This window comes from Streptomyces sp. BBFR2, assembly GCF_044497305.1.
In the GTDB taxonomy this organism is placed as follows: Bacteria; Actinomycetota; Actinomycetes; order Streptomycetales; family Streptomycetaceae; genus Streptomyces.
Genome location: NZ_CP172415.1, coordinates 457,052 through 514,722 on the forward strand (window position 1 = coordinate 457,052; position 57,671 = coordinate 514,722).

The 57,671-nt window shown below is 74.8% G+C and carries 45 protein-coding genes (2 of these 45 running past the window's edge); 24 read left to right on the forward strand and 21 right to left on the reverse strand.

All coding sequences use genetic code 11. From position 1 onward, the window contains the following. The 4 genes from ACGH2B_RS01665 to ACGH2B_RS01680 all read right to left on the reverse strand — a co-directional run. Positions 1–69, reverse strand: the start of a protein-coding gene (locus ACGH2B_RS01665) for an acyl-CoA dehydrogenase family protein (protein WP_399082865.1). It extends 1,077 nt beyond the left edge of the window; the window shows 69 of its 1,146 coding nt (coding positions 1–69); it begins with the start codon at positions 67–69; its stop codon lies beyond the left edge, outside the window. Beyond that, positions 66–1,247 carry an acyl-CoA dehydrogenase family protein gene (locus ACGH2B_RS01670; RefSeq protein ID WP_399082868.1) on the reverse strand — a complete coding sequence of 394 codons (1,182 nt, stop codon included), beginning with the start codon at positions 1,245–1,247 and terminating at the stop codon, positions 66–68. Before ACGH2B_RS01670 ends, ACGH2B_RS01665 begins: the two co-directional genes overlap by 4 nt. After that, positions 1,244–2,242: an NADPH:quinone oxidoreductase family protein gene (locus ACGH2B_RS01675; RefSeq protein ID WP_399082871.1), complete on the reverse strand. Its 999-nt coding sequence runs from the start codon at positions 2,240–2,242 to the stop codon at positions 1,244–1,246. Before ACGH2B_RS01675 ends, ACGH2B_RS01670 begins: the two co-directional genes overlap by 4 nt. A 272-nt stretch (positions 2,243–2,514) precedes the next feature. Then, complete coding sequence (locus ACGH2B_RS01680) at positions 2,515–3,399, reverse strand: helix-turn-helix transcriptional regulator (RefSeq protein ID WP_399082874.1); 885 nt, start codon at positions 3,397–3,399, stop codon at positions 2,515–2,517. A 210-nt stretch (positions 3,400–3,609) separates the two neighbouring features. Between ACGH2B_RS01680 and ACGH2B_RS01685 the strand changes: the two genes are divergently transcribed. The 8 genes from ACGH2B_RS01685 (at position 3,610) to ACGH2B_RS01720 (ending at position 9,720) form a co-directional block, all read left to right on the forward strand. Then, positions 3,610–4,626 carry a zinc-dependent alcohol dehydrogenase family protein gene (locus tag ACGH2B_RS01685; RefSeq protein ID WP_399082877.1) on the forward strand — a complete coding sequence of 339 codons (1,017 nt, stop codon included), beginning with the start codon at positions 3,610–3,612 and terminating at the stop codon, positions 4,624–4,626. 76 nt (positions 4,627–4,702) lie between these two features. Further along, positions 4,703–5,368 carry an SDR family NAD(P)-dependent oxidoreductase gene (locus ACGH2B_RS01690; RefSeq protein ID WP_399082881.1) on the forward strand — a complete coding sequence of 222 codons (666 nt, stop codon included), beginning with the start codon at positions 4,703–4,705 and terminating at the stop codon, positions 5,366–5,368. Between the two features lie 19 nt (positions 5,369–5,387). Further along, positions 5,388–5,930: a cyclophilin-like fold protein gene (locus ACGH2B_RS01695; protein WP_399082884.1), complete on the forward strand. Its 543-nt coding sequence runs from the start codon at positions 5,388–5,390 to the stop codon at positions 5,928–5,930. Between the two features lie 44 nt (positions 5,931–5,974). Next, on the forward strand, positions 5,975–7,231 hold the full coding sequence (locus ACGH2B_RS01700) for an MFS transporter (protein ID WP_399082887.1): 1,257 nt from the start codon (positions 5,975–5,977) through the stop codon (positions 7,229–7,231). Positions 7,232–7,276: 45 nt separating this feature from the next. Continuing rightward, on the forward strand, positions 7,277–8,044 hold the full coding sequence (locus tag ACGH2B_RS01705) for a glucose 1-dehydrogenase (protein ID WP_399082890.1): 768 nt from the start codon (positions 7,277–7,279) through the stop codon (positions 8,042–8,044). A gap of 47 nt (positions 8,045–8,091) precedes the next feature. Continuing rightward, complete coding sequence (locus ACGH2B_RS01710; protein ID WP_399082893.1) at positions 8,092–8,412, forward strand: carboxymuconolactone decarboxylase family protein; 321 nt, start codon at positions 8,092–8,094, stop codon at positions 8,410–8,412. 32 nt (positions 8,413–8,444) lie between these two features. Then, entirely contained in the window at positions 8,445–8,849 is a 405-nt protein-coding gene (locus ACGH2B_RS01715; RefSeq protein WP_399082896.1) for a cupin domain-containing protein, read from the forward strand. Between the two features lie 250 nt (positions 8,850–9,099). After that, the gene (locus tag ACGH2B_RS01720) at positions 9,100–9,720 is read left to right on the forward strand and encodes a hypothetical protein (RefSeq protein ID WP_399082899.1); all 621 of its coding nucleotides are present in this window, start codon (positions 9,100–9,102) and stop codon (positions 9,718–9,720) included. 204 nt (positions 9,721–9,924) lie between these two features. On the opposite strand, the gene ACGH2B_RS01725 is transcribed toward ACGH2B_RS01720, so the two are convergent. From ACGH2B_RS01725 to ACGH2B_RS01735, 3 genes are all read right to left on the reverse strand, one after another. Then, positions 9,925–10,161 carry a hypothetical protein gene (locus ACGH2B_RS01725; protein ID WP_399082901.1) on the reverse strand — a complete coding sequence of 79 codons (237 nt, stop codon included), beginning with the start codon at positions 10,159–10,161 and terminating at the stop codon, positions 9,925–9,927. Positions 10,162–10,731: 570 nt separating this feature from the next. Next, positions 10,732–11,214, reverse strand: coding sequence for a hypothetical protein (locus ACGH2B_RS01730; RefSeq protein ID WP_399082904.1), 483 nt, complete (start codon positions 11,212–11,214; stop codon positions 10,732–10,734). A gap of 208 nt (positions 11,215–11,422) precedes the next feature. Beyond that, a complete protein-coding gene (locus ACGH2B_RS01735; protein WP_399082907.1) occupies positions 11,423–12,085 on the reverse strand; it encodes a winged helix-turn-helix transcriptional regulator in 663 nt (220 codons plus the stop codon). A 193-nt stretch (positions 12,086–12,278) separates the two neighbouring features. Here ACGH2B_RS01735 and ACGH2B_RS01740 point away from each other — a divergent pair, with 193 nt between their 5' ends. The 6 genes from ACGH2B_RS01740 to ACGH2B_RS01765 all read left to right on the forward strand — a co-directional run bounded on the left by ACGH2B_RS01740 (position 12,279) and on the right by ACGH2B_RS01765 (position 19,136). Then, positions 12,279–13,490, forward strand: coding sequence for a pyridoxal phosphate-dependent aminotransferase (locus ACGH2B_RS01740; RefSeq protein ID WP_399082910.1), 1,212 nt, complete (start codon positions 12,279–12,281; stop codon positions 13,488–13,490). Between the two features lie 245 nt (positions 13,491–13,735). After that, positions 13,736–15,031: an ergothioneine biosynthesis glutamate--cysteine ligase EgtA gene (egtA, locus tag ACGH2B_RS01745; protein ID WP_399082913.1), complete on the forward strand. Its 1,296-nt coding sequence runs from the start codon at positions 13,736–13,738 to the stop codon at positions 15,029–15,031. Further along, the gene (gene egtB / locus ACGH2B_RS01750; RefSeq protein WP_399082916.1) at positions 15,028–16,344 is read left to right on the forward strand and encodes an ergothioneine biosynthesis protein EgtB; all 1,317 of its coding nucleotides are present in this window, start codon (positions 15,028–15,030) and stop codon (positions 16,342–16,344) included. Before egtA ends, egtB begins: the two co-directional genes overlap by 4 nt. A gap of 35 nt (positions 16,345–16,379) precedes the next feature. After that, positions 16,380–17,135 carry an ergothioneine biosynthesis protein EgtC gene (gene egtC, locus ACGH2B_RS01755; protein WP_399082919.1) on the forward strand — a complete coding sequence of 252 codons (756 nt, stop codon included), beginning with the start codon at positions 16,380–16,382 and terminating at the stop codon, positions 17,133–17,135. Next, a complete protein-coding gene (egtD, locus tag ACGH2B_RS01760; RefSeq protein WP_399082922.1) occupies positions 17,132–18,094 on the forward strand; it encodes an L-histidine N(alpha)-methyltransferase in 963 nt (320 codons plus the stop codon). Before egtC ends, egtD begins: the two co-directional genes overlap by 4 nt. 136 nt (positions 18,095–18,230) lie before the next feature. Then, complete coding sequence (locus ACGH2B_RS01765) at positions 18,231–19,136, forward strand: phosphatidylinositol-specific phospholipase C (protein WP_399082925.1); 906 nt, start codon at positions 18,231–18,233, stop codon at positions 19,134–19,136. A gap of 98 nt (positions 19,137–19,234) precedes the next feature. Here the strand turns inward: ACGH2B_RS01765 and ACGH2B_RS01770 are convergent, their stop codons facing one another. Continuing rightward, positions 19,235–20,272 (reverse strand): phosphatidylinositol-specific phospholipase C domain-containing protein, encoded by a 1,038-nt coding sequence (locus ACGH2B_RS01770; protein ID WP_399082928.1) that lies wholly within the window; start codon positions 20,270–20,272, stop codon positions 19,235–19,237. A 200-nt stretch (positions 20,273–20,472) separates the two neighbouring features. Here ACGH2B_RS01770 and ACGH2B_RS01775 point away from each other — a divergent pair, with 200 nt between their 5' ends. From ACGH2B_RS01775 to ACGH2B_RS01795, 5 genes are all read left to right on the forward strand, one after another. Continuing rightward, entirely contained in the window at positions 20,473–21,054 is a 582-nt protein-coding gene (locus ACGH2B_RS01775; protein WP_399082931.1) for a DUF2165 domain-containing protein, read from the forward strand. Between the two features lie 301 nt (positions 21,055–21,355). Then, a complete protein-coding gene (locus tag ACGH2B_RS01780; RefSeq protein ID WP_399082934.1) occupies positions 21,356–22,087 on the forward strand; it encodes a PAS domain-containing protein in 732 nt (243 codons plus the stop codon). A gap of 66 nt (positions 22,088–22,153) precedes the next feature. After that, entirely contained in the window at positions 22,154–22,615 is a 462-nt protein-coding gene (locus ACGH2B_RS01785) for a universal stress protein (RefSeq protein WP_399082937.1), read from the forward strand. Positions 22,616–22,717: 102 nt separating this feature from the next. Beyond that, a complete protein-coding gene (locus ACGH2B_RS01790; RefSeq protein WP_399082940.1) occupies positions 22,718–22,933 on the forward strand; it encodes a dodecin in 216 nt (71 codons plus the stop codon). Positions 22,934–23,067: 134 nt separating this feature from the next. Further along, the gene (locus ACGH2B_RS01795) at positions 23,068–24,513 is read left to right on the forward strand and encodes an amino acid permease (protein WP_399082943.1); all 1,446 of its coding nucleotides are present in this window, start codon (positions 23,068–23,070) and stop codon (positions 24,511–24,513) included. 67 nt (positions 24,514–24,580) lie between these two features. Here the strand turns inward: ACGH2B_RS01795 and ACGH2B_RS01800 are convergent, their stop codons facing one another. After that, complete coding sequence (locus ACGH2B_RS01800; RefSeq protein ID WP_399082946.1) at positions 24,581–25,048, reverse strand: hypothetical protein; 468 nt, start codon at positions 25,046–25,048, stop codon at positions 24,581–24,583. A gap of 401 nt (positions 25,049–25,449) precedes the next feature. Here ACGH2B_RS01800 and ACGH2B_RS01805 point away from each other — a divergent pair, with 401 nt between their 5' ends. Continuing rightward, the gene (locus ACGH2B_RS01805) at positions 25,450–27,825 is read left to right on the forward strand and encodes a GH92 family glycosyl hydrolase (protein ID WP_399082949.1); all 2,376 of its coding nucleotides are present in this window, start codon (positions 25,450–25,452) and stop codon (positions 27,823–27,825) included. A 53-nt stretch (positions 27,826–27,878) separates the two neighbouring features. On the opposite strand, the gene ACGH2B_RS01810 is transcribed toward ACGH2B_RS01805, so the two are convergent. From ACGH2B_RS01810 to ACGH2B_RS01840, 7 genes are all read right to left on the reverse strand, one after another. Further along, positions 27,879–28,091, reverse strand: coding sequence for an EF-hand domain-containing protein (locus tag ACGH2B_RS01810; protein WP_399082952.1), 213 nt, complete (start codon positions 28,089–28,091; stop codon positions 27,879–27,881). A 69-nt stretch (positions 28,092–28,160) separates the two neighbouring features. Next, the gene (locus ACGH2B_RS01815) at positions 28,161–30,617 is read right to left on the reverse strand and encodes an ABC transporter (protein ID WP_399082955.1); all 2,457 of its coding nucleotides are present in this window, start codon (positions 30,615–30,617) and stop codon (positions 28,161–28,163) included. 20 nt (positions 30,618–30,637) lie between these two features. Next, positions 30,638–31,930 carry an NAD(P)/FAD-dependent oxidoreductase gene (locus tag ACGH2B_RS01820; protein WP_399082957.1) on the reverse strand — a complete coding sequence of 431 codons (1,293 nt, stop codon included), beginning with the start codon at positions 31,928–31,930 and terminating at the stop codon, positions 30,638–30,640. Further along, positions 31,927–32,121, reverse strand: coding sequence for a ferredoxin (locus ACGH2B_RS01825; RefSeq protein ID WP_399082960.1), 195 nt, complete (start codon positions 32,119–32,121; stop codon positions 31,927–31,929). The genes ACGH2B_RS01820 and ACGH2B_RS01825 overlap by 4 nt, the downstream gene beginning before the upstream one ends. 75 nt (positions 32,122–32,196) lie before the next feature. Next, positions 32,197–33,417, reverse strand: a complete 1,221-nt coding sequence (locus ACGH2B_RS01830) for a cytochrome P450 (RefSeq protein ID WP_399082963.1) — start codon at positions 33,415–33,417, stop codon at positions 32,197–32,199. Between the two features lie 1,008 nt (positions 33,418–34,425). Then, complete coding sequence (locus tag ACGH2B_RS01835) at positions 34,426–35,049, reverse strand: TetR/AcrR family transcriptional regulator (protein WP_399082966.1); 624 nt, start codon at positions 35,047–35,049, stop codon at positions 34,426–34,428. 131 nt (positions 35,050–35,180) lie between these two features. Next, on the reverse strand, positions 35,181–36,368 hold the full coding sequence (locus tag ACGH2B_RS01840; protein WP_399082969.1) for a CapA family protein: 1,188 nt from the start codon (positions 36,366–36,368) through the stop codon (positions 35,181–35,183). A gap of 156 nt (positions 36,369–36,524) precedes the next feature. On the opposite strand from ACGH2B_RS01840, the gene ACGH2B_RS01845 reads away from it, so the two are divergent. From ACGH2B_RS01845 to ACGH2B_RS01855, 3 genes are all read left to right on the forward strand, one after another. Continuing rightward, entirely contained in the window at positions 36,525–37,475 is a 951-nt protein-coding gene (locus tag ACGH2B_RS01845; RefSeq protein ID WP_399082972.1) for an aminoglycoside phosphotransferase family protein, read from the forward strand. A 575-nt stretch (positions 37,476–38,050) separates the two neighbouring features. Then, entirely contained in the window at positions 38,051–40,405 is a 2,355-nt protein-coding gene (locus tag ACGH2B_RS01850; protein ID WP_399082976.1) for a glycosyl hydrolase family 95 catalytic domain-containing protein, read from the forward strand. Between the two features lie 166 nt (positions 40,406–40,571). Then, on the forward strand, positions 40,572–41,288 hold the full coding sequence (locus ACGH2B_RS01855; protein ID WP_399082979.1) for a response regulator transcription factor: 717 nt from the start codon (positions 40,572–40,574) through the stop codon (positions 41,286–41,288). A gap of 86 nt (positions 41,289–41,374) precedes the next feature. On the opposite strand, the gene ACGH2B_RS01860 is transcribed toward ACGH2B_RS01855, so the two are convergent. Next, a complete protein-coding gene (locus ACGH2B_RS01860) occupies positions 41,375–41,911 on the reverse strand; it encodes a sigma-70 family RNA polymerase sigma factor (RefSeq protein ID WP_399082982.1) in 537 nt (178 codons plus the stop codon). Positions 41,912–42,387: 476 nt separating this feature from the next. Next, complete coding sequence (locus ACGH2B_RS01865) at positions 42,388–45,243, reverse strand: hypothetical protein (protein ID WP_399082985.1); 2,856 nt, start codon at positions 45,241–45,243, stop codon at positions 42,388–42,390. 493 nt (positions 45,244–45,736) lie between these two features. Between ACGH2B_RS01865 and ACGH2B_RS01870 the strand changes: the two genes are divergently transcribed. After that, positions 45,737–46,069: a hypothetical protein gene (locus tag ACGH2B_RS01870; protein ID WP_399082988.1), complete on the forward strand. Its 333-nt coding sequence runs from the start codon at positions 45,737–45,739 to the stop codon at positions 46,067–46,069. Positions 46,070–46,130: 61 nt separating this feature from the next. Here the strand turns inward: ACGH2B_RS01870 and ACGH2B_RS01875 are convergent, their stop codons facing one another. From ACGH2B_RS01875 to ACGH2B_RS01885, 3 genes are all read right to left on the reverse strand, one after another. Beyond that, positions 46,131–49,550 carry a right-handed parallel beta-helix repeat-containing protein gene (locus tag ACGH2B_RS01875; RefSeq protein WP_399082991.1) on the reverse strand — a complete coding sequence of 1,140 codons (3,420 nt, stop codon included), beginning with the start codon at positions 49,548–49,550 and terminating at the stop codon, positions 46,131–46,133. A 165-nt stretch (positions 49,551–49,715) separates the two neighbouring features. Continuing rightward, the gene (locus tag ACGH2B_RS01880) at positions 49,716–50,810 is read right to left on the reverse strand and encodes a hypothetical protein (protein ID WP_399082994.1); all 1,095 of its coding nucleotides are present in this window, start codon (positions 50,808–50,810) and stop codon (positions 49,716–49,718) included. A 490-nt stretch (positions 50,811–51,300) separates the two neighbouring features. Next, positions 51,301–57,671, reverse strand: partial view of a hypothetical protein gene (locus ACGH2B_RS01885; RefSeq protein WP_399082997.1) — the 3' end only. 10,789 nt of this gene lie beyond the right edge of the window; the window shows 6,371 of its 17,160 coding nt (coding positions 10,790–17,160); the start codon falls outside the window, past its right edge — the gene reads right to left on this strand; its stop codon occupies positions 51,301–51,303.

Here is a 57,671-nt window from a genome sequence, read left to right on the forward strand (position 1 = left end):
GACGGAGGCGCGCAGATCGTCCTCGCTCCCGCCGTAGAGCAGGTCCGGTACGGGTGTCCCGTCGGTCATCGGGGGAGGTCCTTCCAGGCGACGTCCTTGTCGGTGCGCGGCTCGGGCGGCAGTCCGAGGACGCGTTCGGCGACGATGTTGAGCAGCACCTCCGAGGTGCCGCCTTCGATGGAGTTCCCCTTGGCCCGCAGATAGCGGTACCCGGCCTCGCGTCCGGTGAAGTCGACGGCCTCGGGGCGGCGCAGCGTCCAGTCGTCGTACGTCAGCCCGTCCTCGGCGAGGAATTCCAGGTTCCAGCCGCTGATCTGCTGGGCGAGGCGGGCGAAGGCCAGCTTCATGCCGCTGCCCTCCGGACCCGGGGCGCCCTTGGCGAGCTGCTGGCGCAGCCGTTCGCCGGTGAGCCGGGTGACCTCGGCGTCCACCCAGAGCGTCAGCAGCCGCTGGTGGAGGTCGTGGGTGCGCAGTTCGGGGCGGGCGCGCCAGTCGGCGGCGGCGATGCCGATCATGCCGCCCTCGCGCGGGGTGACGGCGCCGCCGATGGCGACCCGTTCGTTCATGAGGGTGGTGCGGGCCACCTCCCAGCCCTGGCCGACCTCGCCGATCCGGTGACTGTCGGGCAGCCGGACGCCGGTGAGGAAGACCTCGTTGAACTCCGCCTCACCGGTGATCTGCCGCAGCGGCCGGACCTCGACGCCCGGGGCGGTCATGTCGCAGAGGAAGTACGTCAGGCCCTGGTGCTTGGGGAGCGCGGGGTCGGTGCGGGCGACGAGGATCGCCCAGCGGGCGAGGTGAGCGCTGGACGTCCAGACCTTCTGGCCGTCGATCACCCAGTGGTCGCCGTCGCGGACGGCGCGGGTGGCGAGGGCCGCGAGGTCGGAGCCGGCGCCCGGTTCACTGAAAAGCTGGCACCAGACCTCCTCACCGGTCCACAGCGGCCGCAGATGGCGGCGCCGCTGCTCGTCGGTGCCGTGGCGCAGCAGGGTGGGCGCGGCCATGCCCAGGCCGATGGCGATACGGCCGGGGTTGTTGTCCGGGGCGCCCGCGGCGGCGAGTCCGGCGTCGACGACGGGCTGGAGGGCGCGCGGTGCGTCGAGCCCGCCGAGCCCCTCGGGGAAGTGGACCCAGGCGAGCCCGGCGTCGAAGCGGGCCCGCAGGAAGTCCAGGGGTGCGGTGGTGGCGGGCGGATGCGCGGCCAGCAGCCGGGCGGTGCGCTCGCGCAGGTCGGCGGCGTCGGTCATCGGGAGCCCTCCGCGCCGGGGACGACGACGAGGCGCCCGGTGGTGGTGCCGTCGGCGACGCGCTGCACCGCGTCGGCGGCGCCTTCGAGCGGTACCCGGTCGCCGATCAGCGGGGCGACGGCGCCCTTGGCGGCCAGTTCGGTGAGGGCGTCGTGGCAGGCGTCGACGGCGCGCGGGTCCTTGGTGTTGTACAGCCCCCAGTGGAGGCCGAGGATCGCGTAGTTCTTCACCAGGGCGTGGTTGAGGGCGGGGGTGGGGATCGCGCCGCCGGCGAAGCCGACGACGACGATGCGGCCCTCGAAGGCGACGCATTTGGCGGATTTGGCGTACGCGTCGCCGCCGACCGGGTCGTAGACGACGTCGGCGCCGCGGCCGTCGGTGGCGTCCTTGACGGCGGCGACGATGTCGTCGGCGCGCCGGTCGAGGACGAGGTCGCACCCCAGGTCACGGGCGATTCGGGCCTTCTCGGCGCCGCCGGTCACCCCGATCACGCGGGCGCCGGCGGCCTTGCCGAGCTGCACGGCGGCGCTGCCGACGCCCCCGGCCGCGGCGTGCACCAGCAGGGTCTCCCTCGGCTGGAGGCGGGCCCTGCGGTGGAGGCCGAACCAGCCGGTCTGGTAGCCGATGTGCAGGGCGGCGGCGCCGGCGTCGTCCAGCGAATCGGGCGCCGGGCGGACGGTCGCCGCGTCCACGGCCACCCGTTCGGCGAACCCGCCGTCCGGCAGCGGCGGCTGGGCCAGCACCCGCTGCCCGACCGTGCCGTGCGCGCCCTCGCCGACGGCCAGCACCTCGCCGCAGATCTCCACGCCCGGGGTGAACGGCAGCGGCGGCCGCACCTGGTACTGGCCGCGGCAGAGCAGTGCGTCGGGGAAGTTGACGTTGGCGGCCCGGACCCGCAGCAGCAGTTGCCCGGGGCCCGCCTGGGGCTCCGCCACCTCCTCCAGCCGCATCACCTCACGCGGTTCGCCGTTCGCGTGTACGCGCCATGCCTTCACCAGGTGCCTCCCGGGCCGTCGGTACGCGGAGGACGCGCCGGACCGTGGGGCTCCGGCGCGCCACGGGCATACTAAGCGGTCGGTATGCCGGAGGGAACAGCTTCCGGAAACCGTCCGCCGGGCACGTCCGGCGCCCGGCGCACCGGTCGCGACCTGGCACGGACGGGTGCGGTGGACCGTTCCGGGCGCCTTCGCGGTGCTCGCCGGCGCGGACCGGGCCAGGCCGGGTCAGGCCGGGAGGCGGGCTGCCGGCGGGCTGCCCGTCCGCCTGTTCACGGCCGCCTTGCCGCCGGTGCGTCGGCCTCCTGCGTCGCGGCCCAGGTGGCGAGCAGCCGCAGCCCTTCTTCGGACGCCGAGCCGGGTTCGGCGGTGTAGACGGTGAGGGTGAGGCCGGGTTCGGCGGCCATCTCCAGGCCCTCGTAGGCGAGGGTGAGGTCACCGACGGCCCGGTGGTGGAAGCGTTTGGTGCCGGTGCCGTGGTGGCGGACGTTGTGGGCGCCCCAGCGGGTGCGGAACTCGTCGCTGCGGGTGGACAGCTCGCCGATGAGGTCGTGCAGGTCCTTGTCGTGCGGGTCGCGTCCGGCCTCGGTGCGCAGGATGGCGACGGCGATGTCCGCGGCCTCGTCCCAGTCCGGGTAGAAGGCCCGCGAGGCGGGGTCGAGGAAGTTGAAGCGGGCCAGGTTCGCCTGGTTGCCGGGCGCGGCGTGGACGTCGGCGTAGAAGGCGCGGGCGAGTTGGTTGGCGGCGAGCAGGTCCATGCGGCCGTTGCGGACGAAGGCGGGTCCGGCGGTGATCGCGTCGAGGGTCCATTGCAGGCTGCGGTGCGGCGTCCAGGCCCGGGTGGCGCGGCGGCGGGGCCGGGTGAGGGCGTCGGAGCCGTCGGCGGTGTGAGCCAGGTTCAGCAGATGGGCGCGTTCGGCATCGTCGAGCTGGAGGGCGCGGGCGACGGCTTCGAGGACGGCCGGGGAGACACCGGCGAGGTTGCCGCGTTCGAGTTTGGCGTAGTACTCCACGCTCACATCGGCGAGGGCGGCGACCTCGCTGCGGCGCAGGCCGGGGACGCGCCGGCGGCTGCCGGAGGGCAGTCCCGCCCGCTCGGGGGTGATTTTCGCGCGCCGCGAGGTGAGGAACTCGCGGACCTCTGCTCGGTTGTCCACGCCTTCGACGGTACGTCCCGCCCGCCGCCGCAGGGAGGTACCGGCAGTACACCCCTCAACGGTGTCTCGCTCCCCGCGCCGGGAGCGGGTTACCTGGATGACGTGGTGCTTTCCGCCCGCCCCGGCACGGCGGACGCGCACCCGGCCCTGCACTCGGCGGCGGCCCCGGACCTCCGGCGCCCCGCCCCGGTACACGAAGGAACCCCTCTCATGCGCGGCACGGTCCTGCACGCCCCCGGCGACATCCGTTTCGAGAACCTGGACGATCCGAAGCTCCTCCACCCGACCGACGCGATCATCCGGACCGCCGTGACCTGTGTGTGCGGCTCCGATCTGTGGCCCTACCGCGGGGCGGAGCCGGTCGGCGAGCCGCATCCGATGGGGCACGAGTACGTCGGCTTCGTCGAGGCGGTCGGCTCCGGGGTGACCTCCGTCAGGCCCGGTCAGTTCGTCGTCGGCTCCTTCGCCACCTCGGACAACACCTGCGCGAACTGCCGTAACGGCTTCCCGTCGAACTGCGTGCACCGCGAGTTCCTGTCCACCTGCCAGGCCGAGTACGTCCGCATCCCGAACGCGCAGGGCACCCTCGTCGCCACCGACGGAACCCCCGACGAGCGGTTCTGGCCGGGGCTGCTGGCCGTCTCCGACGTCATGGGCACCGGCTGGTGGGCCGCCGACGCCGCCGAGGTGAAGCCCGGCTCCACCGCCGTCGTCGTCGGCGACGGCGCGGTCGGCCTGTGCGGTGTGATCGCCGCGAAGGAGAGGGGCGCGGAGCGGATCATCGCCATGTCCCGCCACGAGCCCCGGCAGGAACTGGCCCGGGAGTTCGGCGCCACCGACATCGTCACCGAGCGCGGCGACGAGGGCGTCGCCCGGATCAAGGAGCTGACCGGCGGAATCGGCGCGGACAGCGTGCTGGAGTGCGTCGGCACCGCCCAGGCCATGCGGCAGGCTCTGCACTCCGCCCGCCCGGGCGGCAGCGTCGGCTTCGTCGGCGTCCCCCACGACGTCGCCGTGGACGGACAGGAGCTGTTCTTCTCCCACGTGGGTCTGCGCGGCGGCCCCGCCCCCGTACGCCGCTACCTCCCCGACCTCATCGACCGCGTCCTGACCGGCGCGATCGACCCGGGCAAGGTCTTCGACCTCACCCTCCCCCTCGACCAGGTCGCCGAGGGCTACCGGGCCATGGACGAACGCCGCGCCGTCAAGACCCTCCTCACGCCCTGACCTCCCCCTCTGCCGACGACCGGGAGACGGAGCACCCCTGCTGCCGCCCGCCCGGTCCTTTCCCGAAGGATCTACCGTGACCACATTCGCCCTCGTCGGAGCGGGGCCGGGGCTGGGCCTCGCGGCCGCCCGCCGCTTCGGCGCCGCCGGCCACCGCGTCGCCCTCATCTCCCGCGACGCCCGGCACCAGGAGGAACTGGCGGCCGAACTGGCCCGGGAGAACATCCACGCCCGCGGTTTCCCCGCCGATGCCCTCGACCCCGCCTCCCTCACCGCGGCCCTGCACGAAGCCTCCGGCACGCTGGGGCCCGTCGAGATCCTCCAGTTCAGCCCGGCGCCCCGTGGCGACTTCATGAAGCCGGTCCTCGACACCACCGCCACCGATCTGGACGATCCGCTGGCATTCTCCGTCAAAGCTCCCGTGACCTGCGTGAACGCGGTCCTGCCCGGGATGCGGGAGCTGGGCCGCGGCACCCTGCTGTTCGTCAACAGCCACAGCGCCGTACGTCCCCGTCCCGATCGGGCCGGCACCTCGATCGCGTTCGCCGCCGAGAGCGCCTACGCGACGATGCTCCACCATGCCCTCGCCGGTGAGAACGTCCACGTGGCGCAACTGATCGTCCCCGGCGCGATCCGCCCGGACGCCGAGCACTCCAGCCCGGAGGCCCTGGCCGAGCGCCTGTACGCCATGCACACCGGACGCGGCGCCTTCCGGCACTACGCCGAGCCCATGCCCGCATGACGACCCCGGGAGTCCCCTCATGGCCCCCACCGTCCGCCGCGGCCCGGTACGTGCCGCTCCGGCAGCCGCCGTACTGCTGGCCGTGACCGCCTGCTCCGGCGCCCCGCACGAAGCCACTCCGCCCTCCGTACCGTCCGCGTCCGCCGGGCGGCAGGAGACGGCGGCGCCCGCCCCACCAGCCCCCTCGTCGCCCGCCACCGGCAGGAGTACCGCGATGAACATCCGGGTCACCCTCGACGACCGCCCCGTCGACGCCACCTTGAACGACAGTCCCGCCGCCCGCGACTTCGCCGAGCTGCTCCCGCTGACCCTGAACCTCACGGACTTCCACGGCACCGAGCGGATCGCCGACCTGCCGCGTGCGCTGCGCACCGCCGGCGCCCCCGAACCGGCCGCGGCCGAGCCCGGCGACATCGCCTACTACGCGCCCTGGGGCAACCTGGCCCTCTTCCACCGGAACGGGCCCGCCGCCTCCGCGGATCTGCTCATCCTCGGCCACCTCGACGTCAGCGCCGACCGGCTCGGCCAGGCCGAACGCATCACCATCGAAGCCGCCGCCTGACCTCCGCGGCTTCCCCTGAACCTCAGAGGAAGAGAAATACCCCTATGCCTTCCGCAGCCGACACCCGGCAGGGCAAGCTGCCCGCCGTCGTATGGGTGCTCGCCGCCGGCACGTTCCTGATGGGAACCACCGAGTTCGTCATCGCCGGGCTGCTGCCCGGCATGGCCGGCGGTCTCGGCGTCAGCGTCTCGCACGCCGGTCTGCTGATCACCGCCTTCGCCGTCGGCATGATCGTCGGCGGTCCGGTCATGGCCCTGGCCACCCTGCGTCTGCCGCGGCGGCGGACGCTCGTCCTGGCCCTGGCCGTCTTCGCGCTCGGGCATGTGATCGCCGCCCTCAGCGGCTCCTTCGCCGTCGTGCTCGCCGCGCGTGTCGTCACCGCTCTGGCCACCGGGGCGTTCTGGGCCGTCGGCTTCGTCATCGCCACCGCCGCCGCGGGGCCCGGCCGCTCCACGCACGCGGTCGGCGTCATGATGGGCGGCCTGACGCTGGCCAACGTCATCGGTGTGCCGATCGGCTCCCTCACCGGGCAGTTCACCGGCTGGCGCGGCCCCTTCTGGGCCCTGGCCGTCCTCGCCGCCCTGGCCGCCGTCTTCGTCGGCAGGTTCCTCCCCGCCGACGAGCGGCGCGCCGAGGTGTCCGTGCGGGCCGAGGTACGCGCCTTGCGGCAGGCCCGCCTGTGGCTGGCGCTCGCCGCCGCCGCCTTGATCATGGGCGGTGTCCTGGCCACCTACACGTACATCACGCCGCTGCTGACCGACCGCGCGGGCATCTCCGCGAGCGCCGTCCCCCTGGTCCTGATCGTCTTCGGCATCGGCGCGCTGGGCGGCAACACCCTCGGCGGCCGTCTCGGCGAGCGCCACCCCATGGCCACGACGCTCACCGCCGCCGCGGCCACCGCCGTCACACTGTTCCTTCTGATACCGCTCTCCAGCGGTCCCGTCACGGCCGTCGCCCTCGTCTTCCTGATGGCGCTGACCGGGTTCACCGTCAACCCGGTCGTCACCTCCCTCGCCGTCCGCTTCGCCGGCGACTCCCCCACCCTCACCTCGGCCCTGACCACCTCCGCCTACAACACCGGCATCGCCGCCGGGTCCGCGCTCGCCGGCCGGGCCTTGGGCTCCTCCCTCGGTCTGAACGGCCCGGCCCTGGTCGGCGCCGTCTTCGCCGCCCTCACCCTGCTTCCGCTCACCGCCCTCGCCCTCGGTGGCACAGGACGCCCGGCGCGGATCGTCACCCGGCACACCGGCGCCGCCGCACACCAGGACGCGGGCGCGGCGACGCCCCTGACCCCACGCTGACCCTCAACTCCGCCCCGTACAGACCCTTTGTTGGGAGCAACCGCCATGAACCCCACCTACGACTTCACCGGGCAGGTCGCCTTCGTCACCGGCGCCGGCTCGGGCATGGGCCTGGCCGCCGCCCGCGCGTTCGCTGCCTCCGGAGCCGCCGTCGCCCTCGCCGACGCCGACGAGGCGGCGGTGACCGAAGCGGCGGAGCACCTCACCGACGCGGGCCACCAGGCCCTCGCCCTGGTCTGCGACGTCACCGACGAGGACCAGGTCGCCGCCGCCGTCGACCGCACCGTGGAGACCTTCGGCCGCCTCGACATGGCGTACAACAACGCCGGTATCCAGATTCCGCCGACCGACGCCGCCGACGAACCCCTCGGCCAGTTCGAGAAGGTCCACGCCGTCAACCTGCGCGGCATCTGGGCGAGCATGAAGCACGAACTGCGCCACATGCGCGCCCAGGGCAGCGGCGCCATCGTCAACTGTTCCTCCCTGGGTGGCCTCGTCGGCATCCCCGGGCGCGCCTCCTACCACTCCACCAAGCACGGCGTGATCGGCCTGACCACCAGCGCCGCCCTCGAATACGCGCCCCGCGGTATCCGCATCAACGCCATCTGCCCCGGCACCATCGACACCCCCATGGTCCGCGACATGATCGCCAAGGGGGAGCTCGACCGCGCCGGAGCCGAAGCCGCCCAGCCCATCAACCGCCTCGGCACCGCCGACGAGATGGCCCAGGCCGTCCTGTGGCTGTGCAGCCCCGGCGCCGGCTTCGTCGTCGGCGTGGCCCTCCCCGTCGACGGCGGCTACACCGCCCAATAGCCACCTGCCCGCACACGACCCGCACACGGAAAGAAGGAGTGAAGAGGATGCCCGAGCAGACCGCCCCCAAGGAGCTGAAGGCGATCGCGCCCAAGCTCGTCGAGATCACCGACAACGTCCTTTTCGGCGACATCTGGGAGCGCCCCGGCCTCTCACCCCGCGATCGCAGCCTCGTGACCGTCAGCGTCCTGGCCGCCCTCTACCGCACCGAGCAACTGCCCTACCACCTGGCCAAGGCCCTGGAGAACGGCCTCAGCGCCGAAGAACTCTCCGAGGCCATCACCCACCTGGCCTTCTACGCCGGCTGGCCGAACGCCATGACCGCCATCAACCAGCTCAAGAAGATCGCCGACGAACACGGCGCCTGACACCCGCACCCGCACAACCGAGGAATGGCCCCATGGAACACCTCACCGACACCCCCACCGTCAAGACCCCCGCCGACCGCTTCACCGGCGACGTCTACCTCAACCTCATCGAATCGCCCACCGCCCCCGCCCACCTTGCCGTCGGCCACGTGCGCTTCACCCCCGGTGCCCGCACCAACTGGCACTCCCACGCGAACGGCCAGACCCTCTACATCACCGACGGCGTGGGTCTGGTCGGCACCCGCGACGGCAACGTCGTACGGGTCAGCGCCGGGCAGACCGTCAAGTGTCCACCCGGCGAGGAACACTGGCACGGCGCCACCGGCACCACCTTCATGGCCCACGTCGCCATCGTCGTCGGCGACAGCGGCGGCGACGGCACCACCTGGCTGGAGCCGGTCACCGACCAGCAGTACGCCGGGGCCCTGACAAGCTGAAGGCACCTCAGCGGCTCCTTCCCCTCGCGGAACGCGGAGGGACCGACACCGCCTGACACCGACGGGGCGCGGCAGTACGTGCGTACCGCCGCGCCCCGCACCGCCGCGGCCCGCCGCCGCCCAGGGCGTTCGGTGCGGACCGCCCCGCTGACCGTACGAGGACGGTGGCGACGCGGGAGAGCGGTGGCGACGTGGAGGGCTGCGGGCAGTTGCCGGCGGCTTTGTCAGAGGTGGTGGTTACGCTCCAGGAATGAGCGACAACACGATGTGGGACGCCCTGGCGGCGACACCTCTGCCGGAAGTGCGACGCCGCGCCGCCATCATGGACGAACTCGCCGAGGTCGAACCGGTGACGGTGCCCGGCGCACACCGTCTGGCCTGGAACGACGGCGGCGGCCAGTCCGCGGTCTGGTACTTCACCCAGGACGGCCACGCCCTGCTGCTGACGTTCGACCACGAATCCGAACTGAACCTGTACGCCGAGGGCGACTTCGCCCTCCAGGAGTCCTTCTACGCGGGCGTCCCCGAATCCCTCGTCACCCTGGTCCGCGACCGCCCCGAGAACTACGAATCACTCAACCTCACGGACCCCGGGACGGGCCGGACGATCCACTACGCGGGCGGCGTCTTCTGGTACGACGGCACACGCTGGCACGTGGCCGACGGCCTGGCGGAATACTGCCGCCGCAAGGACACCGACCTCTTCGGCGAGTCCGGCTTCGACTACTGCCTGGACGCCTACCACTTCGGCCAGGACTTCACCCCGGAGACCGTTGTGGCAGCTCAGGCCGAGGACGGTTGGTACGAGGACGAGAAGGAGAAGGAAGCGGCCCTGGCAGGCGTCCGCGAAGTCTTCGCCCGGCACGGCTAGCCTCCGGGCAGCCACCACGTTTCCGCACGGAACCGATGCCCGGGGCGGCCACGTCCTTCAACAGGTCCTGAAGGCGGCTCCTGGGGGCGGAGCCGCCTTCGCAGTCCGTCTCCACGGTCCGGCCCTCTGCTGCGCGCCCGGCAGAGGAAGCCGGTGGGGGCGGCGACGTCGGCAGAGGATGCCCGACGTCACCGGTCCCCGGGCTCAGGAGTAGTAGATGACCATGCTGCCGGGGCCGTCGGCCTCGCAGTGGTCGATGGTGACGTGGTGCCCCACCGCCCTGTCCAGTTCCTGCTGGGTCTGGTCGGTGTGGCAGTCCGTCTGGTAGTTGCCCGGCGTTTCCATGGTCTGGAGATCCGCGGCCTGCGCGGCTCCCGCGGTGATGCCGGACAGGGCCAGGAGGCCGGCGGCGATGACTGCGGTGCGCTGGAACTTGCGCATGTCTTCTCTCCTCTTGCTGCATGTGCTTGTGCGTTGCGTGCACGCTCGGCGGCGTGTGGATCCACGCTCCGGGAGTCCGTCTCGTTCCCGGACGGCAGCCAGCTTCGAAGATCAAGATGGTGTTCCGCTAACGGACGGCTAATGCGCTGGGCCAGTGTCACTGGCTCCAGGCCGATCACGCCGCTGACCTGCACCGATGCCACCACCGAGGGATCACCCTCGCATCGCTTCCGGGTCGTGGCACTGGAAGGCAACTCCTAGGAGCCGAACGCGTGGTACCGGCCGGACTGCGGCCCGCCCGCGGTACGCCGTCGCGCGCTGTGCGGCGCCTGGGGCAGCTCCTGCCCGGGGTTCCGGGCAGGATCGTCACCCGGACCGGCACCGGGACTCCGGCCCCGGCACGCCCCGGAACCGCTGAAGCGGCATCGACGCGGTCATCAACTCGCGCGCCTCCGTCCCCGGCACCCGGCACCCGGCACCCGGCACCCGGCACCCGGGGGAACTCGACCACCCCGCCTACGTCTTCACCGGGCGGATCACCGGCCGCTCCTCCTCCGTCACCTCACCTCCTCATGTCCGCCCCTCCCGCTCCTGGGCCTGCCGGAGGGCGTCGGACGGTGCGGCCCAGTCGGCGCGGACCACGGGGAAGCCCGCCTGTGCGCAGGCGTCGCAGACGAGGGGGTCGTCGTCGACGAGGTGGCGGACCTCCCGGCCGCGGGCGAGGCGGCGCAGCAGGTCGAGTTTGGCGTGGCGGGCCGGGCGGCGGTCTCCGGCGGGGCGCATCCGGAGGGTGCCCTCGGGCAGGCCGTGGGCGGTGAGCCAGTCGAGGGTGGGACGGCGGTACTTCTCGGGGCGGCCGGTGAGGTAGGCGATCTCGCACTCCCGGGCATCGGCCAGGGCCAGGGCGACGCCCTCGGCGAGCGGCGGATCGTCGGGCGCGGCGGCGAAGAACGCGGCCCAGTCGCGCGGCTGCCCGGTGAGGAAGTGCTGGCGGTGCCCGGTGTCGGCGAGGGTGCCGTCCAGGTCGAAGACCGCCAGGGGGCGTTGCGTCATCTGCGTACTGTCCTTTCGGCTTCCTACGGGCGCGTCTCCTTCACGGGCGCCTCCGGCGGTCGGTCCGGCGCCGCGATGGCGCCGTCAGGCGTCCGATGCCGTCAGGCGTCCGATGCGGTGGACCGGACGCCGCGTCCGGCTCCGGACGCGGCGGCACCGCCGTCAGGCACCTTCGGTATCCGGCAGGCACCTTCGGCGCCGCCTCCGCTCATGCCTCCGCGGACACGGCGGTGCCTTCCCGGCCGTCCGGCTCCGCCGCCGGGGTGGCCTCGATCCGCCCGGACTTCAGGGCCTGCGCGAAGGAGACGTGATCGTACGCGACGTCGACGCAGGTGGCGGTGGACATCCGGAGGCTGACGTCGGGCTCCGGGGCCGGGCCCTCGCCGTAGACCGGGCGGTCGCCGCCGAGCGTGACGTGGAAGGTGCCCTCGTCGAGGACGATGTCGAGCACGCCGGGGCCGGGAGTGTCCGGAGCGTCGGCGAAGTGGGCGGCGAGGCGGGTGAGGAGCGGGACGGCGAACCAGTGGGCGCGCACCGCGTCCGTCGGGCGCGGGTCGCCCAGGGCCGGGGCGCCCCAGTCGGCGAGGGCGGTGAGGACCGGCAGCAACTCCCGGCCGCGCCCGGTGAGTTCGTAGACGAACGCGGCGCCCGGCGGAGGGAGGCGGCGGCGGGTGACCAGACCCTCGCGCTCCATGTCCTTGAGGCGGGAGGCGAGCATGTCGGTGGAGACGCCCGGGAGGTCGGTGTGCAGGTCGGTGTAGCGGCGGGCTCCGCCCAGCAGTTCGCGGACGATGAGGAGCGTCCAGCGGTCGCCGACGGCATCGAGGGCGCGGGCGACGGCGCAGTACTGGTCATAACTTCGGCGCGGCATGACTCCAGCATAGACATATGGTTGGACTTTCCAAGTGCGGGCTTGGTAAAACCAAGTACGGTGAGGAAACCGGGAATCCGCCGCGCCGCGCGGCGGGACGAGGAGCGGTCGGCGACGACGCGCGGGCGGCAGGCCGCCCGCCGCGCGAGGCCCGGCCACCACGCCCGGTGAACGACGAAGGGGAGGCCGCCGTATGCAGTTCAAGCAGTCCAGCAAGATGGCCGAGGTCTGCTACGAGATCCGGGGCCCGGTGATCGAGCACGCCGACGCGCTGGAGGAGGCCGGACACAGCGTGCTGCGGCTGAACACCGGAAATCCCGCGCTGTTCGGTTTCGAGGCGCCCGAGGAGATCCTCCAGGACGTGATCCGCAACCTCTCCCGGGCGCACGGCTACACCGAGTCACGCGGCATCCTCGCCGCCCGGCGCGCGGTGGCCCAGCACTACCAGGGCCGGGGTCTGCCCGAGGTCGGCGTCGACGACGTCTACCTGGGCAACGGCGTCTCCGAGCTGGTCTCCATGGCCGTCCAGGCGCTGCTCGACGACGGCGACGAAGTCCTCATCCCGGCCCCCGACTTCCCACTGTGGACGGCGGTGACCAACCTCGCCGGCGGCAAGGCGGTGCACTACCTCTGCGACGAGTCGGCGGACTGGCTGCCGGATCTCGACGACCTCGCCTCCAAGATCACCGACCGCACCCGCGCACTGGTGATCATCAACCCCAACAACCCCACCGGCGCCGTCTACCCCCGCGAACTGCTGGAGGGCATGCTCGACCTCGCCCGCCGCCATCAGCTACTGGTCTTCGCCGACGAGATCTACGACCGGATCCTCTACGACGGCGAGATCCACCACCACGCCGCGGCGCTCGCCCCCGACCTGGTCTGTCTGACCTTCAGCGGGCTGTCCAAGGCGTACCGCGTCGCCGGTTTCCGCTCCGGCTGGCTGGTGGTCTCCGGGCCGCGGCAGCACGCCGCCGACTACCTGGAGGGCCTGGGCACCCTCGCCGCCATGCGGCTGTGCCCCAACGCGCCCGCGCAGTACGCCGTCCAGGCCGCGCTGGGCGGCCGCCAGAGCATCGAGGAGCTGGTCCTGCCCGGCGGCCGCCTCCGGGAGCAACGGGACGTGGCGTGGGAGCGGCTGAACGAGATCCCCGGCGTCTCCTGCGTCAAACCCCGGGGCGCGCTCTACGCCTTCCCCCGGCTCGACCCGAAGGTCCACGCGATCCACGACGACGAGAAGTTCGTCCTGGATCTGCTGCTGCGGGAGAAGATCCAGGTCGTTCAGGGCACCGGCTTCAACTGGCCGCGACCGGACCACTTCCGCATCCTCACCCTCCCGCACGCCGACGACCTGGACGCCGCGATCCGCCGCATCGGCCGCTTCCTCGCCGGATACCGCCAATGACCGGCCATACGGACGGGGCGGCCCCGGGGCGGGCGGTACCCGGCCCGCCCCGGGTCACCACCCCGCCCCTCACCCGGACGGCCGTGCCACCAGGTGGCGGCCCGCTCCCCCGGTGCGCCGCACCGCCCCGGGGCAGCCGGGCGGTGCCCGCCTTTCCCGGGGCCCGAAGCCCCCTTGAGCACACGCGCCACAGCGGCTTAGGTGGAGGGCGGCAGCCCAGCCGCACCGGAGGAATGAGGGAAGCGATGCCCGTACGTTCCGTGGTCGCCGAAGCCGAACTCGAAGCTCATCTGCGCGGCATCTGCTTCAAGACCGGCCCGCCCCGCCGGATCGGCGTCGAGACGGAGTGGCTGGTCCACGATGCCCGCACCCCTCGATGTCCGGTCGCACCGTCCCGGCTGCACGCCGTCGCCGACGCGCTGCGGGAGCTCCCCCTCACCTCCCTCCTCACCTTCGAACCGGGCGGTCAACTGGAGCTCAGCTCCCCGCCCGCGACCTCCCTGATGTCCTGCGTGGAGACGGTCGCCGCCGACCTCGCGCGGGTCCGGCCCGTCATCCGCGCCCACGGTCTGGGCCTCGCCGGTCACGGCCACAACCCCTGGCACGCCCCCAGCCGGATCCTCACCGAGCCCCGGTACGACACGATGGAGGCGTACTTCGACCGCTGGGGCCCGGCCGGGCGCTCCATGATGTGCGCCACCGCATCGGTGCAGGTCTGCGTCGACGCCGGCCACGAGGAGCCCGGGCCGCTGGGTCTGGGCCGCCGCTGGCTGATGGCGCATCTGCTCGGCGCCGTCCTGTCCGCCGCGTTCGCCAACTCCCCCACCAGCGAGGGGTGCCCCACCGGCTACCGCACCACCCGGCAGCTCGTGTGGTCCCAGCTCGACCCGGCACGCACCCTCGCCCCGCCGCAGGACGACGATCCGCGCGCCGCCTGGGCCCGTTACGTCCTCGACGCCCCGGTGATGTGCATCCGCGGGCCGGACGGGCCCTGGGACGCCCCCGAGGGCCTCACCTTCCGCGACTGGGTCCACGGCGGGACGCCCCGGCCACCGACCCTGGAGGATCTCGACTACCACGTCACCACGCTGTTCCCGCCGGTGCGCCCGCGCGGCCATCTGGAGCTGCGGATGATCGACGCGCAGGCCGGTGAGCACGGCTGGGTGGTCCCGCTGGCCGTCACCGCCGCGCTGTTCGACGATCCCGAGGCCGCCGAGCGGGCCTACCGCGCGGTCAAGCCCCTCGCGGAGACCGCCGGCAGCCGTCCCGCGCCCCGTAATCCGCTGTGGCGCCGGGCGGCGCGCGCCGCGCTGACCGATCCGGAGCTGCACGCCGCCGCGCTGACCTGCTTCGACGCCGCACGCGAGGCGCTGCCCCGGCTGGGCGCCACCCCCGAGGTCAAAGGCGCCGTCGACGCGTTCACCGCGCGCTACGTCGCCCGGGGCCGCTGCCCCGCCGATGATCACCTGGACGCCCTGGACACCATGGCCGCCACGGGGTCACCCGAGGCCGGCCCCCTCTCCGGGAAGGACAGCCCGTGACCCACGATCCCGAGGCGCTGCGGTCCCGCGCCGCCACCGCGCTGCTCACCGCCCGCGACCGCACCCACCTGCTGACCGGCTGCGTCGAGGAGCCCGATCTGCTCGCCCAGCACTCCCCGCTCATGTCGCCGCTGGTGTGGGACCTCGCGCACATCGGCAATCAGGAGGAGCAGTGGCTGCTGCGCACCGTCGGCGGCCGTGACGCGCTCCGCCCGGAGCTGGACACCGTCTACGACGCGTTCGCGCACCCCCGCGCCAGCCGCCCGTCGCTGCCGCTGCTGGGCCCCGCCGAGGCGCACGGCTATGTCGCCGAGGTCCGCGGCCGGGTCCTGGACGTGCTGGAGGGCTCCGCGCTGCGCGGCGGTCCGCTGCTCGACGCCGCCTTCGCGTTCGGCATGATCGCCCAGCACGAGCAGCAGCACGACGAGACGATGCTCATCACCCATCAGCTACGCCGCGGCCCGGCCGTCCTCACCGCGCCCGAGCCCCCGGGCGCCACCGGCGGCCCGCTGCCCGCCGAGGTCCTGGTCCCCGGCGGCCCGTTCACCATGGGCACCTCCACCGAGCCGTGGGCGCTGGACAACGAACGGCCCGCGCACCCCCGCGTCGTGGCGCCGTTCCACCTCGACACCGCGCCCGTCAGCAACGCCGCCTACCTGCGCTTCATCGAGGACGGCGGGTACGACGAGCCGCGCTGGTGGGCCGCCGAGGGCTGGGCGCAGGTCCGCGAACACGGCCTGCGCGCCCCGCTGTTCTGGCGGCGCGACGGCGAGAGCTGGCTGCGCCGCCGCTTCGGCACCGTCGAGGAGGTGCCGCCGGACGAGCCGGTGCTGCACATAAGCTGGTACGAGGCGGACGCCTACGCGCGCTGGGCGGGGCGGCGGCTGCCCACCGAGGCCGAGTGGGAGAAGGCCGCCCGGCACGATCCGGCGTCCGGCCGCTCCCGCCGCTACCCGTGGGGCGACGCGGACCCGGAGCCCGGCCACGCCAACCTCGGCCAGCGCCATCTGCGGCCCGCCCCGGTCGGCAGCTACCCCGAGGGCCGTTCGCCGCTGGGCGTCGGGCAGTTGATCGGCGATGTGTGGGAGTGGACCGCCGATGACTTCCTGCCGTACCCGGGGTTCGCCGCGTTCCCCTACCGGGAGTACTCGGAGGTGTTCTTCGGCGGGGCGTACAAGGTGCTGCGGGGCGGTTCGTTCGCCGTCGATCCGGTGGCCTGCCGGGGCACGTTCCGCAACTGGGACCTGCCGGTGCGGCGGCAGATCTTCGCCGGGTTCCGCACCGCCCGCGACGCCGCCCCAGGGGAAGCGTGAGGCGCCCCGGCCCGCCGCGGGGAGGGCGGTGAGCGATGTGCCGTCATCTCGCCTACGTGGGCCCGCCCGTGCCCGTCCGGCAGATCGTCCTGGATCCGCCGCACGGCCTGTACCACCAGTCGTGGGCGCCGCGTCACCAGCGCCACGGCACGGTCAACGCCGACGGTTTCGGCGTCGGCTGGTACGCGCCGGGCGATCCCGAACCGGCCCGCTACCGCCGCGCCGGCCCGATCTGGGCCGACGAGTGCCTGCCCGGCATCGCGCGGGTGGTCCGCACCGGCGCGCTGCTGGCCGCGGTGCGGGACGCCACCGAGTCGGGCGCCGACGCCGAGGCGGCGGCCGCGCCGTACACCGGTGACGGGCACCTCTTCAGCCACAACGGCGCGGTACGCGGCTGGCCGGATTCGCTGGCGCCGCTCACCGCGTCGCTGCCGCCGGCCGATCTGCTGCGGCTGGCGGCCCGCTGCGACGCCGCGTTCTGCTGGGCCCTCATCCGCCACCGGCTCGCCTCGGGCGACGACATGGGGCAGGCGCTGGCGCACACCGTCACGGCGGTGGCCGAGGCGGCGCCCGGCTCCCGGCTGACGTTCCTGCTGACCGACGGCGTCACCATCGCCGCCACCACCTGGGGCGACACCCTCTTCCATCTGGCGGTCCCGGGCGGCGGCACGGTCGTCGCCTCCGAGCCGTTCGACGACTCCCCCCACTGGACCGAGGTGCCCGACGGCACCCTGCTGCGGGCCACCCGCGGCGGCGTCCACCTCACCCCGCTCGAGGAGCACACACCGTGAGCCCCTTCTCCCTCACCACCGCCCTGCCCGCCGACGCCACCGCGGCGGCGCTGCGCGCCGATGTCCGGCGCGGGCTGACCCGCAGCCCCAAGGAGCTGCCGCCGAAGTGGTTCTACGACGCCCGCGGCAGCGAGCTGTTCGACGAGATCACCCGGCTGCCGGTCTACTATCCGACCCGCGCCGAACGGGAGATCCTGCTGGCCCGGTCCGGCGCGATCGCCGCGGCGACGGGCGCCCGCACCCTGATCGAGCTGGGCTCCGGCTCGTCGGACAAGACCCGCCACCTCATCGGCGCGCTGGAGACGCTGGAGACCTACGTCCCGGTCGACGTCAGCGCGTCCGCTCTGGAGGCGGCCGGCCGTTCACTGCTCGCCGAGCACCCCGGGCTGACGGTGCACGCGCTGGTCGCCGACTTCCAGCACGGGCTGACGCTGCCGGACACACCGGGCCCGCGGCTGCTGGCGTTCCTCGGCGGCACCCTCGGCAATCTGCTGCCCGCCGAACGCGCCGTGTTCCTGCGCGACATGCACACCCTGCTCGCCCCGGGCGACGCGCTGCTGCTCGGCACGGACCTGGTCAAGGACGAGGCGACGCTGGTCGCGGCGTACGACGATCCGCAGGGCGTCACCGCCGCGTTCAACAAGAACGTCCTGCACGTCATCAACCGCGAGCTGAACGCCGATTTCGACCCGGACGACTTCACCCACCTCGCCCGGTGGAACGCCGAGGACGCCTGGATCGAGATGCGGCTGCGCGCCCGCCGGGCGCTGACGGTGAAGATCCCGGAGCTGGGCCTGGCGGTGCCGTTCACCGCGGGTGAGGAACTGCGCACCGAGGTCTCCGCGAAGTTCCGCGAGGCGGGCGTACGCGGTGAACTGGCCGCTGCCGGAATGGAGTTGACGCACTGGTGGACGGATGCGGCCGGGCGTTTCGCCCTGTCGCTCTCGGTACGCCGCTGACCGGATCCGCCCCCTCCCCCGCCTTGTGAAGCCCGCCGCACGGGTGCCGTGCGGCGGGCCCGTGTGGTTCGATACCTCGATCACCTGTACGCACCGGTAGGTCCGGGCGTACCACGGACCAGGGCAGGGTGTCGGCATGGGGCTGGATCGGCGGGGTTTCCTCAAGGGCGCGGCCGCGTTGGCGGGCGCGGGAATGCTGGCGGGCGCGGGAGCGGGTGCCGCGGTGGCCGCGCCGGACCGCCGCACGGCGACGGTCTCCGCGCAGAACTGGCTGGCGGCGGTCGGCGACGCCACGCCCGTGCAGCGGCTGTCGATCCCGGGCACCCACGACTCGGGCGCCCGGCACGGCGGCCCCTGGACGGAGTGCCAGAACACCTCGATCGGTGAGCAGTTGGCGAGCGGCATCCGCTTCCTCGACATCCGCTGCCGCGCCATCGACGACGTCTTCGCCATCCATCACGGCGCGTTCTACCAGGAGTTGATGTTCGGCGATGTGCTCAACGCCTGCCGGGACTTCCTGGCGGCGCAGCCGTCGGAGACGGTGCTGATGCGGGTGCAGCAGGAGTACTCCGAGGTACCGGCGGAGGAGTTCCGCCGGATCTTCGACATCTACCTCGACGGCAAGGGCTACCGCTCCCTGTTCCGGCTGGACGGCGGCCTGCCGGCGCTGGGCGAGGCGCGCGGCCGGGTCGTACTGCTGGCCGACGCCGACGACATGCCGGGCGTGCGCTACGGCGCGTCGGAGCTGTTCGACATCCAGGACGACTACATGACGGAGCCGATCGGCAAGTTCCCGAAGATCGAGGCGCAGTTCCGCAAGGCCGTCGCGGAGCCGGGGAAGCTGTTCGTCAACTATGTCTCCACCGCGGCGCTGCTGCCGCCCCGCTCCAACGCGGACCGCCTCAACCCGCAGGTCAAGAGCCTGCTGGAGGGTGAGGGCGCCGGTTGGCAGGGGCTCGGCATCGTCCCGATGGACTTCCCCAACGAGACCGGTCTGGCCGAGACCTTGATCCGGCACAACGTCGGGGACGCGCTGGTGTGAGCGGCGCCGCAGGGCCCCGGCGCGGGGCCGTGCCGCCCGTTCGGGCGGAGCGGTCCGCGCCGGGGCCCCGTTGAGCGCGCCGGTTCCGGGCCCGCCGGTCAGGAACCGCCGCGCGGCTCGACGGCCTTGAGGACGGACGGCAGCGGATACCAGTCGGCGGTGGCGAAGCTGGCGTGCGCGCCGGCGAGTTGGCGGACGCGGGCCAGCGCCTCGCTCTCGCCGGGCTTCGTCCCGTCGATCTCCGGGGCCACCTTGTGGGCGTCCGTCATGATCAGCAGGTAGTGGCGGGTGTCGTACCAGGCGGTGTCGATCCCGTCGGCGAGGTACGTCGAGGCGTCACCGTCGAACATCACGAACCACGGGCGCAGCGACGCGTCCCCGTACCGGCTCCGGGGGTCGCCGCCGGCCGCGCCGTGCACCGCGGGGAAGGCCGTGGCCTGCGACAACGTGCCCTTGGCTGCGAGGTCCTTGAGGTGGCCGGCGTACTCGACGTCCGTCCAGAGCTTGTCGAGGGGGTTCTTCTCCTCGACGGTGCCGGGGATCAGCTCGAAGAGGAACTTCCCCTTGAGGGCGTCGCGTCCGGGCCAGCCGCCGGCGCGCACCGCCTCGTCCAGGGTGGCGTGCCCGGCGGTCAGGTCGCCGGGGCCGTAGACCGCGTCGCCCAGCTTCTGCCGGACCAGTGTGTCGAAGGCGGCGGGACCGCGGCCACCCTTGTCGTTGAAGCCGTCCTTCATCTCGACCTTGATGAGCACCGGCCGGTGGCCGGGGTGCGCGTCGTGCCAGGCGCGCATGTCGGCGAGGCAGCCGGCGAAGTCCTGGTCGCGTTCCTTGGTGCGGAGTTCGGCCGGGGTGGTGGCACCCTCGCAGTTGCTGTTGTCGCCGAGCGGGTTGTTGTGCGAGACGCGCCAGGAGCGGCCGAAGCCGTTGGTCCACACATCGACCTCGATGAGGGAGGCGCCGGAGTCCAACGCGTCGGCGAAGTAGGGGTACTTGTCCTTCTCGTAGGCGTTGTGGACGCCGACGGAGGTACTGGTGGCGTATGTCGCCGGGGCCGTCTGCGCGCCCGCGGTGGCCGCCACCGTGATCAGTCCGGCCGCCGCCACGGCCACCGCTCCCGCGGCCCACACCTTTTTCATCCGTCCCGCTCTTCCGCTCGCTCCGCGACCGCGCACCGCGCCGCCGTCCACCGGTCGCTCACCCGGTCGAACGGTCAGCAGCGTACGGGAGTTGACGCCCGGTGAGGGCGGGCGGCGGCAGGTCGGGCACGTTCGGGCGGCGGTCGTGGCAGGCTGCACGGGCCGTGGCCACCGGGGCCCGGCCGACCAGGGGAGGAACAGTGTCCGAACGGGCCACGCGGGGCGGTTCACCGGCCGCCGCGGTCGTGCTGACCGGGATCGTCGCGCTGTACATGGCGCTCGTCGCGTTCGGCAACATCACCGATTTCGCCACCAACCAGGAGTTCGTCCGCCATGTCCTGGCGATGGACACGACGTTCCGGGACGAGGACCTGATGTGGCGGGCGGTGACCTCCCGCACGGTGCAGGACGGCGCGTATGTGGCGATCATCGTCTGGGAAACGGTGGCCGCGGCGCTGCTGGCGATCGGCGCGGGGTGGTGGGCGCTGCGGCTGCGGCGGGGCTCCCCCGGGCGGGCGCGGACGGCGGCGGTGGCCGGGCTGCTGATGGTGCTGGTGCTGTTCGGCGCCGGGTTCCTCGCGGTGGGCGGCGAGTGGTTCGCGATGTGGCAGTCGAAGCAGTGGAACGGGCTGGACGCGGCGACCCGGAACGTCACCGTCGCGGGTCTGGCCCTGCTGGTGGTGCAGGCGACCGGACGCCGGGGGACGGACACCGCTCCCTCGGCCCGGGACGCGGAACCGCGGGCGGCCCGGGATCTTCCCGTGGGCCGGGCGGACGGCTGACGGGCCGGGCCGCCCTCACCGTCCGGCGGCTGCCCCGGGACAGCCGCCGGACGTCACGACCCCGTACGCGAGGACGCCCGGCCGGCCGCAGCCCCGGCACGGAGCCGGCCCCTCACGAGCCGCGGCCCCGGCACGTGAACCCCTGGCACAACCCCTAATCCGCGGCCGCCGGACGGACACCCGCGCAGGTCACCGCGGCGTGCTGCGGCTATAGGGGTACCCGGCCCGCGCCCGCCACTGCATGATTGTGCAGTGGTTTTCCCCGCCGTTCCGAGGCGGGACGAGGAAGGGTCGGCAGGGCATGGCGGACGGAGCCGAGGCGGGTACGGTGCGCAGCGGAACACCGGACAGAGGCTGTACCAAAGCCGCGGAGATCGCGGCGGAGGGCGTGGCGTTCCCCCCGCCGGGCACCCCCGGCAAGGGCCCGCACAACTCCTGGCGCAACCACTTTTTGACCCTGCTCGACCGGCTCCCCACCCCGATCGCGGTGTGCCGGGCGGACGGCGGGGTGCTGATCGCGAACCCGGCGATGGCCGGCGAGTGGGGCGTCGCCCCCGGCCGGCTCTGCGGCCGCAACCTCCTGGACCTCTTCCGGCCCCGGGACACGGCGCAACTGGACCGGCTGACGGAGGCGCTGCGGCTGGGCCGCCGCTCGCGCTACCCGGTGGCGGTGGGCTGGCGGGGGACGGACGGGGTGGCGCGCCAGGGTGAGCTGTCCCTCGACCCGGTGGGCGATCCGTCGGCCCGCCCCCCGGCGCTGCTGGCGCTGCTGAAGGTGCGCGAGCCGGCGGCACCGCCGCCCGCGCCGCGCGGCCGGGTCAGCCCGGTCGAGGGCCGGATCCTGGCGCTGGCCGCGGGCGGGGCCACGACCGCGGCGATCGGCTCCGCGCTGGGGCTGACCGTCGACGGCGTCAACTACCACCTCTCCCGGCTGGCGCGCCGCTGGCGGGTCCAGGGCCGGACCGCGCTGGTGGCCCGCGCCTATGTGCTGGGCGTCCTGGAGCCGGGGAGCTGGCCGCCGCGCGCCGTCTGACCGCGCGCCGTACGGACACCCGGTCCCGGCCGCCCGTACGGACAGACGTACGGATAACCTCGAGGTGTGGAGGACAAGCAGCAGCCCGTGTTCGAGCGCGGTACGGACGGCCCGAAGGTCATCGTCGTCGGCATCGACGGCTCCGGCTCGTCGTGGCGCGCCGCCGCCTACGCCGCCGGGCTGGCCCGCCGCCAGGGCGCGAAGCTGGCGCTGGTGTACATCCAGCCGATGCTGGCCGCCGGGGCGGCGATGGGCGCGCCGGTCGTCGACACCACCCATGAGGTGGCCGAGGAGCTGATGGCGGAGATCCGCCGCTCCGTGGAGCGGCTCCAGGGCATCTACCACATGCGCTGGGAGTTCCACACGCTGCGCGGCGACCCGTACGCCGGGATGGTGCAGATGGCCGACGAGCTGCGGGCGGACGCCGTGGTCGTGGGCGCCTCGGAGTCGGCCGGGCACCGCATCATGGGGTCGGTCGCGGTCCGGCTGGTGAAGACCGGGCGCTGGCCGGTGACGGTCGTCCCGTAGGGGGGACGGCTCCGGGCGGGTCAATCCCGCTGGTGGGCCGGGCGGAGCTGGGGCACGGTGAGAGGGCACGGGCGGAGCGCCGCCCCGGCCAGGGAGACCACCGTGACGAACCACACCTACCGTGTGACGGAGATCGTCGGCACGTCCCACGAGAGCGTCGACGCCGCGATCCGCAACGGCGTACGGCGCGCCTCGCAGACCCTGCGCAACCTCGACTGGTTCGAGGTCTCCCAGGTGCGCGGGAACCTCTCCGACGGCGAGATCGAGCACTACCAGGTCTGTCTCAAGGTCGGATTCCGCTTGGAGGAGACGGACTGACTCCGTCCCGGCATGCCCCGGTGATCTCCTCGCCCGGCCGGCGTGAACAGCCCGGGGAGGCACCTTCCCCGCCGGCCACCGAGGGTCCATCATGAGCCGCCGTCAGGCCACGACGGAGGGTACGGAGGTCACCAATGGGGCTGCGCCCAGGACACGGTGTACTGCGCCGCAAACCGATCGAGCACATCGAGGAGGCGGAGGGCGGCTCGGCCCAGCAACTGACACGGGTGCTGGGTCTGTGGCAGCTCACCGCGATCGGCGTCGGCGGCATCATCGGCGCCGGCATCTTCACGCTGGCCGGTACGGTCGCCAACGGCAAGGCCGGGCCCGCCGTGCTGATCTCCTTCCTGATCGCGGGCATCGCCAGCGCCGCGGCGGCGTTCTCGTACGCGGAGTTCGCCGGACTGATCCCGAAGGCCGGATCGGCGTACACCTACGGCTACGCGGTCCTCGGTGAGCTGGCGGGCTGGTTCATCGGCTGGGATCTGTTGCTGGAGTACACCGCGATCGTGGCGGTGGTCGCCATCGGCATCTCCGGCTACTTCAGCTTCCTGGTGGGCGAGATGGGGGCGACGCTGCCGGCCTGGATGCTGGGCGCGCCCGGCACCGGTCCGGGCCACCGGGTGGACCTCTTCGCCGCGGTCCTCTGCCTGCTGATCGCCTATCTGCTGACGCTGGGCATCAAGAACGCGGCCCGTTTCGAGATGATCGTGGTGGGGCTGAAGGTCCTGGTGGTGGTCGGTGTCATCGCCGTCGGCTTCTTCCACATCAGGACGGCGAACTACCACCCGTTCTTCCCGTTCGGCGTGAGCGGCGCGTTCACCGGCGCCGCCACCGTCTTCTTCGCCGTCTTCGGCTACGACGCGATGAGCACGGCGGCCGAGGAGTCGAAGGACGCGCAGCGCCACATGCCGAAGGCGATCATCTACTCGCTGGTCATCTCGATGGTGCTGTACGTCCTGGCGTGCCTGGTGCTGACGGGCATGCAGAACTACAAGGACATCGATCCGGAGAGCGGCTTCTCGTCGGCGTTCAAGTCGGTAGGGCTGAGCAGCATCGCGGACGTCATCGCGGTCGGTGCGATCATCGGCATCCTCACCGTGATGTTCACCTTCATGCTGGGCGTGACCCGCGTGTGGTTCTCGATGAGCCGGGACGGGCTGCTGCCGAAGTGGTTCGCGAAGACACATCCGACGCGGCACGTACCGACCCGGGTGACCTGGATCGTCGGGGTGGCGTCGGCGGCCATCGCCGGTTTCCTGCCGATCGGCGAGGCCGCGGAGCTGACCAACATCGGCATCCTGCTGGCGTTCGTGGTGGTCTGCGTCGCGGTGATCGTGCTGCGGTACAAGCGCCCTGATCTGCCGCGGACGTTCCGCACACCGGGGATGCCGGTGGTGCCGGCACTCGGGGTGCTCTTCTCGCTCTGGCTGATCACGTTCCTGGAGTGGCAGACCTGGGTGCGGTTCGTGGTGTGGTTCCTGATCGGCCTGATCGTCTACTTCGGCTACTCCTACCGGCGCTCGGAGGTCGGAAAGGCGGCCCGGCGGGCCGCCGGTCCGGGCGGCGGAACGGGCTGACGGCGCACGGCCGGACGGCGGGCCCCGGGGGGCTTCCCGGGGCCCGCCGTCTTCCGTGCGTGGCGGGTCAGAAGACGAACGGGCCCGGGTCCTGGGCGCTCGTGGCCTTGCAGGTGGCGGTGATGCCGAAGACCACGACCTTCAGGGAGGTGGCTTCGAGCTTGTCGCCGGAGGCGACGGTGCCGGTGAGCGGGCCGGTGCTGACGGCGCTGCCGGAGGGGATCTTCGGGTTGGAGCTGCCGCTGAAGGTGGCGGTGTCCGACCCGTTCTTGGTGAGGGTGAGGGTGGAATTGACGGAGTTCTCGGCCACATCCATGGGCGCGGTGACGGCCGAGGTGGAGACGCTGATGGTGGCGGCGGTGCCGTCCTGGGTGGCGGTGAGGGTGGCGGTGCCCTTGCCGTAGCTGCCGCAGTCGAAGCCGATGGTGGCGGTGTCGGGGTCCACCGCACCGGCGGCCGGGGCCATGGCGAGGGTGCCGGCGAGTGCCGCGCCGACGGCGAGTGCGCTGCCGATGCCGAGCTTGCCGTGTCTCATGTGGGGTCCGCCTTCGCGTGGGGGGGGGGGGACGAAAGGCCGGGGCGCCCGGTGGGGTGCGGCGGGCGTCCGCGCGGGGCCGCGGGCGCGGTCCCGTGCCGGCACACGGATCTGACGTGTGTTCAGCAACCTGAATGCGGAGCCCATTCAGACACGGCCCCGCGCAGAGGACAAGGCCACGCCGCCGACTTTTTTGACGTGTCATCGTCAAGACATCCGATGGCGGTCTTCCGTTACCGAAGGCCGCCGGGCCCTCTTGACGGGCCCCGGGCCGCCCCCAAGAATGAGCCCGCCCTGACAACGTTGTCGGCTCCCGTGGTGCCGGCCCGCCGCCCTGCCGCGCGCCCCGGTGCCCGGCCGCGTCCGGTGGGCCGCGCCGCGCTCACCCCGGAGGTCCACCCATGCCATGGCCCCGTCGCACCCGGCTGCGTACCGCCGGTGCGGTGCTGGCGGCCGCGCTCGTCGGGGGTGCGCTCGCAGCCCCCGCCGCGCAGGCCGCGCCGCCGTCCGGCCGCCTCACCGACCTGGTCAACACCTTCATCGGCAGCCGTAACGACGGCAACACCTACCCGGGCGCGGCCGTGCCGTTCGGGATGGTGCAGCTCTCCCCCGACACCGGCCACACCACGGGCTACGACTACGACGACGACCACATCCGCGGCTTCAGTGCCGTGCACATCTCCGGCGTCGGCTGCGGTCTCGGCGGCGATCTGCCGACGCTGCCGACCACCGGCGACGTCACCGAGACCGACTACGCCAAGTACGCCGCGGCCTTCAGCCATGACGGCGAGTCGGCCCGCCCCGGCTCGTACCGCGTCGAGCTCACGTCGTACGGCGGGATCGGCGCGGAGCTGACCGCGACCGCGCACACCGGGCGGCAGCGGTATGTCTTCCCGGCGACGGAGAAGGCGAATGTGCTGCTCAACGCCGGTCAGGCGCTGCACGAGGTGGTCTCCAGCCGGGTCGAGGTGCTGGACTCGCACACCGTGCGCACCGCCGTCACCGGCCGCGGCTTCTGCCAGGACACCCGGCCGTACACGGTGTACACGCTCACCCGCTTCAACCGGCCGTTCGCCTCCTACGGGACGTGGCGGGGCGACACGGTGACGCCCGGTTCGGCGGATTCGACGGCGGCGGGGCGGCACGGTGCGTACGTCCGCTTCGACACCCGGAAGGGCCGCACCGTCGAGGCGGCCACCGCGATCAGTTATGTGGACGCGGCGGGCGCGGCGCGCAATCTGCGGGCGGAGGGCGGGACGTCCTTCGACCGGGCGCGGGCCGCGGCGGACGCGGCGTGGGAGCGGCGCCTGGGGCAGGTGCGGGTGGCCGGCGGCGATCCGGTGCTGCGGCGGACGTTCTACTCGTCGCTGTACCGCTCGTTCCTCGCGCCCAACACCGGGATGGATGTGGACCGCCGCTACCGGGGCTGGGACCAGCGCGTTCACACCGCACGCGGGTTCACGTACTACCAGAACTGGTCGCTGTGGGACACCTACCGCACCCAGGCGCAGCTCCTGGCGCTGCTCGCGCCGCGGGAGTCGCGGGACATGGCGCTGTCGGTGCTGCGGGCCGGCGAGGAGAGCGGCTGGCTGCCCAAGTGGGGCTACGGCACGGTCGAAACGAACATCATGACCGGCGATCCGGTGACGCCGTTCCTGACCAACGCCTACCGGCAGGGGCTGCTCGCCGGGCACGAGGAGGAGGCGTACGCGGCGTTGAAGCGGAACGCCGACGGGGTGCCGCCGGCCGATTCCCCGGCGGTGGGCCGGGAGGGCAACGCGGAGTACCTCAGGAACGGTTTCGTCCCGTTCCTCAAGGGGCGTCCGCACGCCAAGCCCGGGGACTCCGACTTCGACCACGGCGGGTCGGCGACGCTCGAATACGCCCTGGCGGACGCGGCGCTGGCGCGGATGGCGCGCGATCTGGGGCATGACGCGGACGCCGACCGGTACGCGGCGCGGGCGCAGAACTACCGGAAGGTCTTCGACGCCTCGACCGGCTTCTTCCGGGCACGGGACGGGCGGGGCGCGTTCACCGGGCCCGCCGATCCGGCGAAGAGCGAGGGGTTCCACGAGGGCACGGCGTGGCAGTACCAGTGGCTGGTGCCGCAGGATCTGCCCGGGATGCTCTCCCTCATCGGCGGCAAGGAGAAGGCGACCGAGCGGCTGGACTCCTTCTTCGCCTACGGCGCGCTGCTGAAGGACCCGGAGCGGACCGCGCGCGAGGTGTGGGTCAACGGGCCGTACGACTACTACAACGCGGACAAGTACAACCCGCAGAACGAGCCGGACCTCATCGCGCCGTACACGTATCTCTCCACCGGTCAGCCGTGGAAGACGACGGATGTGGTGCACGCGGCGCTGACGCTGTTCACGGACGCGCCGACCGGGATGACCGGCAACGACGATCTGGGGACGATGTCGGCGTGGATGGTGCTGTCGTCGATCGGGGTGTTCCCCGTGCAGCCCGGCACCGACACCTGGGGGCTGAGCACTCCGGTCTTCGACCGCGTCGACCTGCGGCTGGACCGGGCGTTCTACCCGGCGGGCCGCTTCACCGTGACGGCGCCCGGTACGTCGGCGCACGACCGCTATGTGCGGTCGGTACGGCTCGACGGCGTCGCGCGGCAGCGGACGTATCTGACGACCGGGGAGCTGCGCGGGGCGCGGGAGCTGGCGTTCACCGTGGGCGGATCGCCGTCCGGGTGGGGCACCGGCGCGGCGGACGCGCCGCCGCCGATGGACCCGGCGGGCGTACGGCCGGGCCGCGCGGGCTGAGGGCGGCGTCCGGGGCGGGCGGCGGGTGTGCCGTCCGCCCCGGGCGGGCGTGGTCAGCCCTGGAGCGCGGTCCAGAACTCGTCGAAGGACATCCGGCCGTCGCCGTCGGTGTCCTTGGCCTTGATGACGGACTCGGCGATCGGGCCGGTGACGAACGGGTCGCCCATCTCCGCCATGGCGCGCTTGAACTCATCGGCGGTGACCAGGCCGTCGCCGTCCCCGTCGAACCGCGCGAACTGCTCCCTGGCCTTCTCGATGTCTGCCATGCGAGTGCCCCCTTCGTGTGCTGGACGATCCGTGTCGCTGATATGACCTGCGTACATTAACGGGGCCGGTCAGCCGCCCGCCGGGCGGGCCCCGGCGCGGGCGAGGTAGGGGGCGGTGCGGCTGCCGGGGGCGGCCGCGACCTGCTGGGGGGTGCCGGCGGCGACGATCCTGCCGCCGTCCGCGCCGCCGCCGGGCCCGAGGTCGATGACGTGGTCGGCGCCGGCGACCACGCCCATGTCGTGTTCGACGACCACGACGGTGTGTCCGGCGTCCACCAGTCCGTGCAGTTGGCGCAGGAGTACCTCGGTGTCGGCGGGGTGCAGGCCGGTGGTGGGCTCGTCGAGGAGGTAGAGGGTGTGGCCGCGGCGGGTGCGCTGGAGTTCGGTGGCGAGTTTGATGCGCTGGGCCTCGCCGCCGGAGAGTTCGGTGGCGGGCTGGCCGAGCCGCAGGTAGCCCAGGCCCACCTCGCGCAGGGTGCGCAGGCTGCGGGCGGCGGCGGGGACGTCGGCGAGGAACTCCGCGGCGGCGTCGACGGTCATCGCGAGGACGTCGGCGACGGTCCGGCCGCGGAAGGTGATCTCCAGGGTCTCGGGGTTGTAGCGGGCGCCGTGGCAGGCGGTGCAGGGGGCGTAGGTGCCGGGCAGGAAGAGGAGTTCGACGGCGACGAAGCCTTCGCCCTGGCAGGTCTCGCACCGTCCGGCGGCGACGTTGAAGGAGAAGCGGCCGGCGGTGTAGCCGCGGGCGCGGGCCTCGTCGGTGGCGGCGAAGACCTTGCGGACCGCGTCGAAGAGGCCGGTGTAGGTGGCGAGGTTGGAGCGCGGGGTGCGGCCGATGGGCTTCTGGTCGACGCGGACCAGCCGGCCGACGGCGGACAGGCCCGTCACGGAGGCGATCCGGGCGCGGTCGCCGTCCGCGTCCTCGGCGTTGCCGTCGTCCGGGGCGGCCGGTTCCTCCGCCGCCCCCAGGTGGTCGCGGACGGCGTCGGCCAGGACCCGGGTGACGAGGGTGGACTTTCCGGAGCCGGAGACGCCGGTGACGGCGGTGAAGACGCCGAGCGGGAAGTCGGCGTCCAGCTCGCGGAGGTTGTGGAGGGTGACGCCGCGCAGCGCGAGGGTGCCGGTGGGCGTGCGGGGGGTGCGCTGCGGGGGCGGCGCGGGGTCGAAGAGGAAGCGGCGGGTGGCGGACTCCGTGGCGTCGGCGAGCGCGGCGACGGGCCCGCTGTGCAGGATGCGGCCGCCGTGCTCACCGGCGCGCGGACCGACGTCGACCAGCCAGTCGGCGCTGCGCACCACGTCCATGTCGTGTTCGACGACGAAGAGGGAGTTGCCCGCCTCCTTGAGCCGTCCGAGGACGCCGAGGAGGGATTCGGTGTCGGCGGGGTGGAGTCCGGCGGAGGGTTCGTCGAGGACGTAGACGACGCCGAAGAGGCCGGAGCGGAGCTGGGTGGCGAGGCGCAGGCGCTGGAGTTCCCCGGCGGAGAGGGAGGGCGCGGGGCGGTCCATGGCGAGGTAGCCGAGGCCGAGTTCGGTGAGGACCTCGATGCGGGCGACGAGGTCGCGGGCGAGGGTGGCGGCGACGCCCTCGTCGTCGCGGTGCGCGGTGGGCGCGAGCAGGGCGGCGAGCGCGCCGAGCGGGCGGGCGGCCAGTTCGGCGATGTCGTGGCCGGCGAAGGTGACGGCCAGCGCCTCGGGGCGCAGCCGCCGTCCGCCGCACGCCGGACACGGTTCGGTGATCATGAAGCCGCGGACCCGGGTGCGCAGCGTCTCGCTCTTGGAATCGGCGAAGGTGTGCAGCACATAGCGGCGGGCGCTCATGTACTGGCCCTTGTACGGGCGTTGGATGCGGCCCGCTTCGCGGACCGGTTCGACGGTGACGACGGGCTGTTCGTCGGTGAAGAGGATCCACTCGCGGTCGGCGGGCGGCAGGTCGCGCCAGGGCCGGTCGATGTCGTGGCCGAGGGTGGCGAGGATGTCGCGGAGGTTCTTGCCCTGCCAGGCGCCGGGCCAGGCGGCGACGGCGCCCTCGCGGATGGTCAGCGACGGGTCGGGGACGAGGGAGTCCTCGGTGACGCGGTGGACGCGCCCAAGACCGTGGCACCGCGGGCAGGCGCCGGCCGCGGTGTTGGGCGAGAAGGCGTCGGAGTCGAGGCGGGCGGCGCCCTCGGGGTAGTCACCGGCGCGGGAGAAGAGCATCCGCAGCGAGTTGGAGAGGGTGGTGACGGTGCCGACGGAGGAGCGGGCGGACGGCGCGGAGCGGCGCTGCTCCAGGGCGACGGCCGGCGGCAGCCCGCTGACCTGATCGACCTTGGGCGCGCCGACCTGGTGGATCAGCCGGCGGGCGTACGGGGCGACCGATTCGAAGTAGCGGCGCTGCGCCTCGGCGTAGAGGGTGCCGAAGGCCAGGGAGGACTTGCCCGATCCGGACACCCCGGTGAACGCGACCAGCGCGTCCCTCGGGATGTCCACATCGACGGTGCGGAGGTTGTGCTCACGGGCGCCGCGCACCCGTACGTACGAGTCGGTCATCCCTCCATGATCGGGCACCGTCAGGCGGGGGCGATGACCGCCCGGGTGCGGGCGCGTGCCTCCTCCCAGGGCAGCGGCGTGGCGACGACGGCGCGGAGCGCCCGCACCTGGCGGGGCGGCAGTCCGGCGGCGAGGACGCCGGTGGCGGCGCCGTCGCGTCCGTAGAGGGCGACGGCGCTGCGGGCGGCGCGGTCCAGGACGGCGGTCTCCGTCCGGTCGGCGCCCGCGGTGAGTCCGTACGCCTGGAGCTTGATGCCGTACTGGTCGGACCAGAAGTACGGCACGGGGGCGAACGGGCGGCGCTCGGGTGCGGGCGTGGCGTCCGGGGCGTCCTCGGCGGCGGGGGCACCGGGGGTCTGTTCCGCGGCGAGTTCGGCCAGGAGGTTGCGGGCGGCGGCCATGCCCTGCTCGGTGGCGTTCATCCGGTGCTCGAAGCGGAGCGGGGCGCCGTGCAGCGGGTGGTCCCAGCGGGCCACGTCCCCGGCGGCGTAGATGCCGGGGGCCGCCGCGCAGTACGCGTCGCAGCGCAGTCCGTCGGTGGTGTCGAGGGCGGGCTCGCCGCGCAGCCAGCCGACGGCCGGTGCGGAGCCGATGGCCAGCAGGACGGTGTCGGCGGGCAGTTCGGTGGCGTCGGTGAGCCGGACCCCGCCGGCCGTGCCGGGTACCGGGCCGGTCAGGAACTCCGCGACGTCGCCGGTGACCAGGCGGACGCCGCGGGTGCGGTGCTCCTCGGCGAGCAGCGTGCCGACCTCGGGCCCGACGGCGCGCGCCATCGGGACGGGGTCGCGGCCGACGAGGGTGACGTCGTGCCCCAGCTCCCGGGCGACGGCGGCGGCCTCGCAGCCGAGGACGCCGTTGCCGACGACGACGAGGCGGTGGCCGGTGCCGGAGAGCCGGGCGCGGAGCGCCACCGCGTCGTCGAGGGTGCGCAGGGTCAGGACGCCGTCGAGGCCGTCCGCGCCGGGCAGGGTGCGGGCGGTGACGCCGGTGGCCACGATCACCCCGGCGCAGGCGAGGCGTTCGCCGCCGTCGAGCGTCAGGGTGCGGGTGGCGGCGTCCAGGCCGGTGGCGCGGGTGCCGAGCCGCAGGTCGAGGTCGAGCGGGGCGAGCTGGTCGGCGGTGCGCAGCAGCAGCTTCTCGCGCTCCCAGGTGCCGTGCAGCAGTTGCTTGGACAGCGGCGGCCGGTCGTACGGCAGGTGGGGTTCGTCGCCGATCAGGGTCAGCGGGCCCCGCCAGCCGGAGCGGCGCAGCGTCTCGGCGGCGGCCAGTCCGGCGGCGGAGGCGCCGACGACGGCGAGGGGGCGGGCGCTCACGCGTGCAGCTCGATGACGGCGGCGGGGCAGAGGGCGGCCGCCTCGCGGACCGCGTCGTGCTGCTCGGCGGGCGGCGCGTCGTCGAGCAGCACGACGACGCCGTCCTCGTCCCGCTGGTCGAAGACCTCGGGGGCGACGAGCACGCACTGACCGGCGGCGCAGCACTTGTCGGCGTCAAGAGTGATCTTCATGGCAGGTAACTCCTGTGTTCGGTGGGTCTGTTGGTGCGTACGTTCCGAGGGTCCGGCGGAAGGACGGTACCGCCGTCAGAAGGTGACCGGCAGGGCGTGGCAGCCGTAGATCGACATGTCGGTGCGGAACGGGATGGCGTCCAGCGGTTCGGCGGGCCGCAGGCCGGGGAAGCGGCGCAGCAGGGTGGCGAGCACGACCTGGAGTTCGACGCGGGCCAGCGCCTGCCCCAGGCACTGGTGGATGCCGTAGCCGAAGGCGACGTGGTGCTGGGCGTTGGGGCGGCGGATGTCGAGGCGGTGGGCCTCGGGGAACGTCTCCTCGTCACGGTTGGCGGAGGGGACGGCGACGACGACGCCCTCACCGGCGCGGATGAGGTGGCCGCCGATCTCGATGTCGGCGGTGGCGACGCGGCGCGGGCCGTTGCGGATGATGCTGTGGAAGCGGAGCAGTTCCTCGACGGCGCCGCGGATGAGCGCCGGTTCCTCGCGCAGTTGCCGGGCGCTCTCCTCGTCGCGCATCAGCGTCAGGGCGCTCAGCCCGATCATGTTGGCGGTGGTCTCGTGTCCGGCGATGAGCAGCAGGGCGGCGAAGGCGGTGACGTCGTCGTGGGTGATCTCGCCGGTGCGCTGCTGTTCGGTGATGAGGCGGCCGAGGATGTCGTCGCCCGGCTCGGCCTCCTTCGCGGTGACCAACCGGTCGAGGTAGTCGCGGAGTTCGCACCGCGCCTCCTCGCGCTCGGCGTCGGTGACGGTGCGGGAGAGCAGGGTGCCGGTGAGCCGCTGGAAGAGGTCGTGATCGTCGTACGGGACGCCGAGCAGCAGGCTGATGACGAGTGAGGGCACCGGCAGGGCGAGGGCTTCGACGAGGTCGGCGCGGCCGTGTGCGCGCACGGTGGCCTCCAGGTCGTCGCAGAGGCGGTCGGTGAGCGCCTGGATCTCCGGGCGCAGCGCCTCGACGCGCTTGACCATGAACTCGCGGGTGACCATGCGGCGCAGCCGGGTGTGCTCGGGCGGGTCCATGCGGATGAAGCCGCGCCGTCCGGCGGGGGCGCCGCCGGTCATGCCGCTGAGCGGGTAGCCGGGGCGCGTGGTGTCGGAGCTGAATCGGGTGTCGCCGAGGATCGCGCGGATGTCGGCGTAGCGGGTGGCGAGCCAGGCGGTGGTGCCGTCGGGCAGCGCGATCCGCGAGAGCGGTTCGGCGGCACGCAGCGCCGCGAACTCGGGCGGCGGGTCGAAGGGGCAGCCCTCCGGCGGCTGCACGGGGAGGGGGGCCGGGACGGCGTCGGTGAGAGTCATCTCGCTCAGCTCCTGATACGCGCGGTGGCGGAAGCGGGCGCCGGAGCCCCGACGCTCGCCTAACAAGCGTAAACTTACACGCGTAATGAGGAGGTAAACCGAGGGGGATGGCGGGCGGGTCGCCGGGCGGAGGTGCGGGGATGACGGGGGATCAGCGGTGATCGGGCCGAGATGTCGGGCCGAGAGGTGGCGAGTTCGGCGAGGCCCGGTCGGGAGGGGTGCGCGGGGAAGCCCGAGGGGCGGGGCGTCGGGCGGGGGCCGGGACGGCGGAAGGCCGGGGGCCGGGACGGCGGAAGGCCGGGGGCCGGGCGGGGCCGGGGCGGCCGGCCAGGACAGGACGTGTGCGGTGCGAGGCCGTGCGCGGGTCGGGGGACCGTCCGAAGGCGGGCCGACGGGCTCCTCCTTGCGCCCTCGGGTGGCCCCGGCACCGGAGACCCGGCGCCCCGCAGGCTCGGCGCCCCCGCTGTGCGGCGCCCCGCACTCTCAGCGCCCTGAGGGCTCGGCACTCCCCCTCCGGCGGGCTCGGCTTGCGGCCCCTCCGGCAGAGCCCGGCGCCCGCAGGTACTCCACCGACCAGCACCCGAAGGCCCGCACCCCGCAAGCTCGGCGCGGCCCTGCGCCCCCGGATTCGGCGCCCCCGCGCGCCACCCCCTCGACCTCGGCACCCGGCGTGCTCGGCGCTCCGCACCCGGCGGGCTCACCCGGCAGGCTCAGCTTCCGCCTCCTCGGCCAAGTCCCCCGGCGCCCGTGGGCATCCGCCGACCGGCCCCCGGAGACCCACCGCCCCGCAAACTCTCCGCGGCCCGGTGCCCCCGGATTCGGCGCCCCCGCGCGCCACCCCCTCGACCTCGGCACCCGGCGTGCTCGGCGCTCCGCACCCGGCGAGCTCAGCTTCCGCCCCCTCAGCCCAAGCCCCCGGCACCCGCAGGCACCCCGGCGCTCCGGCGCCGCCCCGGCTCGGCGCCCCGGCGCCCGAAGGTCCGGCGTCCCGCAGGGGCCCGTGCCCGCTCAGCGTTCCAGCAGGAGTTGGAGCATTTCGTCGATGAAGCGGTCCAGGCGGGCGGTGTCCTTGCGGCTGGGCATGACCTGCCAGAGCATGACGCGGCCGTGGACCGCCGACCACAGGACGTACGGCGCCTCGGCGCGGGTGCAGCGGATCCGCCAGCCCGCCTCCTCGCAGGCGGTCAGCGCGTCGAGCCAGCCGCGCACCAGCACGCCCGCCGGGTGGCCCGCGAGACGCTCCGGGCCGACCGGGGTCTGCCGGGTGCCGTAGAGGAGGCGGTAGGTGGCGGGGTGGTCGATGGCGTAGCGGCAGTAGGCGCGGAGCATGGCGCGGAGGCGGGCGACGGGGTCGCCGGAGGGTTCGGCCTGCGCCGCGGCCTCGGTCATGGCGGCGGCCAGCCGCTCGAAGCTGGTCTCCAGCGTCGCCCAGACCAGCTCGGTCTTGTCGGCGAAGTGACGGTAGATGCTCGGGGCCGCGACGCCCGCCTCACGGGCGACGGCGCGCAGCGACAGCGCGTCCTCGCTGCCGACCTCTTCGAGCAGCCGCTCGGTGGCCCGCAGCAGCTCCGCCCGCAGCCGGTCGCCCTGACCCCGCGGATTCCTGGCCCGGACGGCCGCCTTCCCGCTCACTGCCCTCCGGCCCCCGTTCCTTCTCGCCACGGTCGGCCGGGGCCCTGGCCGGGCCCCGGATTCCTCCCCAAGGGTGGCACACCGGCCGCCGGAGCGGCGGATGCCCGGCGGGCGGGCCCGGCCGTGCGCGGTCAGCGGCCCGCCACCAGGCCCGATGCGGCCGCACCCCTGCTGAGCACCGTCTTTCCGATCGCGGCCCGTTCCTTGACCCACAGTTTGGTGCGGTTGAGGTTGATGGTGCGCAGCGGTTCGGTGCGGGTGAGAAGCTGCGGGACGTACTCCGTGTCGGTCACCTGCCAGCGGTCGCCGGGCCGCTCCGGCGGGACGAAACGGAAGCGTGCGACGGTGCCCCAGGTGCCCTGCGGTCTCTTCATGGAACCGGCGATCTGGTCGCCGAGCCCGTAGACCACCCAGACGCCGTTGACCTTCTCGTACGCCTGCGGGGTGTGGGCGCCGGAGCCCAGGATCAGGTCGATGTCGGGGCGGCCGTCGGTCTCCGCCGCGGTGAGGGTGCGGGCCAGGGCGAGCTGGGTGGCGTCGGGGGCGGTGCGGTACGCGGTGCCCCACGCCACGCTGACCACGACGAGGTCGGCGCCGGCCCGCCGGGCGGCGCGGGCGTCGGCGATGATCCGCTGCTCGTCGACGAGGGAGACCGCCCAGGGTTTCGCGCCCCGGGCGGCCCTGCCGTTGCCGAGGGCGTAGGAGAGGTGGGCGACCTCGGCGCCGCCGCGCGCCCGCAGCAGCGCGGGCCGGGTGCCTTCGACGGCGTTCCGCGCGGAGCCGGTGTGCCGCAGCCCGACGGTGTCCAGCGCCTCCAGGGTGGAGTGGATCCCGGCGTCGCCGCGGTCGAGGGTGTGGCCGGAGGCGGTGGCGCAGGAGTCGAATCCGGCGTCCTTGAGGGCGGTGGCGACCTGCGGCGGGGACTGGAGGGCGCCGGAGCCGGTGAAGGGGCCGGTCAGCGGGCCGAGCGGGGTTCCCAGATGGCACAGGGCGAGGTCCGCCTCGGCGATGACGGGTTTGATGCCCTTGAGCATCGGTCGGTAGTCGTAGCCGGTCAGGCCTGAGCCACGCCGGGCGGAGGCCGGGGCGTCGCCCTTCGCGGTGTCCAACGCCGCCGGGGACGAGGCGAGGACGTCGCCGGACGCGACGAGGGTGAAGGGCGCCTTGGCCTCCGTGGGCTGCGGGGCTCCGGCGTGACCGCCCGCGGCGGCCGGGGCGGACGGGGCCGGTCGGGGCGGCGGGGCGGCCGCGGGCGCACCGCAGCCGGCGGCGAGGGCGGCGAGCAGAGCGGTCGCCGCATACCGGGTGTACTGGCTCATCCCTGACGCATATCAACACGATTCTTCCGATAAGACGTGTGCGGCGCGGTTCGCCGGTTTATCGCCCGGACGGCGGCGCGGCCGCCCGGGCCACCGCCATCGGTGACCGGCCCCCGGGGCTCTCCCCCGCCCGGCCGCCGCCCCTACGCTGCCCGGATGGATATCCACGACCGGCACGGCACGGGCCTTTTCCCGCCCGGCCTGACCATGCTCCGTACGGTGCGGCGCACCCCTGACGGGCGGGAGTGGCTGGCGCGGCTGCCGGAGCTGATCCGGTCCGCGCGGGAACGTTGGGGCCTGCGGCTGGGCGCTCCGTACGACGGCGGTAGCTGCGCCTGGGTCGCGCCCGCCGGGCTGCCGGACGGTACGCCCGCCGTCCTGAAGATCGGGCTGCCGCACCGGGAGGCCGAGGGGGAGGGCCCGGCGCTGCGCGCCTGGGCGGGCGACGGCGCCGTACGGCTGCTGGACGACGATCCGGCGCTCGGCGCGCTGCTCATCGAGCGGTGCGCACCGGGCACCCCGCTCGCCGCCGCGCCGCTGCCGCCGGAGGAACGGCTCATCCGCGCCGCCGAGGTGCTGCGCCGGCTGTGGGCGGCGCCGCACCCGGCGGACGGCGGACCGGAGCGGATGGCGGATGTGTGCGACGCGTGGGCCGCGCTGGTCGAGGAGCGGGCGGCGCGGCTGCGGACCGGATACGACCCGGGGCTGGTGGCACTGGGCGCGCGGCTGCTGCGGACGCTGCCGCGCGGCGCCCGCCGCCGGGCCGTCGTCCACGGCGACGCCAACCCGGGCAACATCCTCGCCGCCCGGCGCCGCCCCTGGCTGGCCATCGACCCCAAGCCGATGACCGGCGATCCGGCGTACGACCCGTGGCCGCTGCTGGCGCAGATCGACGACCCGTTCGCCCGCCCCGGCCCGGGCCCGGTGCTGCGCGCCCGCGCCGCGCTGCTCGGCGACGCCCTCGCCCAGGACCCGGCGCGGCTGCTGGCCTGGTCGGTGGCGCGCGGGGTGGAGAGCGCCCTGTACGAGGCGGCGCACGGCGACCTCCCGGGCGGCGCGGAGGAGTTGCGGCGGGCGCGGGTGGCGGCGGAACTGGCGGGGTGCTGAGCGGCTGCGGCCCCGGCCGTGTGGTTCACGGCCGGGGCCGAGGAGCACACGGCCGGGGCCGAGGAGCACACGGCCGGGGCCGAGGAGCACACGGCCGGGGCCGAGGAGCACACGGCCGGGGCCGAACGTTCCCGGCCGCCGGGACTTGCGCGGCAACAGGCCGGTGGCGGCGGATGGCGCGTACGGCCGGGCCCTGAGCCGTATGCGGGCGACTTCGAGCCGCGCAGCGGTCCTTGGGGGAGGTGCGTCCCGGGCCTGCGTACCGACGGCCCCGGTGAGGCGCGCCGTCGGACTCCGAGCCGTCCATGAGGCCGCGGAGGCGCACGGCGGCCCAGCGGAGGCGCACGGCGACCACGCCCGGCGCCCGCCCCGCGCCGAAACCGGCGGCCTCTTTCCCAAACCCCTACCGGACAAAGGGAGTTGACCGTCCGGAATCCGCTCACCCCTCCGGCGTACGCCGGGCCCGGGGGCTTCCCGTTCGACCGGTGGGGCCGCACCATGCGGGAGGGGCCGGTGCGGCGGGCGGCCGTCCCGTACGCGCCCGTTCCCCGCCGCGCGTGCCGACTGGAGGCCGCATGGCCGTCGAACCGTCCCTGTCGCCCCGCTCCCCCGCGTCCCCGCCGAGACGGCATGTGCTGGGGGCTGCGCTGGCCGTCGGCGCGGTGGGGGCCACCGGGAGAGGTGCGGCGGCGGCCGCGGCGGGGCCCGTGGCGGCGCGGGAGCGGCGGGAGGCGGAGCCCGGCGATCCCTGGGCGCGGGTCCTCGACGACGCCGACCCCGTGTGGCGGCGGCTGCCCGCGGCGTGGCACGAGGCGCCCTTCCTCGGGAACGCGCTGCTGGGCAGCCAGGTGTACGCCGAACCGGACGCGAACGCGGTGCGGTTCACCGTCCAGCACAGCGAGGTGCAGGACCACCGGCCGGAGTTCGGGGCACTGTTCGGGCTGGCGCGGCTGCCGGTGGGGCACTTCACCCTGGAGCCGGCCGGCCGGATCACGGCGGTGGACTGGCGGCTGCGGCTGCGCGACGCGGAGCTGACCGGCACGGTCACCACCGACCGGGGCACCCTGACGGTGCGGGCGCTGGTGCACACCTCCCGTTCCGTACTGGCGGTCGAGGTCGTGCCGAGCGCCGGGGAGCGGGCGTTCCGCTGGGTGTTCCATCCGGCCGAGGCGATCAGTCCGCGCGCCGCGTTCAAACCGGCGCCCGAGGGGTACACCGGCAACCCGCCCGCCCGGATCGAGGAGCACACGGAGGCGCGCGCCGCCGTACAGCCGCTGCTGGCCGGCGGGGAGCACGTCACGGCGTGGCGGGAGCGGACCGGCGGGCACGGGGCGCGGACGCTGTACGCGGCGGTCGTCCCGGCGCGCCCGCGCCGCGCGGTGCGGCGCCGGGCGCTGCGGACGGTCCGGGACGCCGCCGCGCTGCCGTACGACGCGCTGGCGGCGGACCACCGCACGTGGTGGCACTCCTACTTCCGCCGCGGCTTCCTGTCGGTCCCCGACGCCCGGCTCCAGCGGTTCTACTGGATCCAGTTGTACAAGGCGGCGTCGGCGGCGCGCGCCGCGGCGCCGGTGATGGCGACCTGCGGCCCCTGGCTGGAGCCGACGCCGTGGCCCGCGACCTGGTGGAACCTCAACGTGCAGTTGGAGTACTGGCCGATCCACGGCGCCAACCACCTCGAACTGGACGCGGTGACGCGGGCGCTGGGCGAGTACCGGGAGGCGCTGTCGGAGCAGTTGGAGGCGCCGTACCGGGCCGGGTGCGCGGGCATCCCGCGGACCACCGACCGGTTCCTGCGGGGCGGTACGGCGGTGCCGGGCGGCGGGTACCCGGTCGGGGTGCCCGGTCAGGATCCGCCGGCGCCGGAGGTCGGCAATCTGACGTGGGCGCTGCACAACGTGTGGCTGACCTACCGTCACACCATGGACGAGGGCGTCCTGCGCGATGTCCTCTTCCCGCTGCTGCGCAAGGCGGTCGCCTACTACCTGCGGTTCCTGGAGCGGGGCCCGGACGGCCGGCTGCATCTGCCGGCGACGTTCTCCCCGGAGTACGGCGTCGACGCGCGGGACTGCACCTTCGATCTGGCGCTGCTGCGGTGGGGCTGCGCGACGCTGCTGGACGCGGCGCGGACGCTGGGCGTGTCCGATCCGGCGGCGGACCGCTGGCGGGAGGTGCTGGCCCGGCTCGCGCCGTACGCGGTGAACGGCGACGGCTTCATGATCGGCGCGGGCGTCCCGTTCGCGAAGTCGCACCGGCACTACTCCCATCTGCTGGCGGTGTACCCGCTGTACGAGATCACCTGGGAGCAGCCCGAGCACCGGGAGCTGATCGAGACGTCACTGCGGCACTGGGTCGGGTTCGAGGGAGCGTTGCAGGGCTACACGTTCACCGGCGCGGCGTCGATGTGCGCGCAGATGGGCCGGGGGGACGAGGCACTGGGCCATCTGCGGACGCTGCTGGACCGCTTCATCCGGCCGAACACGATGTACGAGGAGTCCGGCCCGGTGATCGAGACGCCGCTGTCGGCGGCGCAGTCGCTGCACGACATGCTCTGCCAGAGCTGGGGCGGGGTGATCCGGGTCTTCCCCGCCGTCCCGGCGTCCTGGCGCGAGGTGCGGCTGCACGATTTCCGCACCCAGGGCGCGTTCCTGCTGAGCGCGGCGCGTACCGGGGGCCGCACGCGGTGGGTGCGGGTGTTCAGCGAGGCGGGCGCGCCGTGCGTGGTGCGGCACTCGCTGCCGGGCCCGGTGGCGATCACCGACGGCCACGGCCGCCCGCTGCCGTACGAGGAGAGCGGCCCGGGGACGGTGCGGCTGCGGCTGCCCCGGGGCGGCACCGCGCTGCTCGCACCGCCCGGGGAACGTCCGGACACCCGGCCCGCACCGGTCACGCCCGACGGCCCGGCACCCCGCTGGGGGCTTCCGGACTGAGAGCGAGGCGGGGTGCGGACCGGTCGGTCGGGCGGCGGGGCGCGGCAATCCTCGTCAGGTGGCGGATCACTCGGCGGGCGGGCGCGGCGATGCTGGGTGGAGTCCCCGGCGCCGTCGGCCCGTTGTGGCCGCCGCCCCCTCAGTTGCACCCTCTAGGGAAAACTCCATGATGAACATGACGCACACGGCCCCGAGCCCGGACGGGAGGGCCCGACCGGTACGGGTCGTTGTCATCGACAGGGATCTGGTGACCCGCCACGGCCTGGTCGGTCTGCTCCGGGCCAGCAGCCGGTTCGCCGTCGTCGGTGAGTCCCAGGACTTCGGACAGGCCCTGGAACTCGTCCGGCATTCCGCCCCCGATGTGGCACTGCTCGGCCTTTCCGGAGGAGAAAGCCTCGATACGCTGCCCGGGCTTTCCGTGCTGTGCGAGGTGGTACTGCTCGCCCACCGGGAGCGTCCGCAGGAAATCCAGCAGGCCGTACGGGGCGGTGCGGCCGGTTGTCTGATGCACCGGGAATTCTCGGTGACGGACCTTTACACCGCGGTCGCCTCGGCCGCCCGGGGGCGCGCTTCGCGTACCGGCGCAGCGTCCGGCGCGTTCTCCGGAAAGCTGCGGATGACGGCACCGCGGTGTGACGGTATCGGGCCCGGCGCCCGTACCGGATCGCTCTCGCGGCGGGAGAGCGAAATCATGGGCCATATCTCACGCGGGCGCAGCAACCGGGAAATAGCCGACGCGCTTTTCCTGAGCGAGAAGACGGTCAAGAATCATGTGAACCGTATCTACGGGAAGCTGCGGGTCCGTACCCGTGCCGCGGCGGTGGCCCTCTGGCTCGGCGCCGATGTCGAGGCGAGCGACCGGCCGGCGGCCCGCCGCTCCTGATCTTCCGGTCACCCGGACCGCCCGGCGGCTCCCATGTTCCCGCCGGGCGATCGGGCGTACGGCGGCCGGACGGACCGGCCGCCCGCTCAGCCGGCCATGCCGGACTCCGCGACGATGCGCCGCAGCTCCTTGAGGGCGTAGTGGTTACGGGACTTGACGGTACCGGTGGGGACGCCGATCGTCCGGGCGGTGTCCGGTATCGACCGGTCCATGCAGTGCAGATGCACCACGACCTCCCGGTGCGGCGGGGAGAGCAGCGCCAGGACGCCCGCCATGTCCTGGGCGAGGGCGACCTGTTCGGCGCCGTCCGGGACCGCCTCGGTGTCCGGCGGCGTGGGGTCGGCGGTCTGCCGGGGGCGGGCGTTCTTGGCCCGGTAGGCGTCGATGACCAGGTTCCGGGCCACGCGGAGCAGCCAGGGGCGCATCGCGTCGCCGGTCCCGTCGCGGTGACGGTCGAGTTTCGCGGCGTTGCGCCAGGCACGCAGAAAGGTCTCCTGGACGAGGTCTTCCGCGGTTTCCCTGCCGACTCCGCCGACCCGCATCACATAGTGCTCCAGGGCGGTGCGGTGATGGGCGTAGAGCCCTCGCAGGAATGCCTCGTGGTGCGTTGTCTCGTCCGTCACGGCACCCTTTCCCGGGCCGACCGAAAGGCGCTGGTTCTTCATATGGGAGCTTTCCTGACCGGGGAGTCTGCTGAGGGGCCGCGCGGATTCCGGCGATCGGGTTCCCGGAACCCGCGCGGCGGGACGGCGGCGCATTCCGCCCCGCGCGTTTCCGTACCGCACGGGCCGGCGGGGAGACGCACAGGGCGGAAAAGGCCGGAGTTCGGGGGGAGTTCTCCCCGGCGGCCGCCTTTCGTCAGACTGCCACAGGGCGGGGTGCGTCCCCCAGATATCCGGGGCGGGCGGGCGGCGAATTGGGCCGGTGAGCCCAGGGCGGATGGGCCCGAGGGCCCAACGGCGGTGTCCGGTACGGTTCTTCCGGCCGTCGCGGTCTCCTTGGCCGCGGGCCCGGTGGCGAGGTCCGGCGCGAAGGCCCGACGGCGGGGGCCGGTGCCGGTGCCCGCCGTCGGGCCGGTCCCGCCCGGCCGCCGCGCCGTTCAGCCGGCCCGGCACGCGGCGAGGAGCTTGTCCCGTACCGCCGCGTCCCGCTCGTCCAACTCCACGGCCAAGGCGTCCGGTTGGCGCTCGGCGTCCGGGGCGTCGTATTCGGCGGCGGTGAGTTCGCGGAGCAGCAGGCGGGGGCCGGGGCCGGTGTCCGGTCCGGTCGCCAGGACGCGGAACGCGCTGTTGCCGGGGAAGAGGACCTCCTCACCGGCGCCGGCGGTGCCGAGCGCGTCGGTCCGTCGGCCGCTCACCGACCAGACCGCGTACGTCACCCCGGTGTCCCCGGGCTCCGGCGCGCCCCGGCGGGCCCGCACCACTTCGGCGGGGCGGAGCAGTTGCCCGGTCCGGTACCCGTCCGCGCCCTCCTGTGCCGGCGTGTCCCGGCCGTGCGCCACCCCGCGGTAGGACGGCAGCCGCCGGAGCCCGGAGGCCACGCACGCGGCCCAGGCGCCCGCCAGTTGCGCCGAGGGCAGCCGTCCGGGCCCGGCCGCCTGCCAGTCGTCGCAGATCAGCGCGCGGACGGCGATGAGGTCGCAGAGGACGGAGTCCCCCGCGTCGGCCGCCGACCGCAGCCCCGGCCGGGTGGCCAGCACCCGCGCCACGGCCCGCGCGTGCACGTCGTAGCCGCGCCGCAGCGCCGCCCGCAACGCCGCCCGCTCGTCCGCCGTACTGCGGTGGGCGGGCAACACACCGGCGGGCGCGTACAGGACGCCCGCGCGGCGCGGTGGTCCGGGGGCGGTGGCGGGCTCGGGAGCGGCGGGGCCGGCGTCGGCGGGCACGGGCTCGGGGCCGGGGCCCAAGGGGGCGGGCCCGGTGGCGGGCGGTCCTTCCTGACGCTGTTCGTCCTGACGCGGTTCGTCCTGACGCGGTTCGGCGTCGGTACGGCGCGGGGCTTCCGGTGTCGCGGGGCCGTCCGCCGGTGGAGCGGGCGGCCGTGGTGCGGCGGCCACCGGCGGGGTGACACCCACGGCGGCGGGCAGCCCCGCGACCGCTGCCGGGAGGGTGCCGAGGGCGGGCGGTGGCGGTGGCGTGGCCGCCCGCGGGAGGACCGGCGGCACGGGGGCGGCGAGCACGTCCGGGGCGGGCGGCGGCGCTCCGGGGCCGGGGGCCGGGGCCGGGGGCGGCGCGGGGGCCGAGGGTGGCGCGGGGGCGGGAGTGCCCGCCCACGCCGTGGTGCCGGGGGCGGCGAGCACGTCCGGGGCGAGCGGCGGCGCTCCGAGGCCGGGCGCCTGGGCCGGAGGCAGCGCGGGGGCCGAGGGCGGCGCGGGGGCGGGAGTGCCGGGGGCCGCCCACGCCGTGGCGCCGGGGGCGGTGGGAGCGGTGGGCGTCGGCGTGGGCGGGGCGACCGCCGGAGGAACCGGTGGCACGGTCAACGGCGCGGCGGCCACGGGCGCGGGCAGGGGCGCGGCGGCCCCCGGTCCGGCCGGAGGCGGGGAATCCCCGGCCACCGGCGAGGGTGCCCCGGGCACCGGCGAGGGTGCCCCGGGCACCGGCACGGGCACGGGCGGGGTCCCAGGCACGGGCGAAGGCACAGGCACAGGCGAAGCCGCGACCCCCAGCCCCGGCCCCGGCACCCGCCCCGGCCCCGGCCCCGGCCCCGGCACGAACGGAGACGCAGACACGCCCGAAGCCGCAGGCGAAGGCGGGGCCGCAGCCACCGGCGAGGGCATCGCGGCCACCGGCACCGGCCCGGACGCAGACGCGGGCACAGGCACAGGCGAAGCCTCAGCCACCGGCACCGGCACCGTCACCGGTGAAGCCGCGCCCCCGCCCGCCCCCGCCGTGGCCGGGACCACCGCCGAAGTGGCCGGGAAGGTCGCCGGCGGGAGAGCCGCGCAGGCGGCCGGATCGCGGGCGTCGACGACGGAGGTGCGGAGGTAGGCGGCCAGCAGCCGCAGTTCCCGGGCGCCGTCCGGTGCCGGGGGCGGGGGTGAGGTGAGGACCGCGAGGGCCGCGGCACGGCCCTGCCAGTGCGTCCGTACGGTCCACAGGGCGCGGGCCAGGTCCCACACCGAGGCCGGGCGGGTCCCCAGCAGGTAGGGCGCGCCCCGGTGGCCCGCCGGGCGGTGGACGGCGACGCCGTACAGGCCGGGGCGCCAGCGCTGCTCGGCCCAGTGTCCGAGGTCCGCCGTGAGTGCGGCCGTTTCCGGGGCGCTCCGTTCGGCCAGTACCAGTCCGCGGGCGTCCGGGCGGGCCAGCGGCGCGGGGCCCGGCAGGTCGCGTGGCGGCTCGGTGCCGGGCCGCAGCCGGGCCAGTTCCGCCTCGGGGAAGGGGTGGCGGCCGGCGAGCTGGACGGCGGGCGTCCGGTGGCGGTCGGCGCGCTGCGGGGTCACCCCCCACCAGCGGTCGCGGTGGCCGCCGGCGAGCACCGGCATCTGGAGGCGGTCCGCGATCTGCTGGACCATCCAGCCGGCGACGGACCCGTTGGAGACCAGCAGCACGGCCCGGCCGCTCCTCCGGGGGCAGGCGAGGACACGTTCGGCCAGTTCGAGCGGGGTGACGGGCCGGGAGGCGATGTAGAAGGCGCCGAGGTGGTCGTCGAAGCGGACGAACACGGTGTAGAGGTTCCGGTCCGGCCGCCACCAGGGGGCGAGTTGGGAGGGTTCCAGCGGCTCGCCGCCCGGTTCGAAGACCACCCCGCCGTCGATCGGGCGCCCGTCCGGCGTCCCGTGGGTCCGGCCGGGCGGGCCCCCGGGCGGGAAGGTGGCCGTCGTCACCGGGTGGTGCGGCCCCTGGTCCGGCCGCGGTACGGCCACGGCCGGGCCCTGTCCCGTGGCGCCGGTCCAGGGCTGCCGGACTCCGGGCCCCGGTGCCGCGGCGCTTGCGGGGGCCTTGCTCAAGTGGCTCACTGCGGTGTCCTTCGTACGCGGTGCAGCCGTCACGCGGCCCGGCCGTCGTGGGCCCCGGGCCGGGGGGCCGGCGTGCGCTGCGGGATGAGGGCGTTCCGGCGCGCTGGTCCGCGGGCGCCCGGCCCGCGGAAGGACCGGTGGCACCCGCGCCGGATCCGGGCCGCCGCACTCCGGCGGGCCGGTTCCGGCGCGGGACGACGCCGTCACGGGGGCTGGGCGGCGTCCCCCACAGTCAAGCGGGCCGGACGCGTCCCGGACAGGGTCCACAGGCTCAATCCGCGGGCCGCCGCGAGCCGCCGTCCGCCCGCCTCCCACCTGCGAAGAACCCCTCGTCCGGCGGGTGCGCGGGCCGGTGGCGGCCACCTCGCGGGCGGGCGGTGCGGGGCTATCGTGCCGGGGCGCCGCCGGGACGGCCCGGACCGGCGCCCCTCTCCGGCCCCGGCGCACCGCCCGCCGCGCGGGGCCCGTCCCGCACCCCGTACCGAGGAGCGACATGCCCGACCGGAACGACTCCGTCACCATCGACGCCGACGCCGTGCGGCGGCTCGGCCGCGAACTCCAGGAGGCCGGGCGGGAGTTGGCCACCTGCCTCGACCGCTACCGGGAACGCTGCGCGGACTCCGGCGGCGGGTACGGCCCGACGCCCGCGGGGCAAGCCGCGGGCCGGGAAGAAGAGTTGACCGCCGGGGAGCTGATCCGCGTCCTTGACGAGCTCGTCGGGGCCTGTGAGAACCGGGCCGACAGGCTGCTGGACGCGGCCGGGCGCTACCGGTCGGCCGGTGAGGAGGCGGACGCGGCGGTGGCGGCGCTGCGGCGCGCCCGCTGACCGCGGCGGTCCGCGCCGCCGGGTCCCGTGCGGGGCTCCGGCGGCGCGGACCGTGCGGCCGTCAGCGGTTGTCCAGCGCCTTCTCCTCCCGGACGGGGGAGTCACCGGCCGGGGCGCCGGGCCCCGGCGGGAGGGCGAGGTCCGCCGGCAGCAGGGTGCACAGGTCGTGGTCGGTGGGCCGGGGGACGGCGCCGAGCCGCCCCGCCTGGAGGGTGACCATGCCGTCCAGGACCTGGCGGGCGTAGCGTCCGTTGCCGAACGCGGCGCCGCGCGGCACCTCCTCGAAGTGGCGCAGCAGGGCCCGGCGCAGGTCGTCGGAGCAGACGTAACCGGCGTCGGCGGCCTGCTGGTCGACGAGGGTCACCAGCTCCGCCGGGGTGTAGTCGTCGAACTCCACCGTCCGGGAGAAGCGGGAGGCCAGGCCCGCGTTGGAGGCGATGAACCGCTCCATGTCGGCGGAGTAGCCCGCGGCGATGACGACGACCTCGTCGCGGTGGTCCTCCATCAGTTTCACCAGCGTGTCGACGGCCTCCTGTCCGAAGTCCGAGCCGGTGGACGCCGGGGCGAGGGTGTACGCCTCGTCGATGAAGAGCACGCCGCCCCGGGCCCGTTCGAACGCCTCCTTGGTGCGCTGCGCGGTGTGGCCGACCCACTCCCCCACCAGGTCGGCGCGGGAGACCTCGACGAGCTGGCCGCGGGGCAGCACGCCCAGGGCGCGCAGCAGCCGGCCGTAGAGGCGGGCGACGGTCGTCTTTCCGGTGCCGGGGGCGCCGGAGAAGATCAGGTGGCGGCTGAGGGAGGGCGCGGGCAGTCCGGCCGCCCGGCGGCGGCGGACCGATTCGAGGAGGTCGACCATGCCGGACACCTCCCGCTTGACCTGTGCCAGGCCGACCATGCGGTGGAGTTCGCCGAGGAGGGCGGCGGCGTCCGGGGCGTCCGCGCCGTCCGCCGCGTCGGGGCCGTCCACGCCCTCCGGGAGGGCGACGTCCTCGGGCAGCAGCAGGATCAGTTCCCGGCCGGTGGGGTGTTCCTGGCCGGCGAGGCGCTGGGCCTGGTGTTCCACCATGGACTCGAAGATCTTGCGGGCGGTGCGGCCGTTGCCGAAGTCCCGGTCGCGGGGGATGAGGTCGAAGCGGCGGGTGAGGGCCTCCCGGGTGCCGTCGCCCAGTTCGTAGTGGTGGGTGCGGCACATGTGCTCGACGATGGTGACCAGTTCGCCGGAGGCGTAGTTGTCGAACTGCACGGTGCGGGTGAACCGGGAGGACAGGCCGGGGTTGGAGGAGAGGAAGCGGCGCATCTCGTCCTCGTAGCCCGCGGCGACGACGACCACCTCGTCGCGGTGGTCCTCCATCAGCTTCACCAGCGTGTCGATCGCCTCCTTGCCGAAGTCCGGGCCGCTGCCGCCCTCCCCGGACAGCAGTCCGTACGCCTCGTCGATGAAGAGCACCCCGCCGCGGGCCTCCTCGAAGCGTTCCGCGGTCTTCAGGGCGGTGCCGCCGACCACCTGCGCGACGAGGTCGAGGCGGGCCACCTCGACGAGATGGCCGCTGCGCAGGGTGCCGAGGGCGGCGAGGATACGGGCGTAGAGGCGGGCCACGGTGGTCTTGCCGGTGCCGGGCGGGCCGGCGAAGACCAGATGGCGGCTCATGGGCGGGACGGGCAGTCCGGCCTGTTTGCGGTGGGCGGCCATCCGGTTGAGGTTGACGAGGTAGGTGACCTCCTTCTTGACGCCGGAGAGGCCGACCAGGGAACGGAGTTCGGCGAGCGCGGCGGCCAGCGGGTCATCGCCGTCCGGCCCGTCGGCGGGCGCGGGGGCGGCTGCCGGTTCCGGGGTGTTCCGCGCGGGGGCGGGCGGCGGCCCGGCGTCGGCGGTGGCGGTGGCCGGGCCGCCGCTGTCCGGTGCGCCGTTGCCGTGGCTGGTCAGCTCCTCGACGCGGACCGCGGTGTCCGGGACGGTGCGGCGCAGTCCGGCGCCCCGGTTGCCGTGGACCTCGCAGGAGACGACGGTGACCTCGCCGGTGGTCTCGACGAGCAGGCCGTCGCCGTCGTTGCCGTACACCTCGCAGGAGGTGACGGCCCCGGTGGCGCGGCCGGTGAGGCGGACGCCGTGCCGCCGGTTGGTGTGCACCCGGGACCGGCCGAGCGCGAGGTCCCCGTCGCCCTCGACGGCGACGCCCTGGGCGCGTGCCCCGGTGACCTCGCAGTCCCGCAGCACCGCCCGTCCCCCTTCGCCCACCAGGACCCCGGCGTCGGCGCAGTCGGCGATCCGGGTGCCCTGGACGTACGGGTTTCCGCCGCCGGTGGCGGCCAGTCCGGCGAGGGTGGTCCGTTCGATACGGGAGTCCTCGATGCGGCCCCGGCCGTCCTCGGCGACGAGGACGCCGTGTCCCCGGCAGTCGCGGACGGACGCCTTGCGGAACAGCGGGTTGGCGCCGGTGGAGATGCCGATGCCGTGCCGTTCCATGTCGTGGATGTCGAGGCCGGTGTAGGTCCCGGCGGACTGGTCGCGCACCGCGACGGCCAGTCCGGCGCCGTGGTGGATGCGGACGCCGGTGAGCTGCGGGTCGCTCTCCCCCGTCACCCAGACCGCGGTCTCCTCGGCGCCGGTGACCTCGCAGTCCTCGAAGGTGCCGTGGGAGCGGTCGGTGACGAGGAGTCCGTTGCCGCCGGTGCGGGTCACGGTGCAGCGGACGACGTGCGGTGCCGCGCCCGCGCCGAGGACGAAACCGTGGCCGGTGACGTCCGTGATCTCGCAGTCCTCGAAGACGCCGCGGACCGGGCCGGTGAGGTGCACCGCGGAGTCGGCGCTGTCGTGGATACGGGTGCGGTGGACGGAGGTGGCGCCGCCCTTCTCGACGCCGATGGCCGGGCCGCGGATGCCGGAGAGGTCGCAGTCCTCGATCCGGCCGCGGCCGCCTTCGGTGGAGCAGACCGCGTTGCCGCCGATGTCGTTGAAGGCGCAGTCGCGGATCAGCGGGTCGGCGCCGGAGGCGAGGACGACGCCGGAGCCCTGGACCGCGCGGAAGGCGCACCGTTCGACCTCGCCCGCGGCGTCCTCCATGGCGACGAGGCCGGAGCCCGCGGTGTTGGCGAGCGCGCAGTCGCGGAGCGCGAGGCGCGCGCCGCCGCGGGCGAGCACCGCGGCGGCGGAGGCGGCGGTGACGGTGCACTCCTCCATCGTCAGGGTGCCCATCGCGGCGTCCACCACCGCGGCGCCGCCGTCCCGGCCGCGCAGTTCGAGGCCGCGCAGGGTGAGGGACTCGGCGGCGAGGAGGACGGTGCTGCCCTCGGCGGTGTCCCAGGTGACGCTGCCGGGGCCCTCCTCGGCGGTGATGCTCACCGGTACCCGGACCACCAGGCTCTCGTGGTAGGAGCCCGGCAGCACGTTGATGATGGCCCCGGGGTCCGCCTCGGTGAGGGCCTGGCCGATGGTCGGGTAGCAACCGGGCTCGGTGTCCGACACGTTGAGGACCCGGCTCATCGCGCGGCCTCGGCGGCCGTACCGGCGCGGCGGGCGGGTGCGGCGGGCGGCGCGGGGGCGAGGTGGCATCGGGAGGGGTTCACGGGGTGCTCCAAGCTCGGCGTACCGGTCCGCTCGGTACGGCCGGTGGGTGCGGGGTCGGGGGACGTCGGAGGCGGACGGGGGTCAGGGCCGGGGTGGTCCGGCGGTGCAGTGGGCCAGCGCCCGGTGGCGGGTGGTGTCGTCGACGGGCGGGGCGGTGTGGTCCGCCGCCCGGATGTGGCGCAGCAGCCCCTCGGCCGGGGCCAGTCCGTACGCGTCGAGGTAGTGGGCGCTCGCGTCGGACCACAGCCAGGTGCCGTCGGTACGGATCCCGGCGGGGACGCCGCCGGGGCGGGTGGGGTCCACGACGTCGTCGAGCGGTTCCGGGCAGTCGAGCAGCGGGGTGCCGGCCCGCAGGTAGGCCAGGACGCGGGCGCGCTCGCCGAGCTCCAGGCGGGGGTGGCCGGGGCGGAAGAAGGGCCGTCCGGCGTCCGTCACCCCGTCGAAGACCGGGGCCGCCGTGAACGGGGTGCGTCGCGCCGCCCACACCGGTGCGCCGGCGTCGCGGGCGGCCCGCTGGTAGCGGGGCAGCCGGTCGCCGGTGGCGTAGACCTCGGCCTGTGCGGCCGTCTCCCCCGCCGCCGCGAGGGCGTCCAGCAGTACGGCGGTGACGGCCGGCAGGTCGGTGCCGGGCGGCGTCTCGCAGACGTACACCCCGCGTGCGGGACGCGCCCGGCCCGTGGCGGGCCGCCGCCGGGCGCACCACAGGCCGTGCGCGCCCGCCCGCGCGGCGGCCGCGGCGAGCGCCGGGGGCGCCGCGGCGCCGACCGCCTCGAAGACGTACGGGAGCGGCGTCGGCCGGGCGGGCGGCGGGGGCAGCAGGTCGAGGGGCCCGGAGTCCTGCCCGTCGGCCTCCAGCACCTCCGCGAGCAGGTCGGCGTCGCCCTCCGGCAGCGCGGCGCCGGCCGCCTGCACGGCGCGGAGCACCTCGCGGGCGAAGTCCGGCCGCGCGGACGCGGCCAGGTACCGGCGGGCGCGGGTCAGCGCGTCGTCGTCGACGGTCCCGGCGAGGGAGAGCAGCAGATGGTGGCAGTCGGCCCGCCAGGTGGAGCGTGGCGGGAGGGGGACGGGCGGGCCCGGGAGGTCACGAGCGGCGTGGTCGGGACCGGGGAGGCCCGGACCGACGTGGTCGGGACCGGGGAGGCCGGTCGGCGGGGTGCCGGGTGCGGCGGGGTTCATGGCAGGTGCCTTCCGAGGGGTCGGCGCGGTGCCCGGCGGGCTCCGGGGGTCCGTGCCTGGTGGTGCGGGCGGGTGGACGGGCCGGGCGCCCGGAGCGGGCATGCCGGGGAAGCTCCGGGGTGTCCACCGGCGGACGGCCCGCGGACGGCGGACGGCCCCGGCGACGCACCGGCCGACCCGGCACCGGCAGACCCCGGCTCCGTGCCATCCGACGGCACACCGACCGACACCGGCACCGCACCGGCAGACACCGCACCGGCAGGCCCCCGCTCCGTACCGGCAGACACCGCATCGGCAGGCCCCGGCACCGCACCAGCAGACACCGCACCGGCAGGCCCCAGCTCCGTACCGGCAAGCCCCGTACCGGCAGGCACCGGCACCGCACCGGCAGGCCCCGGCTCCGTACCGGCGCCCGTCGCACCGGCCGGTGTCCTGTGCGTGCCGGGGAGCCACGATGCCGGTTCCGGCCCGGCCTCCGGCCGTGCCCGGCTCACCGGCCCGTCCTCTCCGACGGGCCGTCAGGCCGCTGGTGCGGGTGTGCCGCCCCGGGCCCCGGTACGTAGGTGGCCCAGCCCCCGCCGTCGCGGCCCGTCACCGGCAGGCGCGCGCCGGGGTGGGCGGCGCCCGGGTCGGCCAGGTCCCAGCGGACCGTTCCGGCGGCCGCGTGCACGGTGACGCCGGAGAGGTCGGCGAGCCGCCGGCCGAACCGGTCGCCGGGCACGGGCGGTCCGTCCTGGCGGAACGCGAGCCGGTCGACGGCCAGCCGCAGCGGGGCGTGTCCGTCCCACCCCGCCGCGCGCAGCACCTGGAGCAGCGCCTCGGGACCGGCCGCGACGGTGAGACCGGCGGTGCCCACGACGCCGGGGTCCGACGCGGCCAGCCGCAGGTGTACCGCGTCCGGCACGCCATGGCCCGCCACAAGGAACTCGCCCGGCGCGGCGGCCTCCCGCCAGGCGGCGGGGAGCGGGGCGTGCTCCTGGGTGGGCAGCACCAGTCCGCCGGGCAGCGGTACGGTCCGGACGTCGCCGGGTACCGCCCGCAACCACGTGAGGTGTTCCACCGGGAGCGAGGCGGCCGGCACCAGCGCGCCGTAGGAGTTCGTGGCGAACCGGGGGCCCGGGGCGTCGGGCCGCCCCGCGACGAGCTGCCAGTCGCCCGGCCGTCCGTCGGCGTCCGCCACGACCACCTCACCGGTCGCGTCGACGCGGTACGTCTCCGCGCCGCCGGACGGTGCCGGGACGTACACGTCGGCGCCCAGCTCGGTGGCGAGTTCGCGCACCCGCCGGTGGAAGGTCTCCCGCGCCGCGGCGGGCAGCGGGCCCCCGTGGACGACGGTGCCGTCCGCGCGTCCGGTGAACCGTCCGAGGAGCTGGATGTTCTCGGTGCCCTCCCAGGGCCCGGCGAAGTCGGGCGGCCCCATCTCCGGCCGCGCCGCGGGCCGCCCCGGACCGCTCGCCGCCGGGCCCGCGGGGGTGCCGGAGGCGTCGGGGACGTCCGGCCGGCCGCGCAGGCGGAAGGCCAGCTCGTCGACGGAGAGGGTGCGGACCCGGCCGTCCTCGGCCAGCTCCGCGAACTCACCGTCGTACGCGACGACCACGTCCACCGGCAGCAGGTCCGGATGGCTCGCGATGTCGAAGGCGGCGGGCGTGAGCCCCAGCCGCCCGCCGTGCGCACCGAGCGAGGCGAGATCGGCGACCCCGCCGTGGCGGGTGGCCCCGGACAGTGCCAGGCCGGATTCCCCGGCGGCCCGGTGAACGTCCTCGGGCCCGCTCACGGTCGCGTGCGGGACGGCGGACGGTACGGGAGCGACCGGGGTGACGGGCGGCTCCGCAACGGCCGGGCGACCGGACGCCTCCGGGCCGGCCTGCCCGGCGTCGGGCGAAGCACCGGCCGAGACGTCGCCCGCCCCGGTGCCCGTCCCCTCCGGGGCGGCGGGCGGCGGGCCCTCCCCGCCGCCGGACGGCCGGTAGGTGACCCAGCGGATCCGCGCCCCGGCCTCCCCCAACTCCTCGTCCAGGGACAGCACCCCGTTCTGCCCGGCGGGGCGGTCCCACGCGATCATGCCGGTGGGGGCGTGTACGGGGACGCCGGCGAGGTCCGCCAGTTGCTGACCGAAGCGGGGGCCGGGCACCCATTCGTCGGGACTGTCCGGGTCGAGGTCCCGCTCGTGCCGCGGGCTCGCGAAGGCCAGCCTGTCGACGGCGAGGCGCAGCGCCGTACGGCCGTCCCAGCCGGAGCCGCGCAACACCTCCAGCAGCACGCCCGGCCCCACGGGGATCTCGCGGCCGCCGCCCGGGAGGGACAGGTCGATCCGGTCCCGTCCGCCGGGCGCGACCACCAGGAACTCGTCCCGGGCGGCGAACCATTCCCACACCTCCCGGCCGGCGGGCATGAGCCGGTCCGAGGCGGTGGCGGAGCCGGAGCCGCGGGGCAGGGAGACCCCGCCGGTGAACGGTTCCGTGCGGACCTCGGCGGTGTCGATGCCCAGCCGCGCCGCCTCGTCGATCCGCAGGGCGGCGGCGGGCACCAGGGCTCCGTAGGTGTTGGTCGCGAACCGTGCCGGGGTGCCCTCGCGGAAGGCGGCGCGCCGCCAGACGCCCGGGGCGCCGCGCGTGGCCGCGGCGACGACCTCGCCCGTCTGCGCCAGCGGGCGCGGCAGCGAGACGGCACCCCGGTCGTTGGCCGGGTAGTACACGTCCGAGCCCAGTGCCCGGGACAGTTCCGTCATCCGGCGCGCGAACCGCCGCGCGATGCGCGGGCCGATCCCCTGCGTCTCGTGCACGACCCGGCCGCTCGCACGCACCTGGAAGCGCCCCAGGAACTGCACGTCGGTGCCGCGTTCGAAGACCGCGAGGTGGTGCAGGCGCTCCGCCAGAGCGCCGGGGGTGAGGGCGACCGGTCTGCCGCTGTCGAAGTCGAGTACCGCCAGTTCGCCGTCATGACGCACCATCAGGTCCAGTACCTGGAGCCCTTCGTGGGACACGAGCCCGAACGGGTCGTCCTGCATCGGGTAGCCGTGCAGGTTCGCGCGGAGGACCTGCGTGCTGTTGGTGAGCGTGTTGTCCCGGGTGGCCGCGGAGAGCAGGGCCCCCTGCTCCGTGAGGCGGATGTGACCGGGCACGGACACATCCGGCACGAGGGCGCCCCGGTCGTCCGTCGTCAGCGCGGAGGGCAGCGTCTCCGCCGCGCGCAGGACGAGCCCGCCGTCGGGTCCCTCGACGACCTCCGCGGGCCGGTCCTCGTCCCCGGGGCCGGGCAGCCGCACCCACCGCCTCGGCTGAACGCTGTCCTCTCCCGCCCGGAGGACGAACGCGGCCGGGCCGCGGCGGTCGGCTTCGGCCCGGACGTCGACGGATCCGGGCTCCGGTACGTACACCTGGACCGCGCCCTCCCCGGCACGGACGGACGCCTCGTTCAAAAACCCGCGCAGACCGGGCTCCCCGGGCCGGTCCGCGGTGCCCGCCGTGCCCTGGACCCACTCCAGGAACCGGTCGTAGCGGGGGCCCGGCGGCGGGGTGCTCACCAGCAGCCGTACCGTCTGCCCGCGCCAGGCACCCAGCGCCCGCTCGCCGTCCGGCAGCGGTCCGGCGGTCGCGGCACGTTCGGTCAGCACCGCCGCCACCTCCGCGGGGGTGGCCTCACGTTCGGTGCCGTTCACCTGGCGGATGAGGGGAACGCCGGTGCTCTCGGAGAGGCTCAGGGACACGTCGTAGACCCAGGGGTGTGCCGGGGGCTCTTCCCGATGGCTCGGCCGGAGCGTGACGCCGCTCGGAGTGGGGGCGAACACCGGGCGGTCGTCGGCCGGTACGAGACGTCCGTAGGGGTCGGCGACGAAGTCGGGCAGACCGTGGTCGGTGCCGGCGGGCGGATCGACGCGCTGCCACCGCCCGGCGAGCAGTGCCCCCCTGGAGGAGGCGGTCACGTCCCGGCGCCCGGGAATCGTCACCCCCCGGCCCGGCGGCGGCGCGACACCGCCCTCCGCCGGCAGGTAGACCGGAACGCCCAGCTCGGAGGCGACCTCGGTGGCGAGCCGGGCATCGCGCGGTGCCGCCAGCAGGCTCCCCGCGCCGGTTTCTTTCTTCCATGTCCACACCAGTTGGAGCGCCCGCGACCGGTCCCAGCCGTACGTCCGCACCCAATCGGCGATCTGGCGCGCCGTCGCCGGCTGCTGCCGCTGTCCGGGCAGCAGCAGCCGGCCCTCGGGGTCGCGGTGCAGATCTGCCAGGAAGAGCTGGTCGGAACGGTCCGCCAGCCGTCCGCGCCACGCTGTGACGCGGTCCTCGATGTGCGAGGCGATCCGCTCGGGCAAGGGCGGCCCCGCCTGCTCGCTCCCCTCCAGGAAGGGCACCGACACCGCCCCCGGCATCCGGAGCGTGCCGGGCAACGCCCCGCCGTTCTCCCAGTGGTAGTGGTAGCCCTCGGGGAGCGATGCGGCCAGGTCGACGCGGCCGAGTTCGCCGTGCGTCCAGGAAGGGTCCTCGGAGAAGCCCACTGTCCGGCCGAGATGCCGGGCCAGGTCGTGCATCCAGGCGGTGAGGCCGATGGTCCGGGCGGCGTCCCCGGGGGGCCTGGCGAGGATGATCGGCTGCCCCAGGGGTACGCCGTCCGGCCACAGCGCCCGCACCAACTGGGCGGGTGACACGGGGAGCAGCTCCCTGAACCAGGTGACCAGTGTGGGACGGCCCGCGTGGTCCACGTCGAGCGCCACGAAGAAGGTCTTCTCCGCGGGGACGGGGAGGCCGATCTCCTGACCGGCGTCCCTCCTCAGGGACCGGTACCCGTCCGGTGTCGTCTCGATGTCCACGTCGGCGCGGGACCACTGACCGCCGTGGACATCGGTGAAGTCGGCTTCCGGCGCCAGCAGTTGACCGGCCTCGCCGGTACGGAACCCGTCCGCCGTCCCGCCGTCCGGCACCGCCACGTGCCATCGGGCGCCTTCGGCGGTGACCAGCAGATCCGCTGGCTCCGGGCCGACCCGGACGGAGGTGTCGGGCGACGGGAACACGACCGTGCGGCCCGTCAGCCGGGCCAGGTCGCGGGCGTGTGCGGCGAACTGCGGATGCACATCGGCGAAAATGGGGCCGGGCCCGTAGATCTGGACGACCGGAGCCTCGTGCTGGGCGAGCTCCTCGCTCAACTGCTCGGGAGAAACGGACACGAATCCCCTGTCGCTGCTGTACCGGAGGAACTCGCCCCGTCCTCCGGCCGCGAGGAAGACGACACTCCGGTCGCGGCGGACCGGGGGGACGCGGATCCCCTCGGCCGTGAGGTGCGTTTCGAGCGGGTGGTGCGGCAGGCCCGGCAGCACCGTCGGCCAGTCCCGCCGCGCGCGGCCCCGGGCGTCGGTGGGGAAGAAGAACTCGGGTACGGCGTCGGTGCCGTTCACCATCTTCCATATGTGCCCCGCGGGAACGGTCAGCTCTCCCCCGTCGACCAGGACGCGGACGCCCGGCGGCGGGAGCAGGACGATCCGCTCCGTCCGACGGGCCAGCTCCTCGACGTGCCGGACGAACTGTTCGTACACCTGGGGCGGGACGCCCTCGGGGAGGTACATCCGGAGCGGTTCATCGGGGAGGTCACCGGCCCTGGCCAGCGCGATCTCGTCGCGTACGGTGTCCGGCGTGACGGCCTCGGCGTCCCCGAGGCGGGTGATCTCGCCGTGCGGGCCCGCCGCGGCCACCATGATGAGGCCGTCCGCCGCGGCGGGCAGGGCGTGGCCCCGTTCCGTGAGGTGGCCGGTGAGCTGTGCGAGGTTCGCGCCCTCCCGGAACATCAGCGTCAGCGGCCGGATGTCCGCCAGGACCCAGTCCTGGCCGTCGGTGGCCGGCCCGACCGCGCGTACGTCTTCCCCCTCGATGACGGTCACCCGGCCGACCCCGGGGTACGCCACCGGGCGGTTCAGGAATTCCGCGAGCCGGGCCGCTTCCCGGGCCAGGACCCCATGGGCCCACGGTGCGAGCGGCCCCGCGGCCGGCAGATGGAGGCGGATCAGGTCGACCCGCCGGGGGCCGCCGGTCCGACCGTGCTCGGCCTCCGCGAACAGGGCGCGCAGAGCGTCGCCTTCCGGCAAGGTCACGGTCCCTGCCCCGTTCTCCCGCCCGTGTGCCACGCCGAGGTTCTCCTCCTCGACGCGCAGCAGCAGCCCGTACCTGTCCGAGATGCGCAGCCGCCCCTCCTGGGTGAGGACACCGGTCAGTACCAGCTCCTGGCGGGCGGGGCTGTTGGCGAAGAAGGGGTCCTGCGGGCCGAGGCCGATCGGTGCCCGGTCGGCGATCTGCTCCACGGACCCGTCGTCCCGCACCGCGTGGCTGCGGTGGACGGGTGTGTCGGGAAGGAGTTCGCGCCAGGGCCCGGGGGCGGGGCCGCCGCGCGGCCACAGGCTTCCCCAGCCGTCGACTTCCAGGTCGTGGACGTCGGGCCGGTACCACACGGGGCGCCGGGTGAGGTGGGCGATCTGCTGGAGCTGCTCGGCGACGCGCTGCGTGTTCCACTCGGTGTGGCCGGGCAGCACGAACCGCAGGATCGCGGTCGCCGCGTACGCCTGGGGATGGCCGTGGACGAGTGCTCTGACCGTCTCCACGGCGTTCCACTCCGTCTGACCGAGGTTCGGCAGCCAGGCGCCCAGATGGCCGTCCTGCGACACCACCGCCATGACCGTCATCGCGGCCGGTTCCGCGGGGACCCGGTCCAAAAAGCTCAGGAGACCGGGCGCCCCGCCGAACGCGACGTGCCCGTTGACCCTGCGGACGAACGACCACGGCCCCATGGCGCCGGTACCGGGGGCGGCGTCACGGTCCATCCCTCCGGGCAGGCCCGGTTCCCGGGTCATGCCCAGTTGTTCGGCCAGGGCGTCGACCTGGG

What these genes read in the sequence shown, in the direction of transcription:
- ACGH2B_RS01670 (WP_399082868.1), bottom strand. Translation starts at nt 1,247, where the DNA reads ATGACCGACGCCGCCGACCTGCGCGAGCGCACCGCCCGGCTGCTGGCC.
- ACGH2B_RS01685 (WP_399082877.1), top strand. Translation starts at nt 3,610, where the DNA reads ATGCGCGGCACGGTCCTGCACGCCCCCGGCGACATCCGTTTCGAGAAC.
- ACGH2B_RS01695 (WP_399082884.1), top strand. Translation starts at nt 5,388, where the DNA reads ATGGCCCCCACCGTCCGCCGCGGCCCGGTACGTGCCGCTCCGGCAGCC.
- ACGH2B_RS01700 (WP_399082887.1), top strand. Translation starts at nt 5,975, where the DNA reads ATGCCTTCCGCAGCCGACACCCGGCAGGGCAAGCTGCCCGCCGTCGTA.
- ACGH2B_RS01705 (WP_399082890.1), top strand. Translation starts at nt 7,277, where the DNA reads ATGAACCCCACCTACGACTTCACCGGGCAGGTCGCCTTCGTCACCGGC.
- ACGH2B_RS01710 (WP_399082893.1), top strand. Translation starts at nt 8,092, where the DNA reads ATGCCCGAGCAGACCGCCCCCAAGGAGCTGAAGGCGATCGCGCCCAAG.
- ACGH2B_RS01715 (WP_399082896.1), top strand. Translation starts at nt 8,445, where the DNA reads ATGGAACACCTCACCGACACCCCCACCGTCAAGACCCCCGCCGACCGC.
- ACGH2B_RS01720 (WP_399082899.1), top strand. Translation starts at nt 9,100, where the DNA reads ATGAGCGACAACACGATGTGGGACGCCCTGGCGGCGACACCTCTGCCG.
- ACGH2B_RS01725 (WP_399082901.1), bottom strand. Translation starts at nt 10,161, where the DNA reads ATGCGCAAGTTCCAGCGCACCGCAGTCATCGCCGCCGGCCTCCTGGCC.
- ACGH2B_RS01730 (WP_399082904.1), bottom strand. Translation starts at nt 11,214, where the DNA reads ATGACGCAACGCCCCCTGGCGGTCTTCGACCTGGACGGCACCCTCGCC.
- ACGH2B_RS01735 (WP_399082907.1), bottom strand. Translation starts at nt 12,085, where the DNA reads ATGCCGCGCCGAAGTTATGACCAGTACTGCGCCGTCGCCCGCGCCCTC.
- ACGH2B_RS01740 (WP_399082910.1), top strand. Translation starts at nt 12,279, where the DNA reads ATGCAGTTCAAGCAGTCCAGCAAGATGGCCGAGGTCTGCTACGAGATC.
- egtA (WP_399082913.1), top strand. Translation starts at nt 13,736, where the DNA reads ATGCCCGTACGTTCCGTGGTCGCCGAAGCCGAACTCGAAGCTCATCTG.
- egtC (WP_399082919.1), top strand. Translation starts at nt 16,380, where the DNA reads ATGTGCCGTCATCTCGCCTACGTGGGCCCGCCCGTGCCCGTCCGGCAG.
- ACGH2B_RS01765 (WP_399082925.1), top strand. Translation starts at nt 18,231, where the DNA reads ATGGGGCTGGATCGGCGGGGTTTCCTCAAGGGCGCGGCCGCGTTGGCG.
- ACGH2B_RS01770 (WP_399082928.1), bottom strand. Translation starts at nt 20,272, where the DNA reads ATGAAAAAGGTGTGGGCCGCGGGAGCGGTGGCCGTGGCGGCGGCCGGA.
- ACGH2B_RS01780 (WP_399082934.1), top strand. Translation starts at nt 21,356, where the DNA reads ATGGCGGACGGAGCCGAGGCGGGTACGGTGCGCAGCGGAACACCGGAC.
- ACGH2B_RS01795 (WP_399082943.1), top strand. Translation starts at nt 23,068, where the DNA reads ATGGGGCTGCGCCCAGGACACGGTGTACTGCGCCGCAAACCGATCGAG.
- ACGH2B_RS01800 (WP_399082946.1), bottom strand. Translation starts at nt 25,048, where the DNA reads ATGAGACACGGCAAGCTCGGCATCGGCAGCGCACTCGCCGTCGGCGCG.
- ACGH2B_RS01805 (WP_399082949.1), top strand. Translation starts at nt 25,450, where the DNA reads ATGCCATGGCCCCGTCGCACCCGGCTGCGTACCGCCGGTGCGGTGCTG.
- ACGH2B_RS01810 (WP_399082952.1), bottom strand. Translation starts at nt 28,091, where the DNA reads ATGGCAGACATCGAGAAGGCCAGGGAGCAGTTCGCGCGGTTCGACGGG.
- ACGH2B_RS01815 (WP_399082955.1), bottom strand. Translation starts at nt 30,617, where the DNA reads ATGACCGACTCGTACGTACGGGTGCGCGGCGCCCGTGAGCACAACCTC.
- ACGH2B_RS01825 (WP_399082960.1), bottom strand. Translation starts at nt 32,121, where the DNA reads ATGAAGATCACTCTTGACGCCGACAAGTGCTGCGCCGCCGGTCAGTGC.
- ACGH2B_RS01830 (WP_399082963.1), bottom strand. Translation starts at nt 33,417, where the DNA reads ATGACTCTCACCGACGCCGTCCCGGCCCCCCTCCCCGTGCAGCCGCCG.
- ACGH2B_RS01840 (WP_399082969.1), bottom strand. Translation starts at nt 36,368, where the DNA reads ATGAGCCAGTACACCCGGTATGCGGCGACCGCTCTGCTCGCCGCCCTC.
- ACGH2B_RS01845 (WP_399082972.1), top strand. Translation starts at nt 36,525, where the DNA reads ATGGATATCCACGACCGGCACGGCACGGGCCTTTTCCCGCCCGGCCTG.
- ACGH2B_RS01850 (WP_399082976.1), top strand. Translation starts at nt 38,051, where the DNA reads ATGGCCGTCGAACCGTCCCTGTCGCCCCGCTCCCCCGCGTCCCCGCCG.
- ACGH2B_RS01855 (WP_399082979.1), top strand. Translation starts at nt 40,572, where the DNA reads ATGATGAACATGACGCACACGGCCCCGAGCCCGGACGGGAGGGCCCGA.
- ACGH2B_RS01870 (WP_399082988.1), top strand. Translation starts at nt 45,737, where the DNA reads ATGCCCGACCGGAACGACTCCGTCACCATCGACGCCGACGCCGTGCGG.
- ACGH2B_RS01875 (WP_399082991.1), bottom strand. Translation starts at nt 49,550, where the DNA reads ATGAGCCGGGTCCTCAACGTGTCGGACACCGAGCCCGGTTGCTACCCG.
- ACGH2B_RS01880 (WP_399082994.1), bottom strand. Translation starts at nt 50,810, where the DNA reads ATGAACCCCGCCGCACCCGGCACCCCGCCGACCGGCCTCCCCGGTCCC.